This is a genomic window from Brevibacillus sp. AG (assembly GCF_028369215.1).
Classification (GTDB): Bacteria; Bacillota; Bacilli; order Brevibacillales; family Brevibacillaceae; genus Brevibacillus; species Brevibacillus porteri.
Map to the genome: position 1 here is coordinate 343152 of NZ_JAQMYO010000006.1, position 57671 is coordinate 400822.

Below are 57671 nucleotides of genomic sequence, written 5' to 3' on the forward strand. Positions count from 1 at the left end.
CTTGATTCGCGAAGGGCATTTTACCAAGAGTGATCACGTATTGTTCCTGCATACGGGTGGTTCCCCTGCACTCTATACGGTTCCACAGTTGTTTTTGCCGTAAAAAAGACAGGCAGTGGCAGCGATGACGTACATTTGCGTTCAGAGCTACCGCTGCCTGTTCGATTATTTGTTCAGGATGCCTAAATATTCGTTCCATGGCCCTACATCAGCCGTGTACCTTTTGGCCATGACCCGTACGATTTGCGCCATATGCGTTAAATCATGAACGACCCACGTAGAGAGCAATTCCCGTACTTTTACGACCCCAAAAGCGGGATGGAGTCCAGTTAATTCCAGATGCTTTTCCGGTTCCACGAGCGTTCGCAGCCTGGCTATGTTTTGGGCACGAATCGTTTTGAATTCCAGCAGCTTTTGCTCGAACGATCTAACCGAGGATTCTTGTAAGTGAGCGTAGCGATCAAATGGGGGAAACGGTTTACTCTCTCCCTCTTGAAGTATGATCTTCAGACGCGGGAGCCAATTCGTTTTCTCCGCCAGGGTCAGGTGTTCAATCACCTCAGTAGCATGCCAGGTGTCGTCGCCTTCATTGTGCAGCAACCACCCATCTGATAAGCCCGTTAACAAGGATTCCAATGCTTGTGGCGTACGCTCTAGAACCTCAATCGCTTCATCCAGATTAAAATTCATGGTACGACTCCTTTCGGTATGGAATCCGGAGTTATTCGCCTTTCACCAATGTCATCCCTTCCAATTTGTTTGGAGAAGGGTGGATTTGTTTGCGTGAATACGTATAGAATGGTCGTAAGCAAGGCTCGTATAAATAGAAACGCAGAGGTTGATAAATGGATGTTTAAAATCGGCGTGGTTGGTCCCAAGCAATCGGTAGAAAGGATTCTAGCGGTTGCAAAGGAATTCGAGGAAGGAATGAATTTTGTTCCGTATCCGTATACAGAGACAAAAGAAACAGAAAAAATCGTCTTGGAAAATGACCAGTACGTGGATCATTGGCTTTTTTCGGGACCACTTCCGTACTTGATTGCCAAAAATGTCCTGGACGATGAAAAGCGGATGGAACATATTTTTCCGACGGAATCCAGCATCTATAAAGGCTTTTTGGAAATGGTGTACACACGGGGAGAGCTTTTGGATCGGGTCAGTGTAGATATGCTCTCATCTACGAAGTTCATGGAAGATTCGCTGTACAACAGCAGCATATCCGTGAGCCAACTATACATGAAGATATTTGAGGTTACGATTGATCCGCAAGAGCTGCTGGCATTTCATCTCGATTTATGGAACAAGAAAAAGATTGATGCTGCGATGACCTGCTATCCAACCGTCTATCAATCGTTAGTAGATGCCGGTATCCCGGCCTATTGGATTTCTCCCAGTAATATGGACATTCATCAAACAGTCCGCGTGTTTGTCGAGAAAGTACGCACATCCTACTTTAAGGATACACAAATCGGGATCGAAATGATCGAGGTCGAGCAATTCGACAGAATCAAGGAAAGCGCGAAGACCTCCTATCATTTACAATATTTGGAGCTGCGTATAAAAGAAGCCTTGATCAAGCTGTGCGAGCAAGTGGATGGATCGCTTTTGGAGCAAGGGAATGGCAGATACGTCATCTTCAGTACGCGCGGAACCATTCACAGGGAGATTCCTACCTTGCAAAACACCGTAGAGTTTTTGGCGAAGGAAGCGGATACGACGGTCGCGGTCGGAATCGGGTTCGGAGAGACTGCGTTTGCAGCCGAGATGAATGCCCACCGAGCCCTGCGCCAATCAAAGGAAAAAGCTACACGAGATATCGTCATGATTCAGGATGACGGAACGATCGTAGAGTGGGTTGGTCAGGAAGAGGAGCTCATCTACTCGTATCGTGCCGACGATGATGAGATTTTGGAAAAGCTGAAAAAAGGGAACATCAGCGTCAAAAGCTATAAAAAGCTCGATGCCTTGCTGCAAAAAATGGGTTGGACCGATTTCACGACAAAGGATCTGGCCAAGTATTTGCAAATGAGCGAGCGAAATGCACAGCGAATCGTCGCGGATTTGTGCGCCGTTGAGCTGGCGGAAAGCTCCGGGGAAGAATCGCAATCAACGCGAGGAAGACCCACCAAACGATACCGACTTTTGTAAGCACCCTGCTATGGGTGCTTTTTTCATTGCCGAGAAATCAAACTGTTAAAAAAAACCGTTGCCAATAGTCTCAACATTTCGTAGAGTATATATAACGACATGTCGTAATATATGCGGTAAATAAGGGAGCTGGACCATATTTGCGCGGATCGTCAGTCATCGAACGAGATGAATGCGCTTTCGCCAAAATGAAAGACTAGCTTAGTAATGCATCTAGAAGGAGGTATCCACACATATGGTATCAGCACGCACGAGAAACTGGATTTTAGCGCTACTCTTTTTGGGCTGGGCATTAGGGAACCTGGATCGATACGTCATGAACTATGCCATTTTGTCGATCACAGAAGACTTGCAGCTTAGTGCTTCATCCACGGGATTATTGCTCAGTAGTTTTTTTGCTGGCTATGCACTTATGCAAATGCCTGGAGGCTGGCTGGCAGACCGGTTTGGTTCCAGGAAAGTACTCATCGCATCCGTTGTCATGTGGTCTATTTTTACAGGATTGACCGGAGCTGCTTGGTCTTTGGCTTCGATGATCCTTATCCGCTTTCTGTTCGGGATTGGTGAAGGTGGCTTCCAACCAGCCAGCTCGAAGATTATCGCCACGATTTTTCCTGTAAAGGAACGCTCGCGAGCAATGTCTGTGATGCTCTCCTCTAGTGCCATTGTTGGGCTTTTCTCCCCGATTTTATCCGTTTGGATGATTCAAAATATGGGCTGGCGAACCATGTTCGTCGTCATTGGTGCAGTTGGTGCCGTGATTGCTTTCCTGTACTGGCGCCATATTAAACTTCCGCAAGATGAGTCTGCAACGAATACAATGAATGGCTCCGAGCAACCAAAAAGCTCCGTGTCCTTGTTGTTAAAAACGCCTTTGCTATGGAGTCTGTTAATCGCTTACTTTAGCATTTATGCAGTAAACTGGGGTCTCGTAACCTGGATGCCGACTTACTTGAGCAAGGTACGCGGACTGGATATGATTTCGCTCGGCTGGCTGCAAACGATTCCAGGCTTCGCTACGTTGGTCGGTATTTATGTGAGCGGCTATGTACTGGACAAGCTGCCAAAAGGTCGCGAAAAAATTATTGGAAGTCTCTCCTGTGTGGTAGTCGCAGTGCTCTTGTACTTCATGTTTACCGCTTCGAGCGTGACGATGTTTATTACGTACCAAGCAATTGTGTCGCTGTTCCTTTCCTTTGTGATCATTCTGTTGCCATCTGTTGTCCTGAAAAATCTTCCGGCTGCCGTAGCTGGAACAGGGATGGGCATCGTGAATACAGGTGGACAGCTAGCTGGCTTTATCACGCCAATGGCGATTGGTTTTATTGTAGAAGCGTTTAACGGTTCATTTGATGCAGCGTTCTGGATGCTGATCGGCTTCGCAGTCATTTGCATTGGCGCACTATTATCGTTGAACTATGAAAAAGGCGAGCTGTTGCAGCAAAACGCCGACAGTGCATCCGCCTGAACACTTAGAGAAAGGAGCGTATGAAATGAACAGAACCGAGATCATTTCTGCGTTAATTGAACAAAAAAGAGACGCATTTATTCGCGTTAGCGATAAAATTTGGGAAACACCAGAAATTTACTTCGAGGAGCATCGTTCTGCCGAGTACTTGTGTCAAGCTTTGGCAGCAGAGGGCTTTGAAGTGGAGAAAGGAATCGCTGGACTGGGGACTGGCTTTGTTGCCAGCTTTGGAAGCGGCAAGCCCGTCGTGGCCATCTTGGGCGAGTACGATGCACTGGCAGGATTGAGTCAGAAAAAAGGCGCGATCAACCATGATCCGATTGTGACTGATGGTCATGGGCATGGATGTGGACATAATCTCTTAGGTGCCGGCGCGCTGGCAGCAGCGGTTGCCGTTAAAGATTACATGGAGAAAACAGGCTTAGCAGGAACGGTCCGTTATTTCGGGTGTCCAGCTGAAGAAGCTGGCTCTGGAAAAGCGTATTTGGCTAGGGCAGGCATGTTTGCTGACGTAGATTTTGCGCTCTCTTGGCATCCTGCAACAGTACCTAGCATCATGAACATCAGCTCGCTTGCGAATTACTCCGTTCGTTTTCAGTTCCACGGAAAAAGCGCACATGCAGCAGCAGCACCGCATTTGGGACGAAGTGCGTTGGATGCGGTCGAACTGATGAATGTCGGCGTGAACTACATGAGAGAGCATATGATTCCGGAAGCACGGGTTCACTACGCGATTACGAATACAGGCGGAATTTCGCCAAACGTCGTCCAGCCGTTTGCAGAGGTCGTGTACTTGATTCGCGCTCCGAAAAAGCAGCAAGTGAAGGAACTGTATGAAAGAGTTTACGACATCGCACGGGGAGCTGCCTTGATGACGGGAACCACCATGGAAGCGGTGTTTGAGGGGACAGCTTCTGATCTGGTGCCGAATACGGTATTGGCGAAGCTCATGCACAAAAATCTGGTTGAAGTCGGCGTGCCTACGTACGATGAAGCAGATCAGCAATATGCCAAACAAATTCAGGCAACGTTAACAGCCGAGGATATGAGGGCTTCGTTGTTCGGGTTGGATCGTGAAACAGCGAAGCAACTGAAGGACAAAGCGATTGCGGATGTGATCGGGCCACTTTCTACGCACGAGTTTACGCTTGCTGGGTCTACGGACGTGGGAGATGTCAGCTGGCAGGTTCCGACGATGCAATGCATGACGACATGCTGGGCACTGGGAACGCCTTTCCATACGTGGCAGGTCGTCTCGCAGGGGGCTATGCCAATTGCACACAAAGGGATGCTGCAAGCAGGTAAAGTTATGGCTGCTACAGCGATCGAGGCGATGGAAAACCCGGCACTGATTGAACAGGCAAAAGCCGAATTGCAGGAACGTTTGGAAGGGGAAGAATACTTCTCGCTCATTCCGGACGATGTTCAACCACCTCAAAAAGCGTAAATCGAAGGTGAAAAGGAAGTTGGTTAGACAAGTGGCGCAGCAAACAAGAACGATCGAGACAGACTGCTTGGAACAATGGATCGAGCAATATCGCGGGGAGTCCAGTAAGGGCAAATGCGCTGCATATATCCCTGCTTTGAAAGAGGCTGACCCAACACAGCTAGGGATTTGTGTGATGGGACCAGATGGACAAATTAGCAGGGCTGGCAACTACGATGCTCCTTTCACCCTGCAAAGCATTTCCAAAGTCATCAGCTTTCTGGCAGCATGTAAGCACCACGGGATTGCAAATGTATTGGAGCAGGTGGATGTAGAGCCTACTGGAGACGCATTTGATTCGATGGTTCGGCTGGAAATGCACAAGCCAGGAAGGCCTTTTAATCCCATGATCAATGCGGGAGCCATTACGGTGTCTTCCTTGTTGCAGGGGAACGGAGTCCAGGAAAAATTTCGCTCCTTTCAAGACATGGTCGAGGGCATGACAGGACGCAAGCATCAGATCAACGAGGAAGTCTATCACTCGGAGTGGCAAACGGCCAACCGCAATCGCTCCCTCGCCTACTATCTCGCAGCTACTGGCTTTTTGGCCTGTCCGGTAGAGGATGCTTTGGACGTGTACATCCGGCAATGCTCACTCGAGGTAACGGCAGAGGACATCGCGAAAATTGGCTTGATCCTGGCGCATGATGGCTATGATCCGGTACGCAAGGAACAGCTTTTCGACAAAGAGCTGGCTCGCTTGACCAAAGCACTGATGGTTACATGTGGCATGTACAACGCTTCCGGCAATTTTGCTGCTTTTGTGGGTGTGCCAGCGAAAAGCGGCGTGTCAGGAGGTATTATGGCTTCCGTCCCTCCGCGTGGGCGTTCTGGAGAGCTGCCTTTTGCTAGCGGCTGTGGAATCGGTGTGTATGGCCCTGCTATTGACCAGTACGGAAACAGCGTAGCAGGGGTAGCGCTGCTCAAGCATATGGCAAGTGCGTGGGATTTGACGATCTATTAAAAAGAAATGGCTAGAGATCACAGATCATGTCTGGATCTTTAGCCATTTCTTTTTGTCCATTGTACCTTGATTCATTTATAAACAACTAATTACTCAAGGAAATTGTCATTGTTCCTCTTATTCCTTTACCAGCACTTTGGTTTGTGTGAAGTACAATTTTATTAAAACCATTTGGAATGGATGTATTAGGATAATTGTAATTTTGACCTGAACCAGGTATAGGAATTTCTTTTCGCAATGTTGAATCTTGATAAAATTGGAGTACCGCTGGTTCACTAGAAGAATTTGCGGTTCCTGCTATAGAAATACGGCTGTTAATTGTATTACCATTCCAAAGAGTTTGTGAAAAAGGATAACCATCCGGAGCATAAAGGTAGTATGGCCCTGAAAATAAATTTACAGGAGTTTGAACTGGAACAAACTCAATCCGATCAATAAACAGATTACCCTGCGTTTGACTGGTGTATTGTCCGAGACGTACATCGATCTCTCCTAAAGGTAGGGAGATAGGATCAGGAAGAGATATTGTAAGCAACCTATAGTTTCCATTTTGTCCTGGCACGTATCCTTGATCTTGAACGTTTTTGGTACTTGGAAATGTAAAATTACCGCCTTGAAGACTCTGATTTCCTGCATTAACTGATTGCCAAATATCAATGCTTGAATCTGAAGGGTTTGCATAACGTACACGAATGTGATACTGACCAGCTAGTTTATTTGTAATAGGTACAATGAGGGAAGGTCCCAGTGGAAGTTGAACCGCGTTGGTCCCGTTCAATCTTTCCTGTACAACGTTAAGTGAGCTACCATCCTCAATATAACCTTTTTCAGCTGGAATTCCTTTAATCGTAACTACTCCTGTTGTTGGATCTGATTGGCCTATGACATTTTCGGAATATAGATTTTTGAAAACAAATGCATTTATCACTGCATCTTGGCCACCCAGCTCATCTGTCCATGGAAAGACAAAATGAACTTTATGGTTATCAGGTGCTACAACCCTCTTGTCATATCCATATTCTCCTCCATTGGTAATACTAGTCCCATCTGCAAAATCCATCATGATTCCAACATACGGACTCATAACCCGTGGTGTTACTCCAATTAAAGGATTGTCTCTTGATATGTTGATAGGGTCATTTGCAGCTCCACCGGAACCGCCGTAAGTATATGTTTGTGATTGATTGTATCCTCTATCTAATACTTGTTGAATCTGATCCACTCGATCCCATGTTCTCGTTGAAATTTGAGTCAGTTCACCAGGGAAATTTCCATACAGGTACGTACTTGGATCACCAGCGGATGGATAGCCTCTCCAATCAAACCTTCCTACTAGATCAGAAAATAAGAATCTCGTTTGTTCTATATCTGTTTGTGCCGAGTAAACTTCCGGACTGTCATTAGTAGGCCATTTATCAAAAGTAGGCCATAATGCAGCAATATCAAACCCATATAATGTTGACGTGTAGATAAAGCCAGCGGTACTAATTTGACTAGATTCATCGTCCTGTATGTTTTGTAACCCTGTTGTAAAAAGAGTACGAACATTCTCGCTATGCTTCACGATCCACTGTTTTAGATAAGTCAGAAAGTTAGTTTTATCTGAATCACTAATTCCCCAATCTGTTTGTTTAGAAATGGCCTCCTTTAAAAGGCCTAGATGCATGGTTGCTGCTTGAACATATAAAGGAAGTGCATAAGCTGCATAGTCTTTTAGTGTAAATTGGGGTATATCATGAACAAATTGGAGGTGAATCGTATTAACTGTGCTCCCTATAGTGGAGGTCTTCGGATCGGTTAAATTCTTGACTTCTGTAGCTAAAACATCTAGTTCATTTTTCCAACCTTGTAGCAGTGCCTCTAATTTGTTCAATGTGTCTGTTGTTAACGCTTGGTTAATTAAATCTTGAATCTGCTGACGCAAAATATCAAATAAATCGGGTTGTGAGGGGGGCCAAATTAAATCCATAATAGGAATAAAAAAGCCTATTACAGGCCCTACAAAAGGAACAAAGGAAGAAGCATAGCTTAATATAGTCGTGACTAAGGCACGATAATCGATATTATTGTCTGTTGCAAGCTGAAGGTAATCTTGTGTAATTTGTCCATTGTAAACATCATGCCAAACATCTTTTAATAATTGCTCCCAATCCAATCCGTCTGCCTTGTTAGATAGATTGTTCAACTGTTGATAAGCAGATGTCGATAGTGTGTTATAAGGACCAGTTGATAAAAGGTTTTTTTCCTGCATTGCATAATTCCCCCTTCTTTAATAAATAAAAAATACGTTAGTTAATTTCCTTATTTTAACATTTCGGTATATATTCGTATAGTTTCCGCTTTAATAGGACTTCGATGCATTCCGATAGCAATCTTTCGTTGGAAAATAGACAAAGTGACTCCAATCCCATACGCAAACAGCAACATACAGTCGCTGGCTTTCATTGGCAAAAAAAAGAACCTGTGACATACTGGAGCTATCACGGTCATCGGAGGAAATCAACATGGTAGATGTGGTTGCATGTGGCGAGTTATTGATTGATTTTACACCTGTACAGCAGAAGGAAAAACTGGACAGCGCTGCATTTGAGCAAAACCCTGGAGGAGCACCTGCCAATGTACTTGCCGCTCTGTCGCGCTTTGGGAAGCGGACTTCCTTTATCGGTGCGGTGGGAAACGATGTGTTTGGGCGGTTTTTACAACAGACCTTGAACCGACAGAATATTGGCACAGAAGGTCTCGTACTCACGGAGGAAGCACCTACGACGTTGGCGTTTGTTCATCTTGATGAGACAGGCGATCGTTCTTTTCACTTTTACCGCAATCCGGGTGCAGACATGATGCTGCGGAAGGAAGACGTGAACAAGGAGCTGATTGCACAGGCAGCCATTTTTCATTTTGGTACGTTGTCCTTGACGCATGAGCCAGCCAGATCAGCAACCTGGAAAGCAGTCGAATACGCGAAAAAGCATCAGCAGCTCCTTTCATTTGACCCGAATATTCGAGCGTCCTTATGGGCTGATCTGGAGGAAGCGAAGGCTATGGCCCTCAAAGGCATGGCGCAGGCTGATATCGTCAAGCTTTCCGAGGAAGAGCTGGCTTTTCTCATGGGGAGCGAGGACGTCATGGAAGCGACAGCGTGGATGCTTGCGCAATATGATCTGCAAGCTGTTTTTGTCACGTTGGGGGAAAAGGGATGTTTTTACCGTACTCGAAATCACTTCGGTACAGTCGGTGGATTTCAAGTAACCGCGATCGATACGACTGGAGCGGGAGACGCGTTTGTGGGCGCGCTGCTCTATCAGCTTCTTGAGGAGGGGGAAAGTATGCTGGATATCCCACAAGCGACGTTAGAGGGCATGGTTCGCTTTGCTAATGTCGCAGGTGCGCTCACGACAACGAGATCAGGTGCCATTCCCGCCATGCCTACGCTGTCTGAGGTCAAAAGCTTCATGGAAGCAGCACGGTAGGAGGGAAGAATCATGATATTTGTGGAGGTCATCCTGCCTGTCCTGCTCATTTTTCTTAGTGGCTATATTTTGCAGCGCATTTTCAAAATGGATTTGAAGCCGATCTCTTCCCTGGCGATTTACATCTTGTCGACGGCGCTCGTTTTTCGTACTTTTTACAAAACACAACTCGACTTGCAATTATTTTATATCGTCGTGATTTCGCTGCTTCTGCTGGCTGCTCTCGTTGTGATCACGCAGTTGACGGCACGATTGTTCAAATACGACAAACAACAGGAAAGCGCACTGATGCTCGCGACCGCCTTCATGAACAGTGGCAACTACGGGACGCCGATTATTTTGTTCGCTTTCGGAGAGGCTGGCTTTACATGTGCGGTGCAAATCATGGTTTTCCATTCGATCATGATGGGCGTATTCGGCGTGTATTTTGCCTCCCGAGGAGGGAATGGGATGGGGACGGCCATCAAGGCGATCTTCAAGCAGCCATCCAATTACGCTGTGGTTCTCGCGATTTTACTGCAACAGCTGCAAATCGTCATCCCGCAAAGCTACTACCAGGCGATTGATCTCGTTGCACAGGCGGCGATTCCAGTTGTGATGCTCATCTTGGGCATGCAGCTCGCCAATGTATCTACCAAAGCGCTAGAGTGGCAGGGACTCAGTGCTGCGAGTGTCATTCGGTTGGTGGCGTCACCGCTTTTGGCGTACCTCATCTGTCTGTTATTCCCGATTGATCCGCTGCTGCAAAAGGTGCTGGTCGTTCTGGCAGCCATGCCTTCTGCCGCAACTACTGCGATCTATGCGATCCAATTCAACATGCGTCCACAATTCGTCTCCAGCAGCGTGTTGGTTACGACGGTGATCAGTATAGGTACATTAACGTTTTTGCTGAACATTTTGCACTAAATAGGAGGAATAAACATGCACAAACAAGAGTTACTACGACTGTACGATCAAGAGATGAGAGTGGAGATGACCTATCCGCATGTTCGACGCGAAGAGACCGAGCATATTGTTCGCCACGTCTCTCTCTCAGATGAGCCGGGAACAGTCTTGTTTTCCCGTCTGTCTGAGGCAAACGCAGAGGAACTCATCGCACGCGAAATCGAGTATTTCTCAAGCCTTCAACAATCTTTTGAATGGAAGCTGTTTGATTATGACCAGCCTGCAAATCTGCTCGAACGGTTGCAGGCGCATGGTTTAACAGCAGGAGAGGAAGAAGCGCTGTTGGTCATGGATGTGGCGCAAGCAGAGGACATGCGAAGCCGTAGCATCCCTCCTGAGATTCGCCAAATCACGAATTCGGCAGGCATCGATGACATTATGCAACTGGAAGAGCAAGTATGGGGCAGTGCAAATCCGGAGTTGGCCGCGAGATTGAAAAAGGATTTGGCCGAAGATCCTAAGCACCTTCTTGTGTACGCGGCATACAGTGGCGATCAAGCGGTGAGCGCAGCGTGGATGTATCTACATGAGGGGACGTCCTTTGGCAGTCTGTGGGGAGGCTCAACGTTGCCTGCTTACCGGAATAAAGGCTACTATACGGCACTCGTAGCGATACGGGTACAAGTAGCACACGAGCGTGGGTATCCGCTTTTGATGGTGGATGCGAGTCCGATGAGCCGACCGATTCTGGAGAAAAAAGGCTTTGAATTTCTCGCCTATACGTATCCATGTTTTTTTGAGTATAAATAGTATCGTGGAAAAGGAAGCTGCCCATTGCTCTGAGGGGCAGCTTTTGTAGTTGCAGATAGTCGCTTGTGTCACTATTATGAGAATAAGAATCATTTGCAAGATTATCCTACGTATGGTTAGGCAGGGAGAAGGTCATGGATCAAGCAACTGTACATTCCATATACGATAGCTATATTAATGCATTGCCCTCTACACAAAGTGATCGCATTGTGTCCGAAGCGAATCGGTATACACTGACGAATAATGATGGCTACTTTCGGAGAGTGATTCCTCGACCGGGATTGGAGCTGGTCGAATCCAGCTACTCCCTTCAGGAAAACCGCGTCATGGATTTACAGTCGCAGGCAGCCATGGTGGAGCTCAGCTTTTGCTTGGAGGGGAGTGGGGAGTTCGTCGTTTCGGGAAGTCAGCACGAGTTTTTGCCTGGGAGTTGCTCCCTTCAATTGATGAACGACTTTCATGCGCATTTTATGTACCGGGCGGATGTTCCTCATCGATCTGTTGGCATAGGTATTTCCGTGGAGCAATTTAATGAATGGGTGGCGGAAAGCGATGTGGGAGCAGCGTATTCGTTTCAAGGACTGCTTGGCAATCAGGCCTATCGACTGTTTCGCATGCCGTTGCAACCGAATATGGCTCGGATGCTCCAGCAGTTGAACGATTTTTCATCCTCCCATTTGAAGTTGCGGAGATTGCATACGGAAGGCAAGATTCTTGAGATTGTGTCGACGGCGCTAGATACGTTTTTGTTCGAGCGGGAAGAGAATCGACCGAGGTCACAGTTATCCCGGAGTGATCGGGAAAAGATTCACAACGCCCGTGACATTCTACTCGAAAATATGGAGTCTCCGCCTTCTCTGATTGAACTGGCGCGTATGGCACAGCTCAATGAATACAAGCTGAAGATCGGCTTCAAAGAAGAGTTCGGGACGAGTGTATTTGCCTATTTGCGGGAAAGGCGTTTGGAAAAAGCGCTTGGAATGCTGCGGGAGGGCAATCTGAATGTCAGTGAGGTTGCACTCATCGTAGGATTCTCCAACTTCAGTCATTTCTCCGAGGCGTTTCGCAAGCAGTATGGATTTAATCCTTCCGAAGTGAAGCGGGGGAGATTTGGCTAGTATTACAATCCGCCAAACCGTGAAATTCGTCATCCTCACTCCGTTTCCTCTCATCTAGGATTCATCGATCACGTATAGTAGAATGATACAAAAAAGGGAACAGAAGGTGTAAGCGATGTGCCGAAACATCAAAACCTTGTTCAACTTCGACCCACCCGCTACAGAAGATGAGATTGAAGCAGCAGCCCTGCAATTCGTGCGAAAGCTCTCGGGCTTCAACACGCCTTCGAAGGCAAATGAAGAGGCTTTTCACCGCGCGGTCCAAGAGGTCTCCGATGTTGCGAAAAATCTCTTGGATTCGCTGGTGACGAATGCAGAGCCACGCAATCGAGAAGTCGAAATCGAGCGTGCTCGCGCGAGAAACGCCAAACGGTTTGGCACGACAGAGTCGTGAGACGATAAAGACAAACAGTCTAATCTAGGGGCAGTCCATTAGGGCGACTGCCCATTTTTCTTATGCAGGAAAATCAATACGGGGGTGAGCCTATGGAGCGGTTACATGAGTTGAACGATTTGCTAAACAAATTGGAGGAGCGGCATATTTTTTATCGCTTGAGTAAAATTAGGAGCGAAAGCATCATGATCGAGGTAGCTGTCCCTGGTCAAAGATGGGAGATCGAGATGATGGAGGACGGTAGGATAGAGATCGAAAAATTTATTAGTGACGGTGACATATACGACGAGAAGGAGTTAGATGTATTGTTTCGGGACTTCTCCGATTAATTTATGGCACTATCCTCTGTTTAGTCAGAAATTTCAGCATCTTATCATCTTCTTATGAGGTGATTTATCATTTCGCTACTATGTCTCTCTCCTGCAAATTATATTATCGTAGAGTGCAAAGGGGAGAGGATCATCATGGAGAAAGTGAACGTCGCACAACATCTATCACGCTTGCAAGATTCCTGGGGCTCTCTGGTTGTCGGAGAGATGAATGATACGTCTATTAAGCTAGAGAAGCTTCAAGGTGAGTATCCTTGGCAACAAAATGACCAGAAAGATGAACTGCTGTTTGTCGTCAAAGGCAGACTGCTGCTGATGTACCACGAGCGTAATATATGGGTGGAAGCCGGAGAGTTTATTGTTGTGCCAAAGGGAGTTTCCTACAAGCTGTTTATCCCGAATGGCGATTGTCATCTACTGGCGATTGAACCGAAAAAATATGCTGCTCTCAAGCGCTGCTCCTAAGACGATCAACATAGAAAAATCGAGCGCTATTCGTTCGCGGATAGTGATGATATAGAGCTGTCAATCGACCGGTCACTTTCGTAGGCTGGACAATTGGTGGCTTTTTTGCTATTAATATATGTTCAAAAAGACAGCTTTTTGAACTTCGGCTCATAGAAAAAAGTGTTGACTTATGCGTAATTTACTATGTAATAAATACTGATAGCTCCAACTCTTTTCGAGGTGATGAATGTTGGACGACGGCATATATGTATTGATTAAAAAAGGAGACCCCGAGCAGCTTCAGAAGCGTCAGTTTCTACATAAGGAAGAGTGTACGATTGGGAGACGGGGCAATCAATTACAACCAGACATTGCTTTTTCCAGTCCGTATATTTCCAGAAGGCATGCAGTGATACGGAAAATCAATAACCAATATTCGATTTCTGATTTGCAAAGCAAGCACGGGACAGAAGTGAACGGAATGCCGATACAGCAAGCACCGCATTTTCTTTATCACGGTGATCATATTACGCTGGCTAAAGGCGTGGTAGAGATGATATTTTTCGCTGAGGGTAGCGAGATGGATGTGACGCGGGAGTTCTCATTTCCTTTGATGATTCCAAAAGAAACTACCTCCACTTCCGGCTTGGTCATCAATCTGGAACGCAGAGAAATTCGTCTCGATGGCGCGAGAATCCATTTGACCGGAAAAGATATGGACTTGCTCATGCTTCTGTACCAACGTGCGAACCAGGCGGTCAGCTATGATGAAATCATGGTACTCGTCTGGCCGGAGCGGTTGCTGAATGCGGAGAGCAGCGTCCCGGATGTTGGACGAGCCGAGATCAACGCTCTCGTTTATCGCTTGCGTAAGCGGCTGGGCAGATATGGCGAGAACGTCACCACGATCCCGCGCTTCGGTTACATGTGGGAAGAATAGTAAGTAGTACGACAGACACAGGATGAATTTCCTGTGTTTTTTTTGCATTTGATGTAACTGTCTGACACTTATCATCGTCCTATGAGAATAGTCTCATCTTGCCATCATCTTTTTTCCATATATTATGGTACCTGGCTGTAATATCGTGTGGTAGGGAAGGTGAACGACTAGTGAAAAAGACATGGATAGTATTTTGGACGGTTTTTGTCATTGTTCTTTCAGGGTTTTTCTATCTTTTCTGGGACTTTTGGAAGGACACCACGCAGTCGGATGGCGAGAGGGCAAAGGCAGCATTCACCGCGTATACGACAAAGTGGGGAGAACAGAAATTCTCTGACATGTACGAGCAGCTTTCTTTACATACAAAAAAGACCATTAGTAAAGATGAATTCGTTTCGCGTTACCAAAACATTTACGGTGGAATCGAGGCCAAAGCGATTGCTGTCGAGCCGATGTACAATGGCGACGTCATCCTAGGGGAGGATGGGCAGATCAACTTTCATTACCGGCTAACGATGGAAACATTCATTGAACCGATTTCCTTTACAGGGAAAGCAACGCTTGTCAAAGAAACGCAGAATGACTTGGAGGACTGGTACATTCATTGGAATCCTTCTTTTATTCTTCCAGAAATGAAAGAAGGGGACAAAGTTAGAGCCAATACGGTGTATCCCAAACGAGGTGAAATCACGGATCGGGCAGGGCGTCCATTGGCAACAGAGCGTGTCGTGGTAGATATCGGGATAAATCCGGGAGAATGGAGCCAGGCTTCCCAGACCGGGAAAATGGAGGTAAGCAAGCTTTTGCACATTCCGTTGGATGACCTCACCTCGAAGGTCCAATCTACGACAGGCAAGTGGACCAAGTTTATCCGGATCGCCACGCTGCCGCAGGACGATGCACGCATCAAACAATTAGAGAAAACAGAAGGGCTCAAATTGCACAAAAAGAAAGTCCGCTACTATCCCTATCAGGACGCGACGGCCCATCTGGTTGGCTATGTAGGAGCGATCAGTCAGGAAGAGTACGAGAAGCGAAAGGATCAGGGCTATAAAACGTCCGATGTGATTGGCAAATCAGGACTGGAACAGATTTTTGAGGAGCAGCTAAGAGGGAGTGCAGGTGGGCGTATCGTCATTACGGATGCAAATGGTACGGAAAAAAAGACCGTGGCGGAACGCTTCGCCAAGCAAGGACAGCCACTGGCATTAACCATAGATGCTGAAGTACAGAAGACGATTTACCAGGAGCTGAAAAACGAAGCAGGCACGGCAGCGGCGATTTCACCAAAGACCGGGGAAATACTGGCCCTCGTCAATTCTCCGTCCTTTGATCCGAATGCGTTTGTGCTTGGTATGTCGGCAACAGAGTGGAAGCAAATGAATGACAACCCGCAAAAGCCGCTTCTCAATCGATTCGCGCGCGGGTTTGCGCCGGGCTCCACCTTCAAGCCGATCACGGCAGCGATTGGCCTTGCGTCAAAAGCGATTACCCCTACGGACAGTATCCACGTCCGTGGACTGCATTGGCAAAAGGATGCGTCCTGGGGTGGATACGAGGTAACGCGGGTCAGCGATTACGGGGGACCTGTCAATTTGGAAAAAGCATTGGTGTACTCCGACAATATTTATTTTGCGAAAGCGGCGCTCTCCATGGGGGAGGAGCCATTCGTGAAAAAGAGCGAGTTGTTTGGGTTCCATGAAGCTCTCCCGATTCCATATCCACTGGACAAATCGAAGCTGTATAACGACAGTTTCAAAAACGAGATTCAATTGGCAGACTCCGGTTACGGTCAGGGCGAGGTAACGATGACGCCGCTACACCTTGCGTTGGTGTACAGTGCTTTTGCAAATGACGGAAATATCATTTATCCATCACTGTTGCAGGAAGACAAAAAAGGCGGGTATTGGAAGACGAATGTCATACCTTCTGATGTGGCGAGCACGGTGAAGCAGCACTTGATACAGGTTATGGAAGACCCGCGCGGCACCGGACGAGGAGCACGGGTGCCTGGTATTCGCATGGCGGGCAAGACTGGAACAGCTGAGCTGAAACAGAAAAAGGGCGAGATCGGGTTGGAAAACGGATGGTACGCCGTTTTTAATGTAGATGATCCGCGTTTGCTGGTTACCATGATGATCGAAGATGTCCGTGGTCGGGGTGGCAGTCATGTACTCGATGCACGTATCAAACGAATTTTCACGAAGGTACTGAAAGAGTAGGGAGAGTAAGGATGAAGGAAGCAAAAAGTGATCGTTTAAAACGACTGCAAATCGTCTATATCGTCGTATTCCTTATGTTTGTGGCAATTATTTTGAGATTAGCGCAAATCCAAATCCAGCAAGGGAGCGATTATGCAAATGAGCTGGCAGACAGATCGTATAAAAAAGATTACATTCCCGCTATGCGAGGAAACATTTATGACCGCAACGGGTATGTCATTGCCGAAAGTCGGCCTTCCCATCTCGCTGTCTTCCGTGAACAAGAGGTCATGGAGAAGAAAGCGTACTTTGTCCTGGTGGAAAAGCTGGAGAAAATACTGAGCCTCGATAAGGCCACGCTGTTAAAAAAGATGGATGTCGGCTATGCCTACGAGAAAGGCAATTATGTGGAAGCGGCACGACAATTGCCGCGCTATTTGGAAAAAGAGCTGAAGGTGGATTTGACAGATAAAGAAATCGCAGTGCTGGGTGAGCATCGCGGCGAATTGCCGGGGATTGAAGTGGTGACAAAACCGATCAGGAAATACGATCCCAAGCAAATCGCCGTACAGGCGGTCGGGTATGTCCGGCCCTTTCATATAGCTGAAAATGTGAAGCTCGCCTCCTACAAGGATGAGATCACGCAGTATTTGCCGAACCAGTTAGTTGGGTTCGATGGAATTGAGCTCTCTTACGAAAAAGAGCTTCGCGGGAGCAATGGGTACCGGATGTATGAGGTCGCAGCAAATCAGACGGTTGTAAAGCAAGTGGAGGAAGTTCCGTCCGTCCCAGGCAATCATGTGTATCTCACCATTGATCAGCGGGTCCAGCTAGATATCCGGGATTCGATCCGAGCGTTTCTTCCAAAGTTGCGTGCAACCATCCCTGAGGCGAGGGCTGCAAAGGGAGCGTACGTCGTGGCAGTCGAGGTCAAGACAGGCAAGGTCGTCGCGATGGTCAGTTATCCGGAATACGATCCAAACGTGTGGATTGAGGGGCCGGATCAAAAAACGTATGACGAGATCAAGCTGGCGGTGACGAATGGTACGATTCGGGAAGCGCCATACGATACGCGGCCATTAACGGGCGAGGCGGCGATTCAGGAGGGCTACAAGCACCCGGGTTCCATTGTGCCGTCAGGGTCTGTCCTCAAGCCGATTACGGTATTGCTTGGTTTGCAAGAAGGTATCATCGCTCCCTCCGATCGTTGGAATGATGGAGGGGTGTATCACTATGGACGTGGAACAGACCGGATTAAGAACGACAGTTCCAAAGCGCATGGCATAATTACACCTGCGATTTCCCTGCAAAAGTCATCGAATACGTACATGGCGAGAATCGGGGAGGAATTGTCCCGCCGAAAAGGAAAAGAGTCAGCGGCCGTGCTACAATCGTACTATCACGCATTCGGGTTAGGGGTTCAGACTGGCGTGGATTTGCCGAATGAAAACAAGGGCAAAGAAGACTATTTGGTGATGGATGAAAACTATGGACCATTAGCAGCGATGGTGCAAGCTTCCTTCGGGCAGCAAGTTCGGGCAACGACGGTGCAATTGGCACAGTTTGCGGCGACATTAGCGAATAAAGGCGTTCGTTTGCAGCCGCAGATGGTAGATAAGATCACAGACGCAGAAGGAAAACTGGTGAAAACGTACACGCCAAAAACCATGAGTACCTTTCCTCACCCAGATAAATATTGGGACATTCTAGAGCAAGGCATGGTGCTGGTGACGAAGCCAGGGGGGACGGCAGTCCGTGCGTATGAAGGAATGCCGTTTCAGGTAGCTGCAAAGACAGGAACATCTGAGCAAGATATTTATGTACCGGTGACGGTGACAGATGAGAAAACCGGACAGAAAAAGACAAGATGGAAAATGCACCGCCGCATTACGAATGGTGTGAGCATTTCGTATGCCCCAGTCGACGATCCTGTCCTGGCAGTAGCCGTAATCGTTCCTGAGGGTGGTTATGGGGGAAGATCGGCTGCGATCATTTCACGTTCTGTATACGATGTGTATAACAAGCATATCGGAATCAAATAGCCTCCAATCCAATTAAAGAACAACAGCGGCAAGTCTAGGAAGAGTAAATAAAATCTTAGACTGCCGCTTTTTGTCTTCAACTATTTAACTATCTATACTTGTATGCCTCCAATCCAATACCGCCGCATTCCTGGATAGGGGCATTTGACGCATACGGAGAGGGGTATTGGAGAATTCTTAATCGGTACAGACGCTTCGGTTATCGTTGTCTTTGTTACTCGCTGCATGTCCGGTTTTTTTATCGTAAGCAAACAACCAGGCTGCCAGTAGAAGCGCCAACAAGACCAATGCAAATCCGGCCCAGCCTAGATTGTCTATTGAGGAACTTCTGATCACCAATCCCCCTATTCCCGAGCCAATGGCGAAGCCGAATTGGATAAACGAAGTATTGACGCTTAGAGCAATATCCGGCGACTGGGGCACCAAGGTAACCAAATATAACTGCTGTGCCGGGGAGGTCATCCATGTTGCGACCATCCATATCATGATCAACGGGGCGACAATATAGGTCAAGCCGTCTGACCAGGTCAGCAGCAGCAGCGTTCCAGATTGGAGCGACAGTCCGACATAGATTGTAAACTTGGACCCTTTCGTATCCGCTGCGACCCCTCCGATTTTGGAGCCGGCAAAACTGCAAATCCCTGAAAGCAGCAGAATGCCGGAAAGCGCCGCCGCAGACAGTTCGGCATTCGATTGCAAAAAGGGTGATATATACGTAAACAGTGCAGAGTATCCTCCTATATAGAAAAGCGTAATGACAACCGCCAGCACAATCTTTTTATCCTTCAAAATCGACAGCTGCATTCCAAGCGTAATAGCCCTCTGCTCAGTAATGGAAGGGACTCTGAGGAAGACCGCAAGCAGCGGAATTACCGTCAGCAGCCCAACGATGACGAATAAGGTTCTCCACCCTAGCGTTTCGCTTAATAATGTGCCAACAGGTACACCTAGAACAAGCGAACTGCTTAATCCCATCAAAATAGTGCCGATTGCACGACCTCGATTCCTCTCTTCAACCAAACGCGTTGCGACAGCCATTGCAATGACGGTGGCAGCTCCTCCGCTGAGTCCCTGGATGATTCGAGTCATTAGCATCATCTCAAACGAAGGACTAAAATAGACCAGGATGCTACTTAAAATAAATATGCCGAGCATAATAAGCAGTATTTTTCTTCGGTCCACCCGGATAGTTGTTGCGATCAGGACGGGGGAGCCAATCGCTGCGGCGAGTGCGAACGCCGTGACGAGCGTTCCCGCTGCGGATGTCGTAATCCCAAGATCTGCTGCTGTGATGGTAAGAATTCCGCTTATGATATATTCGATCGTTCCAATTAGAAACACAGCCAGTGCAAGCGAATAAACGACCCATTTATTGTTCATGAATGTTCCTCATTATCTTCAATTGGAATTTGTATTTCGATGAGATTAACATCTGTTTTTCCAGATAGTGGAACATAAGTTTCTCTAGCTGGCTGGTCTCCCCGTATGAGAAAGCCTTGCTGCTCAATCCATTTAGCAAGGTTTAAGCATGCCGTCTCCGAATATACCGAGTCCGAACGGAATAACGTCGTAGCCATCGTCACCGAGGGAAGGAAACGGAAATGAAGATGCTCGGGCAGCCTGAAGGTTTCCGATTTCACGGCATAACCAGCCTCAAGCTCAAACTCATGGGCCGTGCTGCCGGATACGTTCCATAACACCGTTCGCGGGCCGGATAAGGCAGATCGGATTCGGCTATCTAGCAGACCATCGAAGATATCGAAAAGATTTGGGATATCGTCAACCGTGCCATTGGAAGCGTAAGTAACCATGTGCATGACTTCAACGCGCTTCACAACGATTTCTTGTTCTTTATCCATCTTTCCCTCACGTTCCACGAGCTGCATTCGTTCTTTTATCCGGGAAAGCTTGGAGAGTTCGATATGTAGCTGGCGCTCGATCTCACTCTCTTTGAACTTCAGCATACCGCGAATCTGTTCAGCTGATACATCTTCATGAATGAGCTGCGAGATTTGCTGCAAAGTGAATCCCAACTCTTTAAAAATCACAATTCGATTGATTTTCAGCAGTTGTTCCGCAGAGTAGTACCGATAACCGCTCGATTCGTCGGTCTTGGCCGGCTTTAAGAGTCCGATTTGATCGTAGTAGCGCAGAGTTTGCAGCGGAATACGGCTCAGCTTCGAGAATTCGCTGATTTTAAACAATGTTTTCACCATCCCTTCTGATTTGTTGTTTAGATTCTACACTCTCTAGTTGGGTGTAAAGTCAAGAGCTTTATTTCGCGTAGGAACAGGCATCCTGTGCAAGACGAGTCCATTTTTAAAAACGATCCTGCATGTTAGCATAATGACTCAAATCTAGTCTAAATCTATATTTTCACAGTCTAAAACATTATTTTCAGTGAACATATCAAGCTATAATAGAAGGAATATGAGAGGGGGAAGCACCGTTGATTGCAAATGAAGCCTATCGACAGTTAAAACAGATGATCTACTCCCTCGACACCGTCAGTCTTGAGATTTGCCGTCACCATGATCCACTGATTATCTCACCTGCTCATTCTCATCGAATCGGGTTTGTCAAAAATATAAAAGGAACAATGGAAGAGAACGGGAAGAGACAGGTAGTTGAGGCAGGCGATGTGTTTTTTATCAAGCCGAAGACGAGCGTTTCTTTGCGGACGGAACCAGACAAAGAGCTGGAAGTCTTCATTATTGCGTTCTCCTATTGGATCGAACAAAACGAAAGAGGGAAAGAGAGAGTATTTGTTCCGGGCAAAGAAAATTTTCCTCTGGAAGGGACTTTCCGTGTACGCAGTCATTCGCAGGTATTGCATTTAATGGAAGAACTATATAAAAGCTATGCGTCAAATGAGGAGAGAGAGCAATTTCGGCAGAGATTGTTATTCGAGCGCATTCTGTACATTCTGGTGAAAGATTTTTCTTCGATTGAAAGCAGTGAAAATACGATGGCTAGCATCGAGGAAACGATCCTGTATGTCGACCAGCACTATATGCTCAATCTCACGCTGGAGATGTTGGCAGGAAAGGCGAATGTCAGTCCCAGCTATTATTCACGCATGTTCAAAACGCTAAAGGGTGTGAGCTTTTCCGATTACATGACAAGCCTTCGAATCAATCGGGCAAAGGTGCTGCTCCGATTGTCGGGGAGTCGATTGCGTGAGGTGGCACAAAGCGTAGGCTATAACGATGAGTTTTACTTCAGCAAGATGTTTAAAAAAGTCGTTGGCCTATCACCATCGGAATACGTCAAGACGCATATGAGACAAGATAATTCATGAAATCGAGCAAGATTCTTCATGGTATGGTATAGTGGCTATCGATATAATCTCTATTGAAAATGATTTTCAATTTCGATAGAGTTTTATTTTGGTAGGAGGTTTTCTCATCATGAGAGCAAGACTGTTGTTACCTGGCTTTCTTCTTATTTTTATGGTATCTGTCTTTTTGAGTGGTTGCGGTACAGCGACACAAAATGCACAGGGAACAGCTCCAGCAGCTGCGACCCATACAGAGTCTACGCCAGCAGCTTCAAGTGAAAAACGAGTGATCAAGCATGAGCTGGGGGAAACGGAAATTGTGGGTAAGCCTACGCGCATTGTCGTGATGGACTTTTCCTTTGCAGATGCTTTGGCGACATTGGGTGTAGCTCCTGTAGGAATCTCTGATGACAGTGATGCGAATCTGATCATTCCTGAGGTGAAAGAAAAAGTAGGAACTTATACATCACTCGGTTCTCGTTACGAACCAAACATGGAGCTGATCAGTTCCCTTGCTCCTGATCTCATCATTGCAGATTTGAACAAGCACAAGGCTGTATACGACAAATTAAAGCAAATTGCACCGACGATTGTACTGAATGACCACCAAGCGAACTATGAGCATATGCTAGCTAATTACACCGTAATCGCGGATGCAGTGGGCATGAAAGAAGAGGGCAAAAAACGCCTGGACGAGCATCAAGCGAAAATGGAGGCTATCAAAGCGAAGCTGCCAAAAACAGATGCCAAGCTGAAGGTTCTGCCAGCAGTAGTGAACCCGACCGGATTCTTCGCTCACTCCAATGCCTCCTATGCGGGTTCTTTGATGGAATACCTCGGGTTGGAGGATGCGGCAAAGAGTGAAGAGGCGTATCCAAAAACGAATTTGGAACAGCTGGTTGCCCTCAATCCAGACGTACTGTTTTTGATGAAAACAGGTGACAAGACGATTGTGGATGAATGGAAGACGAACCCACTTTGGCAAAACATCAACGCCGTAAAAAATGGCAAGGTGTTTGAAGTAGCACGCAATAAATGGGCGCTGTCGCGGGGCTTGATCGGATCAGAGTTAAGTTCGGAGGAAGCAGTAACGCTTCTTTCTAGCAAATAAGAGGAAGCTTTTCGGGATGGGTGTCATAGCTGACATCGATCCCGTCGTTTTTGCGGGAGGAGGTTGTACCTATGGAGGGAGCTTCAAAGGCGGGCATCGTTCTTTCGGCAGGAATGCTCCTGCTCGTTTTTGGTTTAGTCGTCAGTATCTCGGTTGGTTGGACAGACATGGGGTTGGTGAGTGGCGTAAAATCCCTTTTTGCCCCCTCTACATCTCAGGAGCATTTGATTGTGACGACGCTCAGGCTTCCAAGAGCGCTATTGGCGGTAATCATTGGGGCCGGTCTCGGTGTGGCTGGTGCGATTATGCAAGCAATGACAGGCAATCCACTTGCTTCTCCACAGACTTCTGGGGTTAACGCAGGTGCATCGATGGCTGTCGTAGCTGTCTTGGTACTCTTGCCAAATCTCCCGGTGCCATTTTTAGCGCCACTCGCTTTTGGCGGGGCTGTCATAGGTGGATTTGCGGTGTACTATCTCGGTGCGGCTGGGGGGATGACTCCTGTTAAGCTGGCTTTGGCTGGCACAGCCGTCCATCTGTTTCTCGCTTCGATTACAGAGGCATTCATCTTGTTTCATCAGCACTCTACCGATCAAGTCCTGTTTTGGCTTGCAGGGTCATTGGATGGAGCAGATTGGACGGATGTGAACCGTGTACTGCCTTGGTCGATCGCGGGGCTCGTGCTTGCATTTTATATGGCTCGCTCCATCGAGATTATGCGTATGGGTGAGGATGTGGCGAGAAATCTTGGACAACATGTATTTCGGGTACGGACGATCTGTGGAATCATTGTCATCGTACTCGCAGGCTCGGCTGTTGCCGTTGCTGGTCCGATCGGCTTTATCGGATTGATGGTGCCTCATTTGACCCGACTTTTGTTAGGGAGAGAGAGTCAGCTATACCTCCCGATTACAGCGTTGCTCGGTGCATTGCTGTTGGTCTATGCTGACGTTCTTGCCAGGTTCATCGCGTATCCGTATGAGTCGCCAGTAGGCATCGTGACCGCTTTTCTGGGCGCTCCCTTTTTCCTCTATTTAGTGGGTAAGGAGAGGAGAGCTTCATGACACGCAGACAAAGTATTGCACCTGCCTTACTTCTGTTGCTCATCGTCACCGCTGTTATCAGTATCGGAACTGGGGCGGTGTCCATATCGCCGCGTGAGGTAGTCGAGTCGCTTTTCGGGACGGGGCCGAAAAATTATAGCTTTATTATTGGAGAGTATCGTTTTCCGCGTGTTGTCCTCGGCATGCTTGCTGGAGCAGGCTTGGCGGTATCCGGTGCTATTTTACAAGGAATGATTCGCAATCCCTTGGCCTCTCCTGATGTAATCGGCATCACCAAAGGGGCGGGGCTCGCCTCTGCCAGCGTTATTTTTCTTTTTCCAAAATCTCCTGCTTATTTGCTACCGTTAGCGGCATTTGGGGGTGCGGCAGTTGTCGCGGTTATTTTGTATGTATATACCGCGCGAAAACGCGTCCAGCCCGCTACTTTAGCGCTGGTAGGGATCGCCATCGGGGTCATTTGTCAGGCGGGCATCCAATACCTGATGGTCAAAAATCCGGGGGATGTCAATGCGGCACTGCTCTGGATGGCAGGCAGCTTGTGGGGAAGGGGATGGGAACACGTATGGGCGGTGCTTCCGTGGATACTCGTCTTTTTACCGATTGCTTATTTATTGGCGTACCGGCTCGACGTATTGTCTCTCGGAGATGATGTAGCAGAAGGCTTGGGCGAGGATGTGTCGAGACTGCGTGTTGTCCTTTTGGTAACCTCTGTCGCACTTGCAGGAGCATGTGTGGCGGTTGTCGGTTCCATCGGGTTTGTGGGTCTGCTCTCACCACATATCGCTCGTCGATTGGTAGGTGGGAAGCACGCACTTCTTCTCCCAGTCGCTGCTCTGCTCGGTGCTACGCTCATGGTCGCTGCTGATGGGCTAGGCAGATGGCTTTTGCCGCCGATGGAGGTTCCCGTGGGCATCGTGACAGCTGTCATTGGGGCGCCGTATTTCTTGTATTTGATCGGACGAGAGAAAAGAAGAGCAGTATAGAAGAAGGGACCGAATCTTGCAAAAGGACTTGCTTGCCATGAATTTCATCTAAGTGGAGATGCGATGTCCTATGTTTTTCATCATTTTAGGGTTAAACATACTTAATTTCCTTCTTTACTTAAAAAAAGAAGGAGGGCTCGAAGGTTGAAAAAAACGGAAAAACTCGCATCGTTCAGCGATACGAAGTCTTTCCGTTTTTTTTATATGCCAGGCTAAGCCAGCGAGGCTGCGGTGTTTTTATTTCGTATCTGCTTTTTGCAAAAAGCTGCGGATAACCTGCACGTATTCGTCTGTCTCTTCCAAATAGCCGACATGCGAGCTGTTCTCAAAGACATGGAGCTCGGCGTTTGGCACCAGAGACTGATAATAACCTGTCGATTCAGGCGTCGCTTCATCATAACGGCCACAAACGAACAAGGAAGGGATGTTGATTTGATGCAGCTTTGGTGTGTAGTCGAATGTTTTCAGATTCCCTGTCGGGCAAAACTCAGAAGGTCCCCACATCGTCATGTAAACCTCTTTGTTTGCTTTTGGACGGCTTTCTGTCATAACTGTTGGCATTGGATGAAGGCGGCACACATGGCGCTTGTAGTATTCTTTCATGGCATCCTGGTATTCCTGTGAATCAGTTGTGCCCTGCGCTTCGTGTGTGGCAATGGTTTGTTGCACATCCACTGGCAATTGCTCGATTAAACGATCTGCGTCGTGTTTCCAACGCTCTGCGCTCAGGCATGGGCTGGAGAAGATGATGCTCTGTACCCCTTCCGGCTTAGCATCCACCAAATAGGCTGCTGCTAGCATCGTGCCCCACGAATGCCCCAGGATGTGAACCTCTTTTAAACCAAGGGCTTGTCTGATGCAAGCTAGCTCTTCCACAAAGCGTTCGGTTTTCCAAAGAGTCAGATCAGTTGGGCGATCGGAATTTCCTGACCCGAGCTGATCGTAGAAAATGACGGGTCTGTCGTTGCCTAAGACATGAAGTGTTGATTTGAGCGGATCATGCGTATTGCCAGGTCCTCCGTGTAGGACGATCAGAGGCGTTTTCTCCCCTTCGCCGACACGACTGTACCATACTCTTCCGCCAGGAACTTCAATATAGCCTTCTTGCATGCTCATAGATAATGCCTCCACTTCAGGTTCATGCTGATCTCTTCTTCTTTCAATATAGCATATGGAATTGTTTTTACACTTTTTTTAGAATTGATTTAGAGCGTGTTTAGACCCTCTATTTATCATCACTAGTATAGAAAGCGATGACAGTTGCTTTCGATGAAAATAGGAGGGATCATCATGCGAAAAAAATGGTTAGGCATCGGCTTGTCGGTTGGAGTCACAGGAGCATTGATTTGGGGGTATGGGGCATCAGCGAGTGCGGATAGCACGACGATGGGCGTATATGAATCAGCCCTGCATCAGACGAAGGAAGCGAAAAGCATGACGGCCCACGCGCAGCTATCACTCACAGACAACGGAGCGAAGTTGCTCACACTGGAGGGAGTCGCAAAGATCGATCATAACCAGCACATCGGAAATGTAGATGCGACTTTTACAGACACGCTGGGCGAGAAAAGCATGCAGGCCTTTCTGGAAAAGGATCAAGTTGTGGTTAAAAAAGGGGATAGTAACGTTTATCAGGTCATGGAAAAAATGGATAGAAGACACCAACCAGAAAATGACGCCGATAACAAACGCGGGGCCATGATGCATAAGCTGTTTGCTACGGTATTCGGCGATCTCGGAAAAAACGCGACCGTTGAGAATCTGCCGGATGGAGGCAAGCGTACGTCGCTTCAGCTCTCCGAAACGCAAATTCCGGCATTTATTCAAGCATTCGGACCTATTCTCTACGATAAGCTCGCCGAACATAGTCAAGAAGCGTCTTCCTCTGAAAACCATCTATCTGTCCAGCTTCCTCGCTTGCAAGAGGATTTTCAAGTGGACCAAGTATTGCTGAACGCCAAGATCGACGAAAAAAATCAAATCGAACAGCAATCTGCTGTGGTGCACCTCTCGGGAACGGACGCGTCTGGGAAAGTCCACAAGCTCCAGCTTTCTTTGGATATCCACTTGTCCGATCTGGGTACGACCACACCTGATCGCATCGATCTTACAGGCAAACAAGTTGAGAAGGTTTCCCGCGAGGACATGAAGAACAAATGGAGAAAAGGCTGGACGAAGCATTCCGATTCCGAGTAAACCATGACTACAAGGGGGTGATGAACCATGTCGATCAAAACAAGACTTTTGCTCTCCTATATTGCCATGATTATTATCCCCCTTGTTTTGTTTGGATTGGTGGCATCGGGATTGGCGAATTACTTTTGGGGGGAACGAGAAGCAGGCAAACCGTTCCTTCGTGATACTCTCAATAAACGAGACGAGTTGTTTGCTGGTGTCACATTCATGGCCAAATACGCTCCCAATCAATTGACGAACCAGAACATGCTAACAGAAACGGATGAGCAGCTACAAGCAGTTGGCGGAGCATTGATACTGACAAAGGACGAAAAAGTACTATTCCTCTCCCAGTCGATTGATAGCGCTGACTTGCCTGACTATTTGCAGGATCAGCCGGATCAGGGGCGCATGCATAGCTGGAAGCAGTTTCAACAGGACGGCTACACGTTTGATACGTACGAGTTTACTTTTGCTGATCAGAGTAAAGGAAAGCTCTACTTCCTCGCGAATTCTTTCCCATTTATGCAGACAGGCATTTATTTTTTTATCACATTGATTCTCAGTCTTCTAACGATTGTGGCGCTGACGAACGGTGTACTAACGTTTCTTGTTTCACGCAGTATCATTCGACCTTTGTACGCATTAAAGCAGGCAGCGAACGAAATGAAAGAAGGCAATCTGGAGCGCCCTGTTCAACTCCATCGCAAAGATGAACTAGGAGAGCTGGGAGAAGCATTTGAAGAGATGCGTGGCAGATTGTATGATTCTATCCACTTGCAGCTTCAGTATGAAGAAAATCGTAAACAACTGATTTCCAGTATTTCGCACGATCTGAAAACACCCATAACAGGAATCAAAGCCTGTGTGGAAGCGGTTCAGGAAGGGATTGCGGACACAGAAGCGAAGCGGGAAAAATATATGAAGATGATTGCCATCAAATCAGAACAGATGGACCGTCTGATTGATGAGCTATTTTTATTCTCGAGACTGGATTTGAACAAGCTTCCCTTTCACTTTGAAGAAGTCGATATGCGAGCATATATGGCACAGTTTACCGAGGAGCTGCGGCTAGATCCGCGGATGAACGGCGTTCCTATTCGCTATGACGAGCATAATGAAAGTCCGATTCCAGTCATGGCTGATCAGGAAAAACTTCATCGCGTGCTTATGAATATCGTGGACAATAGCCTGAAGTACTTGAACAAGGACGAGAAGCTGATCCAATTGGAAGTGGAGAAAGCTGACGGTGAAGTGATTGTGGCGATCTCAGACAATGGGACAGGGATTGAAAAAGAAGCCATGCTCCATATTTTTGACCGTTTTTATCGGGCGGACCCTTCGCGTAATTCGGCCATGGGAGGCAGTGGTCTTGGACTCGCCATCGTCAAACAAATTGTGGAGGGGCACGGTGGTCGTGTTTGGGCGGAGAGCGAAAGCGGACGCGGGACCCGCATTTGTTTTACCTTGCCAGATCTCAAGAGAGCCGGGGGTGACATGGAATGAAACACATTTTAATTATTGAAGATGACATGGTGATCGCAGAGGTGCAAAAGGATTACTTGGAGGCAAACGGCTACTCGGTCGATGTCGCTACTTCCGGGGATACGGGCCTGCAAAAGGCACTGCGAGAGGAGTATGACCTCCTGATTCTAGACCTGATGCTCCCAATCGTGGATGGCTTTGAAATCTGCAAGCAAGTCCGGAAAGCCAAAAATATTCCGATCCTGCTCGTCTCCGCTAAAAAGGAAGACATCGACAAGATCCGTGGTCTGGGTCTAGGAGCCGACGATCATATCAGTAAGCCGTTTAGCTTGGGCGAACTGGTAGCGAGGGTCAAAGCCCATCTAGCCCGTTACGACCGTCTCGTCTCCGATTCCAAACCGCGTACGGCAAAAGAGGAGATCAGGCTTCGTGGGATTCGCATCGACAAGCTGGCGCGGAGGGTTTATATCAATGGAAACGAAGTAGCTTTCACTTCCAAGGAATACGACCTCCTGCTCTTTTTGGTAACCCACCCGAACTGGGTATTTAGCAAAACGGAACTGTTTGAAAAAATCTGGGGTCTCGATTCCTACGGGGATATCGCGACGGTGACGGTGCATATCAGCAAGCTGCGGGAAAAAATAGAAAGCGATCCGGCTAAGCCACAATACATCGAGACGGTGTGGGGTGTCGGTTATCGATTTTTACTATAAATAGGTGGAAACGAGTGAACTATCTTTTGTGAGAGCAATAAAGAAATACTGCATACGTAAACACTTGGGTATTTCGTACCAAGTGTTTATTCTGTTTACCAAAAATCGACAAACTTAGGTAAAATAAATGGCAGATGTCGAATAATGTGTGAGTAACGCGAGCTAAGGGAGACACAGATCATGGAGAGAAAAATCAAAATTCTCGGAACAGGGAAATACTTGCCCACTCGGCGTGTGACAGCAGCAGAACTGGAAGAAAAGCTGGGACTTGCGGCTGGATGGGTAGAGAAAAAGTCCGGGGTTAGCGTCAGGCATTTTGTAACGAATGAAACGGCAGCACAAATGGGAGCCATCGCTGCTAGGCGTGCTTTGGAAGTGGCGGGCCTCTCTCTTCACGATATCGATTGTATCGTATGTGCAAGCGGGACGGCGCAACAGGAAATCCCATGCACGGCTGCCTTGATTCAGGAAGAGCTTCAACTAAGCAAAACAGGTATTCCTTGCTTTGATATAAATGCGACATGCCTTAGCTTCGTCACTGCGCTGGATGTGATGTCGTGCCAGATGGCGGTTGGTATTTACGAGCGAGTCTTGATTATTTCATCTGAGATATCCTCCGCAGGTTTGAATTGGGAGCAAAAAGAGAGTTGTGTGTTGTTCGGAGATGGAGCTGCGGCTGTTGTCATCGGCAGGACGCCTGAAACAGAAAGCTCCCGCATCTTGGGTTCAAGTATGAAAACATACAGTGAAGGGGCGCACTATTCCGAAATAAGGGGTGGCGGTACGCTGATCCACCCGAGCCAATTTGCGCAAGGAAGAGAAGCAGACTTTGCATTTGATATGGACGGAAGGAAAATTTTTCGCCTGACCTCACAGTTGATTACCGGATTTGTGGATCGCTTGCTGTCCGGAGCCTCCTTAGCCAAGGAGCAAATTCGTACAGTCATTCCTCATCAGGCCAGTGGGATGGCGATGCGGATCATGGCAGGCAAGCTCGGTTTTAGCGACCAGCAAATGGTGAACATTCTAGCAGAGCATGGCAATGTCATCGCAGCTTCCATTCCAATGGCGCTGCATGAAGCGATTGGGCAGAATCGGGTACAGAGAGGCGATCACCTGATGCTGTTGGGCACATCTGCCGGCTTGTCTCTCGGAGGAATTGTGCTTGAATACTAAACAATCAGTCTTGCTGACAGGAGGACGAGCTCCAGCTACGTTAGAGCTAGCGCGTTTGCTGGGTTCTGTGGGACATCGAGTCATTGTAGCGGAGAGTGCGCGGCGACATTTATGCCAGCACTCTCGTTATGTAGAGCGCTCCTACCAAGTGCCTCCTCCCCGTCAGCAGCCCGATGCTTATATTGAAAAGCTGTGCGAAATCATGCAGCGTGAGCGCATCGATCTGTTGATCCCGACTTGCGAAGAGATATTCTACGTCTCGCGCGGGCGGGATCGCTTGCTTGACTTTGGTGAAGTGCTTGTAGAAGGTATCGAGGTACTGCGTTCGTTGCACGACAAATGGCTTTTTTCCGAAATGGCGCGCGAGGTGGGAGCACTGGTTCCAGAGACGGTTCGGGTACAATCTCCTGCTCAACTGCGGGAGGCCATGCTACAAGCAAGGGGGTCTGTTGTGCTTAAGCCCGTCTATTCGCGCTTTGCCGCTCATGTACAGATCGTGGCAGACCCGTCCTTTGCGGCAGGGCAGTCTATGCTACCCGAACCGACAGTTGGGCAGCCATGGCTAGTCCAACAGTTTATAAAAGGGAAACAGGTGTGCAGCTACGCGGTTGCTCAGGATGGGCAGCTCGCCTTGTACGCCGATTACGAAACAACACATACAGCAGGGCAAGGTGCCTCGATTCACTTCGCCTATTCATCCCATCCACAGGTAAGAGAATTTGTTAGTCGCTTCGTGCAACGGCATAAGTTAAGCGGACAAATCGCGTTTGATTTCATTGAGAATGAGCAGGGAGAGCTATACGTGATCGAATGCAATCCACGCCTGACAAGCGGTGTGCATTTGTTTACAGGACAGCAAGAGGCTGCGACTGCTTACTTTTCTGATCGGGGAAAAACCGTTGTCCCTGCTGGAAAACAAGCTTGCATGCTAGGGATGGCAATGCTGACATACGGCCTTGCTGGCATGACGAATGGCAAGAAGGCAAAGCGTTGGGTGTGCGACCTGCTTTCTGCGAGGGATGTACTGTTTAGGCGGGATGATCCACGGCCTTTTTTTGATCAGTTCTCCATGTTGGCAGATTTGGCTTGGCAGAGTTTTCGAACGAGAAAAAGCATGATCGCTTGTAGTACGAGCGATATCGAATGGAACGGAGAAGAGTCGTAAGGACGTGAGGAAGAAATGAACAAGCGAGTGCTAGTAACAGGGGCGACAGGGTTTCTCGGACAGAAGCTGGCCACGCGACTGCATGAAATGGGCTATGAGGTGACAGCGCAAGGACGAGACGAGCGAATCGGCCGGGAATTGCAGGAGCAAGGCATTCGATTCCTTCGGGCAGACCTAAAAGATAGAGAAGCCATGCTGAAGGTTTGCCGCGATCAGGACATCGTGCATCACGCGGCTGCTTTTTCCTCCCCGTGGGGAACGTACCGTGACATGTACGAGACGAATGTGACAGGAACCATTCATGTCATCGATGGCTGCAAGCAACACGGCATAGAGCGTCTGGTCCATGTATCGACGCCGAGTATTTATTTTGCTTTTGACGACAAGCTGGGTATTCGCGAAGATGAGCCGATGCCCGTACGGTTTGCTAATACATACGCACAGACCAAATACCAGGCGGAGCTGGAAGTCGACAAGGCGTTTCTTGCAGGGCTTCCGACGATAACGATTCGTCCTCGGGCCTTGTTTGGCCCTGGGGACAATGCCATTCTTCCCAGATTGATCCGCGCCAATGAAAAGAAATTCGTTCCGCTGATCGACGGAGGCAAGGCGATCATTGATTTGACCTATGTGGAAAATGTCGTGGACGCGCTGATCTTGTGCATGGATTCTCCAGCAGACACATTGGGACAGGCTTACAACATTACAAATGGGGAACCAGTGACGATGATTGAGGTGTTGTCAGATGTGTTCCATCGCTTGGGAGTTCCACTGAAAACGCGCGAGCTGCCATATTGGAAGGCGTATGCGGCAGCTTGGGTACTGGAGACACTCTCCAAGACCGTTTTGGGCTATCGCGAGCCGGTTTTGACGCGTTACTCGGTAGGCGTGCTCGCCAAATCACAAACCCTGGACATTTCAAAGGCGAAGCGCGATCTGGGCTATGAACCGCGGGTGAGCATTGCCGAGGGCATCGAGACGTTTACAGATTGGTGGAGGACGCATGATGGACGTTAAACTAACGCTGATGGACACGGGCTACTGCCAGCAGCTCGAGATGTTTTCCCGAAAAGGCGGCCGGATGAAAAACATCCCGTTTCACGCCATCGCAGGGCTTATCGAGCATCCCGTCCACGGCTTGCTGCTCTTTGATACGGGCTATTCGCAGCGCTTTTTTGAAGCCACGAGCAAGCTTCCTTATTCGCTATACGGCAAAATAACGCCGGTATTCTCGGAGGCACATGAGAGTATTTCTGAGCAGCTCGCAGCACGTGGAATCAAAACGACAGATATAGCAGGTATTCTTATTTCCCATTTTCATGCGGATCATATTGGCGGTTTGCGCGATTTTCCGCATGCGCGACTATACTGCTTTGAGAGTGCCTACAACCACGTCAAGGGAAAGACGGGGTGGGCGGCGCTACGGGAGGCGTACTTGCCTGACTTGATGCCTGACGATTTCGAAGAACGGGTGACTTTCATTGATCTGGGAGGGCTAGTGGCATTGCCAGAGGCTTACGCGCCATACGCCGAAGGCTATGATTTATTTGCGGATCAGAGTCTGTACATCGTCGATCTGAACGGACATGCAATCGGGCAGTTTGGTGTGTTCCTGCGCGATCGGGATCATGGGGATGTATTTTTGTGTGCGGATGCCGCTTGGTCGAGTGAAGCCTATCGCGGCAATTTGTTGCCTCATCCGCTGGCTAGGTTGATCATGGCGGATCGACAGGCGTATCGCGAGCATTTGCACAAGCTGCATGTGCTATCCCGCCAACGTCCCGACATGAAAATCATGCCGACACACTGCGGGGAAGTCTGGCAGGCCAGCAGAGGAGAGTTCACATGGAGATCATGACGCTCTTGAAGCAGTATGTAAAAACGAAGTGGCTTGCCCGTCGTTTTTCCTCGCGTGAGCAGCTGGTGAAATGGCAAGAAGCGCAGGTCAGAGCGATGTTGTCTCGCATTTTGCCAGCTTCTCCTTTTTACCGAAAAAGATTGGGAGCGCCAGAACAATGGAGACAGATGGAGCCGATTGATAAAAAGCACATGATGGACCATTTTGACGAGTTGAATACGTGCGGAATCAAGAAGGAAGAAGCATTTGCGATTGGACTGAAAGCAGAAACGACACGCGATTTCACTCCCCAATTAAACGGTGTGACCGTAGGACTATCTTCTGGGACATCTGGTAATCGCGGGCTTTTTCTCGTGGGACCGCAGGAGCAGGCGAAATGGGCAGGGGTGATTTTGGCGAAAGCACTGCCTGGTCAGCTATGGTCGACACAGCGGATTGCTTTTTTCTTGCGAGCGAATAGCAACCTGTATACGGCGGTCAACAGGCGTCGCATTCAATTCTCGTTCTTCGATCTGCAAATACCGCTCGATCAGCACCTTGATCACCTGAATCAGTATCAGCCGTCGGTGTTGGTTGCGCCCGCCTCGATGTTGAGAATGCTCGCGACTGCCCAGCGTCAAGGGAAATTGCGGATATCTCCGATCAAGGTGATCTCGGTGGCAGAAGTGCTGGACCCGTTGGATCAAACATACATCGCAGAAGTGTTCGGGCAGATCGTGCATCAAATTTATCAATGCACAGAAGGGCTGCTTGCGGTGAGCTGCTCACACGGGACATTGCATATCAATGAAGACATCGTGGTGGTGGAAAAGGAGTATCTCGATGAGCAAAAGGAGCGTTTCTTTCCGATCATCACAGATTTTTCCCGGGCGACACAGCCGATTATCCGTTATCGTTTGAACGACATTTTGACGGAAAAACGTACGCCATGTCCGTGCGGCTCTGTGTTTATGGCGCTGGAATCGATTGAGGGCAGGGCAGATGATTTGTTTGTTTTTCGCCATGAAACGGAAGCCCGATGGGTATCGGTCTTTCCTGATTTCATCCGCCGTGCCGTCATTACCTCGTCTGATGCGATAGAAGAGTATACGGTACGGCAGCTAAGCTACGAGCAAGTGGAGGTAGCACTGCTCATGCAGGATGGAGACGGACCGTCCACGCAAGAGCAGGAGCGAGTACGCCAAGGTCTGGAGCGAGTCATTGCCGATCAGCAAGGACAATTGCCTGCGATTGTGTTTGCACCGTACGAGTTGAATCTCGGTACGAAAAAATTGCGGCGGGTAGAGAGGATGTTTGTTCAAGGTGAGCAGGCCATTGATTGAATGGTATGAAGGGGCCGCGGCGGGGCAAATCCCTTGGGAACAGGCGCAGGATGCCGACTACGTCAAAAGCTATTTGTTGCCCATGATGACGGAACAACCATCCCGCTATGTGCAAAATGTACAGACGCGGATGCATGCACTCCGTGTAGGTGATCGGATCATGCCTGTAACGGTGAACGATACCGAGTACGACAATTCGTATGTCAGTTCGGTGTTTACCCATTACGTGACGTACGCGAAGGAAGAGCTAAGTATGCTCGATTCAGGGGTGCTTAGGCGGGTATTGTCGACTGTACTCACAGGGCTTGGACGCTGGATGAAAAAAAGTCAATGCAACCAAATGGTCATCGTCAACAATTGGCTGTTATCGACGAATCTGTATCATGATGTGCGTGCAGATGAAGTGAAGGACATTACGGAAAACTGCATCCAAAAGTTCCCCGGTCATATTATCGCATTTCGATCTGTTTGTCGCAGGCTATATCCGGATTTCCACAAGGGACTCGTAGAGAAGGGCTATCTCATGGTTCCCAGTCGCTACGTCTACCTGTTTCACCCCGATTGGCCAGCGCAGGGCAAGTGGCGGGTCCGCAATACGCTCAATCGCGATCGGAAAATGCTTGCCAAATCCGGCTATCGCATCCTGCGTCATGAGGAACTGGGAGAACAGCATGTCGAGCGAATCGTTGCTTTATATAACGCGCTGTATCTGGATAAATACTCCCAGCATAATCCACAGTTTTCGGTGGAGTTCGTCCGACTGGCGATGCAAAAGAGGACATTGACCCTCATCGGCTTGGAAAAAGACGGACGGTTGGACGGCATTCTTGGCTATTTTGAGCGAAATGGTGTGATGACGACGCCGCTATTCGGCTATGATACGACGCTTCCCAAAGAGACCGGGCTGTATCGGATGCTGTCGTGCCTCTTGGTACAAGAAGCAGAGAGCAAGGGCATCCTGCTCCATCAAAGTGCGGGCGTAGGTGCTTTCAAAGCAGACAGGGGAGCCGAGGGGGAACCGGAATATACAGCGGTGTATGTCAAACATTTGCCGTATTATCGTCAAACGGTCTGGAAGGTGCTCGCTGTTTTGCTGAATCAAATCGGGATCAAAATGGTAGAGAAGTACCGACTGTAAACCATTTGCACACTTCGACCCTCATCGAACTAACTGTCAGGTACACTACATGTAAGTAGAAACAAGTAGCTTGCCTGAAACGGGGGAACAACGCCATGAATCGAATTTTGTTCGGGATACTTGTCGTCGTGACGACATCATTGATGGGCTCGTCTTTTGCGGTGGGGAAAATTGGATTGGCCTATTTTTCATCATTGCTGCTGGTAGGACTGCGTTTTACGTTAGCAGGACTGATCATGGGAGCGTGGGTATGGAAAAAGCCGCTTCCGAAGTCGGCAGGTGAATGGGGGAAGCTATGTTTGATCGGATTTTTGCAGACGGCCGCCGTCATGGGATGTATCTTTTTGAGTCTGCGTACAATTACAGCAGGTGAATCCTCGATCCTGACGTTTATGAACCCACTGCTCGTGGTCATATGGGGAACGTTGTTTCTAGGAATATCTTATCGGTTGACGCAATGGATGGGCGTTCTGATTGGATTGTTTGGGGTGTTCATCACGCTTGGCTTCCATCTGCAATGGGAGACAGGGACGTTGTTCGGCATCGGGTCCGCCCTTGCGTGGTCAATTGCTACGATTCTCGTCAAAAAGTGGGGAGTCCGCTTCAATGTGTGGGTGATGACTGCCTATCAGATGTTGTTCGGAGGAATTCTTCTCCTTGTTATGGGGTTCACGCTGGAAACGCCGAAGCTGATTGTGACACCGACCGCTGTGTTCGTCGTCCTTTGGCTCGCGATTATGGCTTCCATTGTGCAGTTTGCGACGTGGTTTTACTTGCTGAATCACGGAGATCCGGGCAGGACGAGTGCTTTCTTGTTCCTCGCTCCGTTCTTCGGTGTTTTGTCGGGGTGGTTGCTGCTCGGTGAGGTCGTGCAATGGCATGTGTATATGGGCGGATTGTTGATTTTCGCAGGGATTTTCCTGGTGAATTGGACGTTTGCTCCGCGAAGGCAAATGAGTGAAAAAGCACAGCTGGCAGAGTAGCTAGCTGTGCTTTTTGCATTCATCCACATGCAGTCCGAACTCGGTCATAAATCCAGAGCTGCCTAACGGCGTGACACGGACTGCTCTCCCTCCTGGCACTCGCTCGATCCAGCCAAGCTCAAAAAAGCGGTTAGTGAGTGAGGCCCCGAGGCTGCCTGCCAAGTGGTGGCGACGCTCGCTCCAATCCAAACACGGACGGGCAAAACGACGCCTGCTCTTCGGCTTGGCCAAAAGGTCTACGCCGAGTGATTGTAGCTTATTTTTTCCGGCTTCACTGAGCACGTAGTCTTGACCGGATGCTTCAATCAACTGCAATTCCAACATTCTCTGCGTCAGGGCAACGCCCACTTCGCCTGCGAGATGGTCGTAGCAGGTGCGAGCATAGCGGATGGCTCGCAATTGGTCGGACTCGCGCAAGGAACGAACCGGCTTAGGTGCAGCGATAGTCATTAACGATTCCATGGCTTGGGCGACTTCGGGGTTGGCTAGGCGATAGTAGCGATGTCGGCCATGCGATTCGCTGACCAAAAGACCGCCTTCCACCAGCTTTGCCAAATGCGTGCTTGCTGTTTGGGGGGTGACTTTTGCGTTTCGGGCGAGTTCACTGGCGGGGAGTGCCTTACCGTTCATCAGGCTGACCAGGATGGAGACACGGGATGGTTCTCCTATGAGAGATGCGACCTCTATAATATTCGGACTGGTACTCATCAGACAGTGGACCTCCTCATCATTTTTCTCTTCTTACCCATGACTCTAGCAGATTCTTACAGTGAAAAAAACAAGAGATGTTCCGTAAATAGTTGTTGTAAAATATATCCAAACGAGATTGGGGGAGATCCACATGGAGACCAAGCAATGGCGAGTAGGAATTTTTTTGTTTGACGATGTGGAGGTGTTGGATTTTGCAGGTCCGTTTGAAGTATTCTCGGTGACATCTATGGAAAATGGCAGCCATATACCTTTTCGTGTAAAAACGGTATCGGAAAAAGGGAACATGATTCAAACGCTAAATGGTCTAAAGGTTCAACCTGATTACAGTTTTGCCAATATGCCTGTTTTTGATATTCTCATCATTCCTGGTGGGATAGGTGCGAGGGAACGAGAAGTACATAATGAACAAGTAATCAACTGGATTCGTGAACAAATGCAGCAGGTGGAGCTGATGGCCTCTGTCTGCACAGGAGCTTTTTTACTGGCAAAAGCAGGCATATTATCGGGCAAAAAAGCAACGACCCATTGGGCCAGTCTCGATCGAATGGAAAAGGAATTTCCAGAAGTCGTTGTGCAAAAAGGAGTAAAATTCGTGGATGAAGGAAATATCGTGACATCTGCTGGGATCTCAGCGGGTATCAATATGTCTTTTCATATCATCAAACGATTAGTAGGCGCGGAAGTAGCAGAACAGACTGCGAAGATAATGGAGTATGATATTGTCCTCTAAATGAAAGCGGCAGTCCATCTTTTTGGATACAAGAAAAAGGGATGGACTGCCACTGATGAACAGCTATACGATCATTTCGCGGTAATGCTTTCGCCTTGACGCGGATTCAATCCGTTCTCCCATTGCACGCGAATGGATTTGCTGTTGAACAAATCTTTGCCGTCAGAAACCTGATAATGCAGATGAGGCTCGCTGGAATTACCAGAGTTGCCGCATACCCCAAGCAAATCCCCTTTCTTCACATGATCGCCAACCTTTACCTTGGCGGAGCCTTCCTTCAAATGGGCGAAGTAGCTGAATTCTCCGTTGCCATGATCGAGGATGACGACGTTGCCAGCGGGCTGCTGCGCGTTCATCGCTCCGACAGGGACATTATCCTTGATATCATTGATGACATGCACGACGGTTCCTGCCTGCGGTGCGAGTATTTCTTGCCCGAATGCGAAATAGCTCTCGTTTTTCGCAGGATCACCTTTATAGGATAATCCGTCTTTGACCTGAATCAGATCGTATGCATAGCGTTGACTTTCCACCTCGTAGTGATAGTTTGAAAGGACATTCTGACCTCCCCAGAACACATACCACTCACCTGTAAACGGGGCGCTATACGCCAGCTTTGTCAAAGCATTGTCGGTGTCAGGGTAGCTTTGCAATGGCTTTAATAAAACGCCTGTAATGATCCCTTTTTCATCCGTCGTAAGGACGAGACCCCGTTTGGCGTCCTGATCCACCCAGGTATCATAATAGCTGCCGTTTACGTACGTGTGGGAATGGTGATTCCACGACTTCAACCCCTTGCTAAAAGCAGTATACCCTTCTACAAATTGTGCTTTTGAAACCTGCTGTTTGAATGACGAGCTTGTTTGCTCATACACATCCTCTATTTTTCCGTTATGGAGAGCTTGCACAAAAGATTCCGTTTTAACCGTCATCGACTTTGCACCTTCTTCTTTCTTTGTGGGGGATTCAGTAGTAGAGGGTATTGCGGTTGCTTCTGATTGCACAGCACATCCTGTCAACAGAATTGCTCCTACACCGAGTGAAATCCAAACTTTTTTCATGTTGCCACTCCTATCTTGTTTTAAGCGCTAGCTCTATTATAGAAAGCCACTCTTATCGGACATGAAACGCTACCTTACAGGATGCTTAAATCGAACGTACGCAAAATTATGATTCCGTTAAGGTTGTTGTGGACACGCGCTGACACTACGCATGATAAAATGGAGGATAACGCAAAAGCGCAAAAGGAGCGAAGTGATCGTGAAAGATGCAACTATCCTTCTCGTGGACGATGAGCAAGCCATTCTCCAATTGCTTGAGACCGTACTGCACAAAGAAGGATTCCACTCGATCGACAAGGTGAAAACGTCTGAGGAGGCGCTCTGTGCATGCGAACGAAAAGGCTATGACCTGATCGTCTTGGACGTAACGCTTCCGAACATGAGCGGCATAGAAGCATGTCCATTCATCCGCCGTCTGACTGATGCGCCGATTTTGTTCCTGAGTGCGAGAGATACCGATTTTGACAAGCTGACCGGATTTGCCGTTGGTGGGGATGATTACGTGACGAAGCCGTTTAATCCGATGGAAATCGTCGCACGTATCAAGGCATTGCTTCGTCGTACGCGCAAACTGAACCCGGTCGTACCGACAGCACCCGTTCAAGGGGTCTATGATTTTGGTCGTTTTCAAGTCTATGAAGCAGCAGGGGAGCTCTATGTGGAGGGGAAAGTCATTCCTTGTCCGTCCCTTGTTTTTCAACTGTTGCTATTTTTGTGTAAAAATCCGAATCGGATATATTCGAAAAGCGAGCTGTACGAACGAGTATGGGGCGTGAATAGCTTACGTGATGACAACACCATCATGGTACATATCCATCGGATTCGGGAGCGCATCGAGCCCGATCCAGCGCAACCCGAGTTTTTGGTGAACGTCAGGGGACTCGGGTACAAAATGGTGAAAAAGGGCCTTCCTTATGAATATTAAGAGCAGAATCGCGCTCCATCTGATCATGTGGCTGGTGCTGGTTGGCCTCATCCTCTTTGTGTTAGCCGGGTTTACGTTATATTGGACGCTTGAAGAAATGACAAAGGTACAGTCCTCACGTGAATTTGAGAGTGTCGGCTTGCAGCGGCTGATCCAGACCATTGAAGTAGAGGGAGAGGATGTACGTTTTGACCCGAAGCTGTTGGAGAAGGTGCGAGAAAGCGGAGGGTGGCTTCAGCGGATTGATGAAAAGGGTTATGTCACCGACTCTTTCTTTACCCCGCCTGACGTACCCAGTTATTACGGTCCTGGTCAATTAACGGCTTATTGGCTCCGAAAAAGCCCGTTTCCGTATCGATTATCGTTATGGATACAGGAAAAAGACGGCGTGGTACACACCTTGCTGTATGGGATGACGAACCGCGATGACGATTTTTTGCAGCAGATGATTAAGGAGGCTGATCTGAAAAATAACGAGATCATGCTTCCTCTAAGCACCCAAAACCAACTGAAGAGTAAAGAGGGCTGGGTACAACTCCTGGACCCGAAGGGAGCAGAGCTGGCTTCATTCAATAAGCCTGCAAAAGCGATCAAAGATTTCTCTGTGGAAGAGCTGGCGCTACGCTCGATATACCCGGATCGCTACGGAGCAACAATCGTATCGCATTATGATCAAAAAAGCGGCCAAACCTGGGTACTCAGTTATCCGTTGCCAGGAACGACTCCCGGGGAAGAACCGCTATTGACACCGGAAAGTAAGGCCCTTTTCATCGGAATGGGCATGTTACTCTTATCGGCGATGTTCGTCTTCGGGATTGTGTCCTACTTGTTCGGACAGCGATTTGGCGCACCGATTGTTCACGTATTACGGTGGCTGACCTTTCTGCGTGGAGGAAAGTACGAGGAGCCTGCCAATGCGGATGGTGTTCCACTCAGCCAAGACAAGCGAGGGAAGAGAAAGCGCAAATATCGTATCTACCAAGATGTGATTGACTCGATGGATTCCTTGTCACAAACGCTTTACCGCAACGAAAAGCTGCGCCAAGAAACGGAGCGATTGAGAAATGAGTGGATCGCAGGCGTTTCCCATGATCTAAAAACGCCGTTGTCCTCTGTCAAAGGGTACGCGCATCTGTTAGGAAATGCTGAGTATACGTGGACGACAGAAGAGGTACATACTTTCGCGAAAATTATTTTGGACAAGTCAGCGTATATGGAAGACTTGATCAACGATTTGGCGCTGACGTATCGATTGAGGAACGGACAAGGAGCTCCTTCAGTAGAGCTCGTTGACCTGAATGGTTGCACGGCTGAAGCCATTACGGAAGCAGCCAAACATCCCTTGTACCCGGAAGGCTGCGTCCGGTTTACCCCCTCTGCCGAGCCTGTTTACATGCTCATCTACAAGCCTTGGTTTCAGCGAATCGTGGATAATCTGGTTGCCAATGCCTTGATTCATAATGAGAGCGGTACAATTGTATCCATCAGCGTACAGGCTGTCGAGCCATCAACAGTTGTGCTCATTTTTAGCGACAATGGTAGTGGGATGGATGAAGAAACAGCAGATCGACTATTTGAGAGGTATTATCGTGGCACAGACACCGAGTCCAGGACGGAAGGCTCTGGTCTTGGGATGGTCATTACTAAAGCATTAGTGGAAGCGTTTGGTGGTTCCCTCGAAGTGAAAACTGCTGTCGGGCAGGGGACGACGATTGCGATTACGTGGGAAGCGGAGCAACCGCCTCGGGCTTAAATAGGTTTTGATGGAGAAGAAAAGGCTGCGTTTTGCGAGGTCAGGGTTGACCAGCAAAGGCAGCCTTTTTCGTTTGCAAGATTATATGGTTACACCTTAAATTGCTGAATCGATTCATGCAGCTCGTCTGCCATTTTTGACAAGGAAGCAGCAGAAGACGAAATTTCCTCCATAGAGGCTAATTGTTGTTCAGCAGCAGCGGAAATGTTTTGTGTTCCGAAAGCCGTTGTCTCAGCAGTGGAGGCAATAGTTTCAATGGAATGGACAGCTTGCTCTGCTCCGGTCGTCATGTGATGAGTGGCTGTGGTCACTTGCTGAATTTGACGTGCTACTTCTGTCGTTCCAGACAAAATTTCCTGGAAGGCCTTGCTGGCTTCATGTACGACTTCGATTCCAGCCGAAACCTCAGATGTCGTCGTTTCCATCACGTATACGGCTTTGTTCGTATCGACTTGAATCGCGCTAATGAGATCTTTAATCTGCTGAGTAGATTTTGCTGATTGCTCGGCCAAGATACGTACTTCATTGGCAACGACAGCAAATCCACGTCCATGCTCTCCAGCACGGGCCGCTTCGATTGCAGCGTTTAGCGCCAACAGGTTCGTTTGTTCAGCAATCGAGGTGATGACCTCAACAATTTTACTGATTTCCGAAGAGCGGTGACCAAGCATTTTGATTGAATCTGCCAACTCAAGAACAGTAGTGCTGATGGAATTCATTTGAGCGATGGCACCGTCAATCGCTTGATTGCCGCTTGAGACCAGCATGTTCGCTGTATCGACTGTCAGAGAGACTTGTTCGCTACTGGATGCAATTTGTTGCAGACGCGAAGACATGTCGTTGATCGTTTTGACGGTTCCATCGATCGTTTTGGATTGATCCTCTGCTCCGAGGGCGATCTCTTGCATCGTGACGGCAATTTGCTCGGTTGCCTTGCTCGTCTGTTCTGCACTCGCCGTCAGCTCCTCAGAGGTAGAAGCGACATGCAGAGAGCTGATGCGGACATGAGAAATGAGCTGGCGCAAATTCTCTGTCATATGGGTCACGTCATGTACCAATTGCCCAATTTCATCACGGTTTTTTATCACGATGTCTTTCCCTGATAGATCACCACCGGCAATTTCTTTCACGCGCTCAGCAACCAAGGAGATGGGCTTGGAAATGAACCCGGAGGCATACCATGAGACGACGAATCCGACGATCAAGGAGATTCCCAGCACGATCATCAAATCAGACAGCACTTCTTCGGCAGGGGCATTGAAATCTTCCATGTAGCTGCTGGCGCTTACGATCCATCCCCAGTGAGGGTCTAGTTTGGAGTAGGCGATTTTTGGATAGAGAACATCTGGCTCCGTTGGCTTCAACCACTGATAGTATGTAAAGCCGCCACCTTCCTGACCGCGCTTAATCATTTCTTGGGTAAAAAAGATACCGTCAGAATCTTTTGCATCCCACTGATTCTTCCCCTCAATCGAAGGAGAGGCCAGCATGACACCTTTCTCATCCAGAACGAACATGTATCCACTAGCACCAGTATCGATATTTTTGTTAATGGAGCGGGTTCCATCCGATTGCTTAGGTCCGAGGATGTGAATTTTTACTTGCTCTTGTGCATCTTCTTTGCTGATTTTGCCAGATTCGACTTGTTTCTGGAGAACATCAATCATTTCAATCGTCAAGTTCACGTTGTTTTTTAAGATGCGACTGCCCATATCGTCCAAGCTGTAGCTCGCAGAATAATAGCCCTGAATTCCAATGTTAAGGCAAGGAATCGCCATTAGCAGGAGACATAACAGGATGAGTTTGGTACGAAGAGAGCTTGAACGGGAGAACTTGGCTGTTTTCATAAAGAACACCTCGTTGGTCCATAGTATTTGATCTAGAAAAGAAAACACCAAGATGATTGCCCTAGACTTACGTCCTATATCGACAATATGAAAACGTTTTTATAGAGGAATTTTAAAAAATCCACAAAAAAATTATATAAGTAAATGTTGCTGCATGTATGAGCAGATTCGAAAGCAGTACAGACCAGCAGGAAATGGTATGATAGGAGGATAGAACGCTTACGGATGGAGGCTATCCAATGAAATTTATCGATAATCAAGGGATAACAGATCCACGGATCAATTTGGCCATTGAGGAATACGCCCTGAAGCATTTGACCAACAGTGACGACTACTTGCTGTTTTATATCAATGAACCTTCTATTATTATCGGAAAAAACCAAAACACAATTGAAGAGATCAATTCGACCTATGTAGAGGATAACAACATTCACGTCGTTCGCAGACTGTCTGGCGGTGGTGCTGTTTATCACGATCTGGGCAATCTCAACTTCAGCTTTATTACGAATGATGACGGCGAGTCCTTCCACAATTTCCGCAAATTCACGGCTCCTGTAGTACAAGCCTTGAAAACATTAGGGGTAGAAGCAGAGCTGACTGGACGAAATGACATACAGGTCGGGGAACGGAAAATTTCTGGCAATGCGCAGTATTCAACCAAAGGACGCATGTTCAGCCACGGCACGCTGCTTTTTGATTCGGAGATGGAAAACGTCGTGTCTGCGCTGAAGGTAAACGCAGAGAAGATCCAGTCCAAAGGGATCAAATCCATTCGCAGCCGCGTCGCCAACATTTCGGAGTTTTTGGTGAATAAGATGACCATTGAAGAGTTCCGGCTGGCGATACTTCGTTCGATTTTTGGAGAAGGAGAGATCGAAGAATACAAGCTGACTGACGCGGATTGGGAGAAAATCCACGAGCTTTCCCGTTCCCGTTACCAGACTTGGGAGTGGAACTACGGCAAGTCACCGAAAAGCAATTACCGTCAATCCAAGCGTTTCGATATCGGCACCGTGGAGATTCAGCTTGATATTGAGAAAGGCAGAATGAAAGAAGCGAAAATATACGGGGATTTCTTCGGTGTACGTGATGTAGCAGAGCTGGAAGCAGTGCTGCGAGATACGCCGTATGATCGTTCCTCTATCAGTGAGCGACTGGCCGATATCAATCTTCAGGAGTTTTTCGGGCAGCTGGATCAAGCGTCTTTTGTCGATCTATTACTCGTTTAAAAAGTACGTCAAAAACCTAACTTTTGTTAGGTTTTTTTCATTTCCTCCTCTGATAGCATTAGTTTGCATGATTTTGTCATACAAAAGAAAAAGAGGGGGTATTTACATATGAGCAAAAAGCAGCCAAAGGCCAAAATCATTCTAACGGCTGTTGTTTCCACCGGTTTTTTGCTTTCTTTTGTCGGCAATGCCTATGCAGCCGTTTCTTATCCGATTAAAGAAAGGCAGACAATCGGCATAGCCAGTCCGTCAGTAGCAGAAGACCAAACAGATGAGGAAGTTCGAGAGGCATCAGAGGAAGTAGTAGAAGACGAGAACCAGTCAGGGGAGTCCTTGCTAGAGTCAGAGGAGCATACAGCGACCAACGGCTTCATTGCCTATCGATTGGAGACAGCTCCAGACAAGGCACCTGTTGCAAAGGATTTCCGTTTGACGGCCGCTATAGATGATCGAGATCCCACTCGAATCAAAATCAAAAACTTTGTCTGGCTAGAGGAAGAACAGCTTGTATTGCTCAGTTTTTCACCGATTCGTGCAGCGAAAAAAGAACAGACGGTTTCCCTGCGCTTGCAGTATGACGGCGAAGAAGAGGAATTAGAACCATTCGTAATCGCCGAAAGAGGGACGAAAGCAGAGCGGATTGAGCTGGTAGCAGTCGCAGAGGATGCCCGGCTATCTACCAAAGATCATACGGATAAGTCGCTAACGCTGATCGCCGTTGCATTTGATGAAAATGACCGCATCGTTACTGGACGGGAGCTGTTCTGGAGCTCTAGCAATAGACGAATTGCCTTCGTCAACTTTGAGGGCAAGGTAACAGCCAAGAAAGAAGGCCTGGTAGAAATTACGGCAAAAATGGACGAGGCGGAGGCCGTCTTTGAGATAGCTGTAGATGGAGCCGAATTGCCTGATTTGCCCGCGCTTTCTGTCAGCGAGGCGGTGATAGAAGAGGCAGGAGCAAATGATGGCAGCATCACGGCAAAACAAACGCTTAAGCTGTCTAACGGCAAGTTCCTTGGTGAATTGTCTGCCGATGATATCGAGGTACATAATCTGCCTGACGGGCTGGATATTGAGAGCAAACAAGAGAGTGACGACGAGCTCACCATTTTGTTTACAGGACAGGCCAGGAAGCATACAGGCGCGGACAATGTAAAAGAGGTCAGCTTCACGATCGACAAGCGAAACATCAAGCGCGCACAGGAAGATGTCACGAGTGACAGTTTTTCCATTCGTTTCAAAGACCCCGTCATTGTGATTCCGTCCCCAATCGATCCTCCGCCGATCCCGGCTCTGCTAAAAGCGAAGAGAGCAGTCGAAGAGCTGTTTACGGATGGGAAAAAAGAAGAACTGCGCCCAGGCACGACACAGAAACAGATCGATGATGCGAAGAAGCTGGTCGAGGGGCTGGACAATCGTGTATCAGAAAAGCCGGGTCTGCTCGCCGATATTGAGAAGGCACAGGAGCAGTATGACGACTTGTTGCTAGTCGAAGCAAAAAAAGCCGTTCGTGACCTGTTCACCGATGAAAACCAGACAGGGCTAAAACCAGGAGTGACACAGAGCACGATCGATGCAGCGAAGGAAAAGGTAGAAAAGCTGAAAGACGGCTCGGAGACAAAGGTATTGCTGTTAGCGGATATCCAAAAGGCGCAAACGTTATTGGACAACGGGAAAGATTTGTTGAAAGAAGTAAAGCAAGCAGTAGAGGGTCTATATACAAATAATGATATGGTTGAACTGAGGCCCAAGGTTACTCAGGAAATGATCGATGCGGCCTTTGCCAAGGTCGAGCTTCTGAGTGAGGGCCCAGAAAAAACACACTGGATGTCCTATATATCAAAAGCACATTTGTTGTTCAACAACCCACGAATAGATCGCTTGCCTGATGCCGAGATCGAGCTGCCGATTGCTCCGACCCAGTCTCGTCAAGTTACGATTGCCGACAAGTGGGAGCCAGCAATGGACAAGAGGGCATTGAGCGAATATCTTGAGGTATCTGTAAAAAATCAGCCCCTCTCGTATCGTTATGACAACCAGTTGGACCGTTTTGTGATCAATGAAAAGGAATACATCACCGTCGAGGTCGACGAGTCAATGCTGGAAATGACCCATGGAGATTATGGAGTGACGATCAAGGCAAAGCCAACGGTAATAGAAGATGACAACTCTTATGCAGTGTTTAAGCTGTATCGGGGTGAAAATTTGTTGGATACAGAGGAGATCAGTGTCGGATTTGACGCTACCCCCCCACAATTGTCTCCAGACGTCACCTGCGAGGGAACAACCTATACCTTGTCAGCGTCAGAACCACTTCGAAATGACCCGAACCCCAATTTGAGAATGTTATTCTCACCTTCCGGGAATTTTGACGACAAGAGAGAGGTAACGGCGTATGCCAAATTCCAGGTGTCAGGAAACACCATTCGCGTAACGTTCCAGGATTCGTTCTACACCACGTACGGGTCTCTCATCACGGAACAGAGCAAGGTTTCCTTTGACCCAGGCTTCTTGAGGGATAAGGCCGGAAATCTTATACAAGGTACAGCAACAGCACCTGTAAAACCCAAACAATGAGCAAGCCAAAGTCCATCGAGGAGGTACGAACATTGCAACTAGAGGAACTGACTGCTAGCACTGCACGGGCGTATAAATCGTTAGTGCACCCCAAACACCTGGAGTGGTTGGACCAGATCAACGGCTCATCAGTTTGGGGATTCGGGGCTTCTAACAACAATCAGCCTGCGGGCATCGTGTTGGGGCGATCCGCTGTAAACGAAGGACAGGCCAAGATCATCGAGCTAGTGGTAGCAGAGGGGCATCAACGGCGGGGAATGGGCATGAAGCTGCTGTGGCACGCTGAGCAAAAAATGAGAGAGCAAGGCAGCAGCGATGGACAGTTCGCTGGGTTCATCAAAGCACAAGATTTTTCATGGCTCTCCAAAATTGCGATCAGGGAAGGCTGGCAGTTGCCAAAGGTAAAAACCTATATGTACACACTCGGCTCGATGCGGTTGGGTGAATGCCATTGGATGGAGAGGCTGGCACTCCCCGAAGGTTTTACCCTCTTTCCCTGGAAAGACCTGACGCCAGCAGAGCGACTGGACATTGAACAGGGAGAAGGGCAATGGTACACACCGCTGTTGTCTCCGTTTTTTGAAGAAGGAAAATTCGATCCTGATTACAGTACAGGCTTGCGCTATCAGGGGGAAGTCATTGGCTGGGTGATCGTACAGCGAATGGCTGGTAATATGCTTTTGTACAAAACGATGTTCGTACAGGAGAAGTATCAGCAGCAGGCAAGAGGAATTGCGCTGTTGATGAAAACCATTGCACAGGCTCAGCCAGCATTTCCCTTTGGCATTTGCTTTATCGAGCATGAAAACGAGCCCATGCTGCGGTTTATGGAAAGAAGATTGGGTCCGACGATTTTGCATCGGAAGCTCTGGATTGAAACGACGAAGGTGCTGGCACTGCAATATGCAGATCACCTGTGCTAAATGGATGGAAAGCTTCCTGTATTTGCAGGAAGCTTTCCATTTTACCTCGTATTAATTTTGCGAATTCTGGTCCTTGCCCTCATTTTCTACCGAAAAGTGGAACAGACTTTCTTGAAGCTGGTCAGCGGTATTACTGAGAGACTCAGCTGCTTGCGCAATCTCTTTCATCGCTGTCAGCTGTGATGTTACTGATTGTTTTACCTCCCGCGTATGTTCGGAAGCGGAGCGACTGATCGCAACGATCTCGTTCATGGAAGCAGCCACTTCCTCCGTTCCCGCCGAGATTTCTTCCGTAGATGCAGAAACCTCTTCGGTCTGTCCAGTAATCTCAACGATATTTCGGTAGATGCCCCCAACCATTTCTCCTGCTTGCTCGATCAGATGCACGCCTTGCTCCACTTCTTTTACGCCTGATAAAAGAGTTGCAGCAGCTTTGTCGGTCATGGACTGAATATCATGTATCATGCTGGTGATATCCCCAAGGGAGTTCGTTGTTTGTTCCGCCAACTTTTTCACCTCGCTCGCCACGACAGAGAAACCTCTGCCGTGTTCGCCCGCGCGAGCCGCTTCAATCGAGGCGTTTAATGAAAGCAATTGCGTTTGCATGGCTATCTCATTGATGACTGCCACAATGGTTCCGATTTGTTTGGTCATTTGTTCCAGCTTGTCCATGTCTTCTGAGGATTGACCTACTGTTTTGCGAATACCGTGCATATGGGTGACAACCTGCTGCAACAAAAGATTCCCTTGTTCTGCGATTACCTGTGAGTCCTGGGTTAAGGCGGAGACCTCAGTTGCAGATGTAGCTACTTGTTGGACCCCTTCCGCCATTTCGTTCATCGCGAGCGCCGTCTGCTGCGCCCCTTCATGCTGAGATTCTGTCCCTCGCATGATACTGCTCATCGCCGCATCGATTCGGTTGCCCATCTGTGCGGCTTCTGCCGAGACTGCCGTCAATTGCTGTGAAGAGCCTGCAAGAATCGCAACTGTGTCATGCGCCTGCTGAATCGTAGTGCGGAACGAATCGATCATCGTATTCAGACTATCCGCAGCGACCCCCAGCTCGTCCCGGGAAGAATCACGCCAATTCACAGTCAAATCGCCCGTGGACAATACCTGAAGGACTGTAGTCAAGCCTAACAAACGCTTGAGAAGACGGCGAGTCAAGATATAGACCACAAGTACAAGTCCGCTGCCTGATAAAACCATCCCCACCAGTAGGATCGTGTTGTATTGCTCCAGTTCTGCCAGCGCTTCTTTTACGGAAATGGTTGCCCCAACGGACCACCCGGTTATAGGGATGGGAGAGTAGGCAACATATTTTTTTACACCATCGATGTCGGCTTCCTCAATCCCGCTTTCGCCCTTAATCATTTTGGTGGCGATACGGGCACGATCCCCTTCCTGCTCTGTAAACTTGGCTTTCATCACCAATTCAGTCTGCGGATGATACAGGACCGTACTGTCGTCGGACAGCAGGAAGTTGTATCCCGACTCTCCCAGCTTATAGACGTTCATGATTTCCGGCAGCTTGTCCAGCAGCAGGTCAATTGCAACAAATCCAAGGACTTTTCCTCCGTCTTTAACAGGCAGAATGGCACTGATAACCAGCTTGCCAGTCATCGCATCCACATAAGGATCGGAAAACCATACATCGTCCTTTGCTCCAGCCTCTTCATGCCATGGGCGTGTTTGGATATCCCAATCCGGTTTGGAAAGTGTCTTCCCGTTCCCCAACAAAAAGTTCCCTCGTTCATGGGCAATCCATACCAACGACAGCAGCGGGTCTGTGCCAGCTATCGCATCAAGAGAAGCCATCACATCCTGATAACGCGTATCCGTCTGAACGGTATCCCTGTCTAGGTCGGAACCAAGCAGCTTGAGAAACTGTTGATTGGTCGCCATTTGCCGTACCAGAACCGCTTTCTCCTCTAACAGAGCATCTACATCTGCGACAATACTTTCGCTGTTCTTCTGGAGACTTTTTTCAACATTGCTCACAATTAACGCGCGTGTTTCTGAATAAATCCAGTAGCCCAACAAAGAAAAGGTAATGAGGATGACGCATGTCAGCAATAAAATCATTTTGAATGAGATAGTGTTACGCCATGCCATAAAATTCCTCCATTGTCTGCATCTCTGCGTTAATATATTAGATAGTTAATGGATACCCTGAATTCGTTTATGTCGAAACATGGCGAATTTAACCAATTCTCCTACCAAATAAAAAAAATGGATAGAGATCCAGGGTTAGCTGAATTTCTATCCATAAATTTTGTGGGACGCAAGACAGTAGTTAATTCACCTTTGTAGTTCTTTCTTACATGGACGGAACTTTTCTTCCACTCGGTTGTTGCTTTGTGACGGAACGGTATTGTAGTTGCTTTCTTTGGAAGTGGTTGTTCCCGATCAGGGCCAGAATCACGAGCAAGGTGCCACACAATTCGTAACGGCTAATCTCATAACCTTGTAACGCCATCATGGCAAAGGTCGTGATCGGAACCAGGTTGATAAACAAAATGCCGTTGAGCGGAGTGAGTAGCTTGATGCCTGCATTCCAGCTCAAAAGAGCTACAAAACCGGGTAAAAGAACCATGAACGCCATTTCGTACTTGATGGACATCACCGTTTCGACGGTAGGAACCGGAAGCCATTGAAAGAGTGAAGCAGTCGTGACAATCACGAAATTCAATCCTGTTCCTAAGAGACACGTCAACGTGGAGTAGCGAAGTGTAGACCACGTGCTAAAACGCCCGCCGCCGATCGAGTAGACGACCCAACCCACGACACCAATGAAAATGAAGAACAACGGAATCAAATGCTCACTTGCTGTAGTAAAGAAGGTAAGATTGCCATTGGTAATAACAAGGACAGCGCCGACCAAAGCTATCAGAATCGTCGCCAAAGTATAGTACGGTGGCAGCTTTCTAGTAGTAATGGACAAAAGTACAATCGAGATCATCGGCATGAGCACTTCCATAATGGACGCTGCAATCGTGCCGGGCTCTCCCATCAAATCCTGCCCGAGAAATACTCCCATATTGTAGACGGTAAACGCCATTGTTCCAAAAAATAGCAGAGACTTCCCGCGCCCCTCAAGACGAAAAGCAGACAAGCCTTCTTTTGCCCAGAGCAAACCGCACAAAATGATCGTTACGAAAAAATAGCGAAGAAATGAGAAGTAAAATGGATCGATCTCTTGCAGCGCGATGTGCGCAACTGGAAACATTGCCCCCCATGACATACTGGCCACCATGCAGAAAATAGACCCCAAAAGTAGTTGCTTGTTCATTAAGCGATTTCTCCCTTTCAATCTGAAGCTGACAAAGTTGACTTACCACATCATACTGGATGGAAATATGTTAGTATAATGATTGATAATAACTTTATGTATCATTTTCAGTGATAGATGAAAGAAGGGGGAGAAACGTGGAGATCAACGATTTGAAAATATTCCAGATGGTCGCCACTTTAGGCAGCGTGAGCAAGACCGCCGCCGAGCTAAGTTATGTTCAGTCGAATGTGACTGCGCGGATCAAGCTGCTGGAAAAAGAGCTGGGGACACCTTTGTTTTATCGCAACAAGCGAGGCATGACCTTAAATACAGAAGGGAAGCGCCTGCTCGAATATTCGCGAGAAATCATCGCCAAATTCGAAGAAATGCAAAAGTACTTTCATCGGGCTTCCGAGCCGTCCGGTGTGCTGGAGGTTGGGATGGTCGAGACGATCAATGCCCTTCCGAGGTTGCTATCCTCGTATTGCAGCCAGTATCCGCATGTGGATATCTCTCTCAAGGCAGGTGTGACAGAGAATTTGCTGCAAAAAGTACTGGATCTAGCGCTGGATGGAGCGTTCGTGAGTGGACCGATTAACCATCCTTTGATCGAGCAGGAGCAAGTGTTTCAAGAGGAGCTGGTGTTGGTAACGAAAAACAGTTCCTTCACTGCCAGTGATATCACAGGGAAAGCTCTTTTGCTCTACAAGAAGGGTTGCGGGTATAGAGAGCGGTTAGAGACCTGGATGAAGGTAGAGGGCTTGATTCCGAAAAAAGTGATGGAATTCGGAACGTTTGAGACAATCATCGGGGGCGTAGCAGCGGGGATCGGCATTACCATTTTGCCGAAATCGGCAGTACACCATTTGGTCGAGAGCGGAACGGTTCATATTCATCGCATCCCGGAGCCTTATCATGAGGTGACAACCGTCTTTATTCGCCGAAAAGATTCATTTGTAACGAACACGATGCAAGCGTTTCTGAACGAAATTCGTTTGCAGAAAACGAAAACGTAAGTGCTACAATTTCCTCTTCCATATGTCAGAAAAATATGGTAAATTTTATTTCAGAACAAACGTTCTGTGTTTGGCTGTGCAGAAAAAGGAGGGAGCGGCTCAATTGATGGACAGGTATACCGAAATTGACGAAGTGATCGCTTATATACATCGACATTTAGATGAGCCGTTGCCACTTTCCCGGCTGGCGAATCATGTTGCGTATAGCCAGTATCATTTTGCACGGATTTTTAAAGAAAGAATCGGTCTCCCGCCGCTTTATTACGTATCGACCATGCGACTCCAAAGGGCAAAGGATTTACTGCTACGCACGAACATGAGTGTTCGCGACATTGGTCTGGAAATTGGTCAGCAGAGTCTGGGGACGTTCTCTACCCGTTTTACGGAGCGTGTCGGGGTATCGCCTAGCGAATTTCGAGAAACGGCCCAGGTAGCGGAAGACCGTCTCCGTTCCTTGCAGCAGTTGACAGAGTGGACTCGGTTACATCCAGCCCCCGAGCGACCGATGACCATTGCAGGGACAATCGAGTCTACAGAGCCTTTTCAAGGCGTCATTTTGATTGGTTTGTTTGCCAAGCCGATCCCAGAAGGTCTCCCTTTATACGGCACATTGCTGCCCTCGCTAGGGAATTTTTGTTTTACCAATGTCAAACCGGGCACGTATTACTTGATGGCGACGTCTGTTGCCTGGGGCATGCAGGCAATGGATTTTCTCCTGCCGTACGAGACATTGCGCACACGTTCCAAGAAACCAATCATTGTCTCACCAACTACGATCGTCCCTCATCAGCAAGTTACTCTTCATGTGCCTCATCCGGACGACCCTCCCATCTTGATTTCTCTTTCTTTGCTCATGAACAGATTCATTCAGAGGCTCCCTCAATAAGAACAAGTCCCTTGTTTCAAAATGGCGGTCTTACGAATCAGCGGACTGCCTTTTCGTCATGGGCTGGTTAGAATGGAGCTTCTTGGGAAAACCTACTATCACAATAGTCGAACTTTTTTCCTCGAGCAGGATATTGGGCGAAAAAGCGAAATGATAACTAGGCGCGAATATCATGCGCAAAAGAAAGGAAAGCAGGGAACGAGCATGTCAAAGCCTTACAAAAAAGTTTTTTGGGCAGCCGGTTTTGGTTGGATGTTCGATGCCATGGATGTTGCACTTTTATCTTTTATTATGGTGGCATTACGACAGGAATGGGGTTTGACAGGGGAAGAGGCTGGGCTCTTAGGGACGGGTAATCTCGTCGGTATGGCGATTGGAGCGATTGTAGGTGGCTATTTGGCTGACCGAATTGGCCGCAAGCCAGTGTTTTTGCTGACCTTGATCTTGTTTGGCTTGGCGAGCTTTGCGAGCGCTTTCGCAACTGGTTTTGCGACCATGCTGCTGTTCCGCTTCCTGATGGGACTCGGTTTGGGTGCCGAGCTGCCGGTAGCCTCGACGCTCGTAAACGAGTTTGCGCCACCGGAGAAGCGAGGAAGTACGGTTGTGCTGTTGGAGAGCTTTTGGGCGGTCGGTTGGATCGCGGCAGCTGTCATATCGTATTTCATCATTCCGGACTATGGCTGGCGCGTGGCTGTCATGATCGGGGCGTTGCCCGTCGTGTATGCCTTGTTTGCCCGGCGGAGCATTCCTGAATCTCCGCAGTTTCAAAAGCAGGCCGAGAACATTCCGATTGCAACGCTGTTGACGTCCCATCGGACAGAGACGATTACGCTGTGGGTCGTCTGGTTTGCGATTGCTTTTTCGTACTATGGCATGTTTTTATGGATGCCATCTATTTTGGTCGACAAAGGTTTTACGATGATCAAAAGCTTCCAGTACGTACTGATCATGACGTTGGCCCAACTGCCAGGCTATTTCGCGGCAGCCTATCTCGTGGAAAAATGGGGACGGAAATGGACGCTGGCGACCTTCTTGTTCATGACCGGAGTCATGGCCTTTGCTTTTGGACAAAGCAGTGGCACGACAGAGCTGTTGGTGACGGGAGCCTTCTTGTCCTTCTTCAATCTGGGGGCCTGGGGTGCTTTGTACGCGTACACGCCGGAAAATTATCCGACACCGCTGCGCGCTACCGGTTCTGGGATGGCATCCGGTGTCGGAAGAATTGGCAGTATTATCGCACCGTATCTCGTCGGTTACTACTCGTCGCATCATTACAGCTACACGTTCATTTTTAGTGTCTTTACCGCGGTGTTGATCGTGGGAACACTCGTCCTGCTCATGTGCGGACGAGAAACGAAAGTCCATGCTAATTCGGGACCTCGTACTGGCCAAGTATAGCACGCGCCTGCTCTATGACCTCCCGTTTCAGTTCTTGTGGCTCCAACACTTGGATGTGTGGGCCGAAGCTGAGCACTAGCGAGCATGCTGACGCAAGTGTATGAAATTCAACCTCTGCTTCCATCCAGTCGTCTGTTGCGGCTTGGGTGGAGGCTATTTTTATATAACGCTCCTGTTTTACAGCAGGCAACGACTCTTTTTTGACTAGCAACCGCGCAGGGTAACGTGGGAGGCTGGATTTGAAGTCCAAGGTGGATTGTTCCCAATAGGAAGCGAGATCGAAATCGCTTGGGCGGATGAAGCAATCATCTAGCAGCTGCGCATCCAAAAGTCGTGAAATCCGGTACGTCCGCATGTCCTCGTCCACTTTGGCGACCAAATACCAGATGCTGCGCTTGGCGACGAGTCCGAGCGGGCAGACAATGCGCTCTACGGTCACATCCTCGCGCATGTAACGAATGAACAGCTTGCGGGAAAGCCATACGGCATCTTGAACCATCGATAAGAAAGGAAACGTCTCTGTCGATTCATGCCAGCCTGCCCCATCGATATGAAGGAGCTGGCGTACGTGGATGGCATCCTGCTGAACGGTTTTTGGCAGGGCAGACAACAGCTTGAGAAAAGCAGCTTCATAGTTTTCATGTAGTCCGAGATCATTCAACAAGGCAGCAGGGGAGGCTACGAGCAGGGATTGCAGCTCATCTATTTTCATTCCGGTCAAATTACTGCGATACCCTTCTGCCAAAGTCCAGCCCCCATCTGCACCGCGCAGCGCATAGACGGGAACGCCTGACGCACTCAAAGCTTCCATATCACGATGAACAGTTCGCTCGGACACCTCCAGCCTTTCTGCTAATTGCTTGGAAGTCATGCGACCGTGGTTTTGCAAGAGCAACAAAATCGTAAGGAGTCGATCTGCCCGCATAAAAAGCCCTCCTAGAAGTAAAAACAACATTACTTTGATTGTATCGTAACGAATATGACAGCAGTTGTCATATTTCCTTCGTTATTCTTGATATATGAATCGATAAAGGAGGCATTACGAATGAAACCATTACAAGGCAAAGTAGCGGTGGTAGCAGGCGGCACAAGAGGAGCAGGACGGGGGATTGCAGTCAGTCTGGGAGAAGCAGGGGCAACGGTATATGTGACGGGACGCACGGTGCGTGGTCAGCACTCTGATATGGCACGACAGGAGACGATTGAAGAGACAGCAGAGCTCGTGACGGCAAGCGGCGGAATCGGGATCGCTGTGCGCGTCGATCATACGCAGGAAGAAGAGGTAAAAGCGTTCTTTGAGCGAGTAAAAGCGGAGCAAAATGGACAGCTCGATCTATTGGTCAATGACATCTGGGGTGGAGACCCATTGACTCACTGGGGGACGCCGTTCTGGGAGCAGCCATTGGCAGACGGTCTATTGATGCAAGAGCGCGCCATTCGTACGCATATGATCACCAGTCACTATGCGGTTCCGCTCATGGTGGCACAGAAAAAAGGGTTGATCATCGAAATTACGGACGGAGTCGACTATCGGTACCGCGGCAATCTGTACTACAGCTTGGCAAAAATCTCGACGATTCATCTAGCTGCTTCGATGGCAGAGGACTTGCGCCCACACGGGGTTACCGCGTTGGCTTTAACACCGGGCTTCCTACGCTCGGAAGCGATGCTCGATCATTTTGGCGTGACAGAAGAGACGTGGAGAGAGGCAGTGAAGCAAGAAAAGCACTTTATCATGTCGGAAACGCCTGCGTACATCGGTCGAGCAGTAGTTGCGCTGGCTACGGACCCGGCTGTTGCAGAAAAAACGGGGAAAACGGTCAGTACATGGGGCTTATCGGACGAGTATCCTTTTACGGATAAAGACGGTAGCCGCCCGCATTGGGGAGATTACGCCGAGGAACAAGGGCTTTACCGCTAGTTGCAAGGAACATACAAAACGGCTCCCCGGATTCGTTCGAAGGAGCCGTTTTTTCTCTTTATACGCCTTTGGAATAGAGCCATTCTAAACAACCTTGGCTACGCCAACGGCTGTGTATTTTTCTTTTTCAAAAACCAGCTTTTCACGTTGCCATTCAAAATCAGATGGGTGACTACTCCCGCAATCAAGCCCCAGAAAGCAGCGCCGATCCCGCCAATGGAAATACCGGAAATCGTGACGAGAAACGTAACCAAGGCGCATTCCC

Annotated in this window: 51 protein-coding genes (2 of these 51 cut by a window edge); 39 read left to right on the forward strand and 12 right to left on the reverse strand. The window is 48.3% G+C overall.

Annotated elements, in window-relative coordinates; all coding sequences use genetic code 11:
- A protein-coding gene (locus tag POF51_RS17995) for a D-cysteine desulfhydrase (RefSeq protein WP_271755822.1) crosses the window boundary here: on the forward strand, window positions 1-103 show its 3' portion. The gene continues 896 nt to the left of window position 1, outside the view; only the last 103 of its 999 coding nucleotides appear in the window; the start codon falls outside the window, past its left edge; the stop codon is at window positions 101-103.
- A gap of 62 nt (window positions 104-165) precedes the next feature.
- Here POF51_RS17995 and POF51_RS18000 read toward each other — a convergent pair whose 3' ends face one another.
- On the reverse strand, window positions 166-690 hold the full coding sequence (locus tag POF51_RS18000) for a DinB family protein (protein ID WP_069848564.1): 525 nt from the start codon (window positions 688-690) through the stop codon (window positions 166-168).
- A gap of 159 nt (window positions 691-849) precedes the next feature.
- On the opposite strand from POF51_RS18000, the gene POF51_RS18005 reads away from it, so the two are divergent.
- The 4 genes from POF51_RS18005 (at window position 850) to POF51_RS18020 (ending at window position 6066) form a co-directional block, all read left to right on the forward strand.
- Entirely contained in the window at window positions 850-2148 is a 1299-nt protein-coding gene (locus POF51_RS18005; RefSeq protein ID WP_069848562.1) for a hypothetical protein, read from the forward strand.
- A gap of 235 nt (window positions 2149-2383) precedes the next feature.
- Entirely contained in the window at window positions 2384-3616 is a 1233-nt protein-coding gene (locus tag POF51_RS18010) for an MFS transporter (protein WP_069848560.1), read from the forward strand.
- 25 nt (window positions 3617-3641) lie between these two features.
- Window positions 3642-5063, forward strand: coding sequence for a M20 family metallopeptidase (locus POF51_RS18015; protein WP_271755823.1), 1422 nt, complete (start codon window positions 3642-3644; stop codon window positions 5061-5063).
- Window positions 5064-5082: 19 nt separating this feature from the next.
- Complete coding sequence (locus tag POF51_RS18020) at window positions 5083-6066, forward strand: glutaminase (protein ID WP_069849120.1); 984 nt, start codon at window positions 5083-5085, stop codon at window positions 6064-6066.
- An 85-nt stretch (window positions 6067-6151) separates the two neighbouring features.
- Here the strand turns inward: POF51_RS18020 and POF51_RS18025 are convergent, their stop codons facing one another.
- Window positions 6152-8317, reverse strand: coding sequence for an insecticidal delta-endotoxin Cry8Ea1 family protein (locus tag POF51_RS18025; protein WP_271755824.1), 2166 nt, complete (start codon window positions 8315-8317; stop codon window positions 6152-6154).
- A 253-nt stretch (window positions 8318-8570) separates the two neighbouring features.
- Between POF51_RS18025 and POF51_RS18030 the strand changes: the two genes are divergently transcribed.
- The 10 genes from POF51_RS18030 to POF51_RS18075 all read left to right on the forward strand — a co-directional run bounded on the left by POF51_RS18030 (window position 8571) and on the right by POF51_RS18075 (window position 18702).
- The gene (locus tag POF51_RS18030) at window positions 8571-9536 is read left to right on the forward strand and encodes a carbohydrate kinase family protein (RefSeq protein WP_271755825.1); all 966 of its coding nucleotides are present in this window, start codon (window positions 8571-8573) and stop codon (window positions 9534-9536) included.
- Between the two features lie 12 nt (window positions 9537-9548).
- The gene (locus POF51_RS18035) at window positions 9549-10442 is read left to right on the forward strand and encodes an AEC family transporter (protein ID WP_271755826.1); all 894 of its coding nucleotides are present in this window, start codon (window positions 9549-9551) and stop codon (window positions 10440-10442) included.
- A 15-nt stretch (window positions 10443-10457) separates the two neighbouring features.
- Complete coding sequence (locus tag POF51_RS18040; protein ID WP_271755828.1) at window positions 10458-11231, forward strand: GNAT family N-acetyltransferase; 774 nt, start codon at window positions 10458-10460, stop codon at window positions 11229-11231.
- A gap of 134 nt (window positions 11232-11365) precedes the next feature.
- The gene (locus POF51_RS18045; protein WP_271755829.1) at window positions 11366-12349 is read left to right on the forward strand and encodes a helix-turn-helix transcriptional regulator; all 984 of its coding nucleotides are present in this window, start codon (window positions 11366-11368) and stop codon (window positions 12347-12349) included.
- A 115-nt stretch (window positions 12350-12464) separates the two neighbouring features.
- On the forward strand, window positions 12465-12743 hold the full coding sequence (locus tag POF51_RS18050; protein ID WP_069848546.1) for a DUF2277 domain-containing protein: 279 nt from the start codon (window positions 12465-12467) through the stop codon (window positions 12741-12743).
- Between the two features lie 92 nt (window positions 12744-12835).
- Window positions 12836-13072 carry a hypothetical protein gene (locus POF51_RS18055; protein WP_271755831.1) on the forward strand — a complete coding sequence of 79 codons (237 nt, stop codon included), beginning with the start codon at window positions 12836-12838 and terminating at the stop codon, window positions 13070-13072.
- A gap of 135 nt (window positions 13073-13207) precedes the next feature.
- Window positions 13208-13537 carry a cupin domain-containing protein gene (locus POF51_RS18060; RefSeq protein ID WP_271755833.1) on the forward strand — a complete coding sequence of 110 codons (330 nt, stop codon included), beginning with the start codon at window positions 13208-13210 and terminating at the stop codon, window positions 13535-13537.
- Window positions 13538-13766: 229 nt separating this feature from the next.
- Window positions 13767-14459: an FHA domain-containing protein gene (locus tag POF51_RS18065; RefSeq protein WP_271755834.1), complete on the forward strand. Its 693-nt coding sequence runs from the start codon at window positions 13767-13769 to the stop codon at window positions 14457-14459.
- A 170-nt stretch (window positions 14460-14629) separates the two neighbouring features.
- Window positions 14630-16681, forward strand: coding sequence for a penicillin-binding transpeptidase domain-containing protein (locus POF51_RS18070; protein WP_271755836.1), 2052 nt, complete (start codon window positions 14630-14632; stop codon window positions 16679-16681).
- A gap of 11 nt (window positions 16682-16692) precedes the next feature.
- Window positions 16693-18702: a peptidoglycan D,D-transpeptidase FtsI family protein gene (locus POF51_RS18075; protein ID WP_069848539.1), complete on the forward strand. Its 2010-nt coding sequence runs from the start codon at window positions 16693-16695 to the stop codon at window positions 18700-18702.
- Window positions 18703-18879: 177 nt separating this feature from the next.
- Here the strand turns inward: POF51_RS18075 and POF51_RS18080 are convergent, their stop codons facing one another.
- On the reverse strand, window positions 18880-20082 hold the full coding sequence (locus tag POF51_RS18080) for an MFS transporter (protein ID WP_271755837.1): 1203 nt from the start codon (window positions 20080-20082) through the stop codon (window positions 18880-18882).
- Window positions 20079-20906, reverse strand: coding sequence for a MerR family transcriptional regulator (locus POF51_RS18085; RefSeq protein ID WP_271755838.1), 828 nt, complete (start codon window positions 20904-20906; stop codon window positions 20079-20081). Before POF51_RS18085 ends, POF51_RS18080 begins: the two co-directional genes overlap by 4 nt.
- Before the next feature lie 245 nt (window positions 20907-21151).
- Between POF51_RS18085 and POF51_RS18090 the strand changes: the two genes are divergently transcribed.
- The 4 genes from POF51_RS18090 to POF51_RS18105 all read left to right on the forward strand — a co-directional run bounded on the left by POF51_RS18090 (window position 21152) and on the right by POF51_RS18105 (window position 25140).
- The gene (locus POF51_RS18090; protein WP_069848535.1) at window positions 21152-22003 is read left to right on the forward strand and encodes an AraC family transcriptional regulator; all 852 of its coding nucleotides are present in this window, start codon (window positions 21152-21154) and stop codon (window positions 22001-22003) included.
- A gap of 109 nt (window positions 22004-22112) precedes the next feature.
- Window positions 22113-23093, forward strand: coding sequence for an ABC transporter substrate-binding protein (locus tag POF51_RS18095; RefSeq protein WP_271755839.1), 981 nt, complete (start codon window positions 22113-22115; stop codon window positions 23091-23093).
- A gap of 71 nt (window positions 23094-23164) precedes the next feature.
- The gene (locus POF51_RS18100; RefSeq protein ID WP_069848533.1) at window positions 23165-24157 is read left to right on the forward strand and encodes a FecCD family ABC transporter permease; all 993 of its coding nucleotides are present in this window, start codon (window positions 23165-23167) and stop codon (window positions 24155-24157) included.
- Window positions 24154-25140 (forward strand): FecCD family ABC transporter permease, encoded by a 987-nt coding sequence (locus tag POF51_RS18105; RefSeq protein ID WP_069848530.1) that lies wholly within the window; start codon window positions 24154-24156, stop codon window positions 25138-25140. The genes POF51_RS18100 and POF51_RS18105 overlap by 4 nt, the downstream gene beginning before the upstream one ends.
- A 237-nt stretch (window positions 25141-25377) precedes the next feature.
- Here POF51_RS18105 and POF51_RS18110 read toward each other — a convergent pair whose 3' ends face one another.
- Complete coding sequence (locus POF51_RS18110; RefSeq protein ID WP_069848529.1) at window positions 25378-26256, reverse strand: proline iminopeptidase-family hydrolase; 879 nt, start codon at window positions 26254-26256, stop codon at window positions 25378-25380.
- A 174-nt stretch (window positions 26257-26430) separates the two neighbouring features.
- Here POF51_RS18110 and POF51_RS18115 point away from each other — a divergent pair, with 174 nt between their 5' ends.
- From POF51_RS18115 to POF51_RS18160, 10 genes are all read left to right on the forward strand, one after another.
- Window positions 26431-27336: a hypothetical protein gene (locus POF51_RS18115; protein WP_069848527.1), complete on the forward strand. Its 906-nt coding sequence runs from the start codon at window positions 26431-26433 to the stop codon at window positions 27334-27336.
- Window positions 27337-27363: 27 nt separating this feature from the next.
- Entirely contained in the window at window positions 27364-28821 is a 1458-nt protein-coding gene (locus tag POF51_RS18120; RefSeq protein ID WP_069848525.1) for a sensor histidine kinase, read from the forward strand.
- Window positions 28818-29513 (forward strand): response regulator transcription factor, encoded by a 696-nt coding sequence (locus tag POF51_RS18125; protein WP_069848523.1) that lies wholly within the window; start codon window positions 28818-28820, stop codon window positions 29511-29513. The genes POF51_RS18120 and POF51_RS18125 overlap by 4 nt, the downstream gene beginning before the upstream one ends.
- Before the next feature lie 180 nt (window positions 29514-29693).
- Window positions 29694-30689 (forward strand): beta-ketoacyl-ACP synthase III, encoded by a 996-nt coding sequence (locus POF51_RS18130; RefSeq protein WP_069848522.1) that lies wholly within the window; start codon window positions 29694-29696, stop codon window positions 30687-30689.
- The gene (locus POF51_RS18135; RefSeq protein ID WP_069848520.1) at window positions 30679-31854 is read left to right on the forward strand and encodes an ATP-grasp domain-containing protein; all 1176 of its coding nucleotides are present in this window, start codon (window positions 30679-30681) and stop codon (window positions 31852-31854) included. The genes POF51_RS18130 and POF51_RS18135 overlap by 11 nt, the downstream gene beginning before the upstream one ends.
- Before the next feature lie 15 nt (window positions 31855-31869).
- Complete coding sequence (locus tag POF51_RS18140; RefSeq protein WP_069848518.1) at window positions 31870-32871, forward strand: NAD-dependent epimerase/dehydratase family protein; 1002 nt, start codon at window positions 31870-31872, stop codon at window positions 32869-32871.
- Complete coding sequence (locus tag POF51_RS18145; RefSeq protein WP_069848515.1) at window positions 32861-33712, forward strand: MBL fold metallo-hydrolase; 852 nt, start codon at window positions 32861-32863, stop codon at window positions 33710-33712. The genes POF51_RS18140 and POF51_RS18145 overlap by 11 nt, the downstream gene beginning before the upstream one ends.
- On the forward strand, window positions 33700-35034 hold the full coding sequence (locus tag POF51_RS18150) for a F390 synthetase-related protein (RefSeq protein WP_069848513.1): 1335 nt from the start codon (window positions 33700-33702) through the stop codon (window positions 35032-35034). The genes POF51_RS18145 and POF51_RS18150 overlap by 13 nt, the downstream gene beginning before the upstream one ends.
- Entirely contained in the window at window positions 35027-36172 is a 1146-nt protein-coding gene (locus POF51_RS18155; RefSeq protein WP_334312669.1) for a GNAT family N-acetyltransferase, read from the forward strand. Before POF51_RS18150 ends, POF51_RS18155 begins: the two co-directional genes overlap by 8 nt.
- Window positions 36173-36267: 95 nt before the next feature.
- Entirely contained in the window at window positions 36268-37155 is an 888-nt protein-coding gene (locus tag POF51_RS18160) for a DMT family transporter (RefSeq protein ID WP_271755841.1), read from the forward strand.
- On the opposite strand, the gene POF51_RS18165 is transcribed toward POF51_RS18160, so the two are convergent.
- Window positions 37156-37863: an ArsR/SmtB family transcription factor gene (locus tag POF51_RS18165; RefSeq protein WP_017251251.1), complete on the reverse strand. Its 708-nt coding sequence runs from the start codon at window positions 37861-37863 to the stop codon at window positions 37156-37158.
- A 133-nt stretch (window positions 37864-37996) separates the two neighbouring features.
- On the opposite strand from POF51_RS18165, the gene POF51_RS18170 reads away from it, so the two are divergent.
- Complete coding sequence (locus POF51_RS18170; RefSeq protein WP_106835297.1) at window positions 37997-38596, forward strand: DJ-1/PfpI family protein; 600 nt, start codon at window positions 37997-37999, stop codon at window positions 38594-38596.
- Between the two features lie 71 nt (window positions 38597-38667).
- On the opposite strand, the gene POF51_RS18175 is transcribed toward POF51_RS18170, so the two are convergent.
- Window positions 38668-39657 (reverse strand): M23 family metallopeptidase, encoded by a 990-nt coding sequence (locus tag POF51_RS18175; RefSeq protein WP_271755842.1) that lies wholly within the window; start codon window positions 39655-39657, stop codon window positions 38668-38670.
- Between the two features lie 199 nt (window positions 39658-39856).
- Between POF51_RS18175 and POF51_RS18180 the strand changes: the two genes are divergently transcribed.
- Window positions 39857-40582, forward strand: coding sequence for a response regulator transcription factor (locus POF51_RS18180; protein WP_106835299.1), 726 nt, complete (start codon window positions 39857-39859; stop codon window positions 40580-40582).
- The gene (locus POF51_RS18185) at window positions 40572-42335 is read left to right on the forward strand and encodes a sensor histidine kinase (RefSeq protein ID WP_271755843.1); all 1764 of its coding nucleotides are present in this window, start codon (window positions 40572-40574) and stop codon (window positions 42333-42335) included. Before POF51_RS18180 ends, POF51_RS18185 begins: the two co-directional genes overlap by 11 nt.
- Before the next feature lie 89 nt (window positions 42336-42424).
- On the opposite strand, the gene POF51_RS18190 is transcribed toward POF51_RS18185, so the two are convergent.
- Entirely contained in the window at window positions 42425-44182 is a 1758-nt protein-coding gene (locus tag POF51_RS18190) for a methyl-accepting chemotaxis protein (protein ID WP_173623006.1), read from the reverse strand.
- A gap of 239 nt (window positions 44183-44421) precedes the next feature.
- Here POF51_RS18190 and POF51_RS18195 point away from each other — a divergent pair, with 239 nt between their 5' ends.
- The 3 genes from POF51_RS18195 to POF51_RS18205 all read left to right on the forward strand — a co-directional run bounded on the left by POF51_RS18195 (window position 44422) and on the right by POF51_RS18205 (window position 48911).
- Entirely contained in the window at window positions 44422-45411 is a 990-nt protein-coding gene (locus POF51_RS18195) for a lipoate--protein ligase (RefSeq protein ID WP_271755845.1), read from the forward strand.
- A gap of 108 nt (window positions 45412-45519) precedes the next feature.
- Entirely contained in the window at window positions 45520-47988 is a 2469-nt protein-coding gene (locus POF51_RS18200) for a toxin Cry1Ac domain D-VI-related protein (protein ID WP_271755846.1), read from the forward strand.
- Window positions 47989-48020: 32 nt separating this feature from the next.
- Window positions 48021-48911, forward strand: a complete 891-nt coding sequence (locus POF51_RS18205; protein ID WP_271755847.1) for a GNAT family N-acetyltransferase — start codon at window positions 48021-48023, stop codon at window positions 48909-48911.
- Between the two features lie 51 nt (window positions 48912-48962).
- Here POF51_RS18205 and POF51_RS18210 read toward each other — a convergent pair whose 3' ends face one another.
- Complete coding sequence (locus tag POF51_RS18210) at window positions 48963-51026, reverse strand: methyl-accepting chemotaxis protein (RefSeq protein ID WP_271755848.1); 2064 nt, start codon at window positions 51024-51026, stop codon at window positions 48963-48965.
- Between the two features lie 205 nt (window positions 51027-51231).
- A complete protein-coding gene (locus POF51_RS18215; protein WP_069848497.1) occupies window positions 51232-52203 on the reverse strand; it encodes a DMT family transporter in 972 nt (323 codons plus the stop codon).
- A 137-nt stretch (window positions 52204-52340) separates the two neighbouring features.
- On the opposite strand from POF51_RS18215, the gene POF51_RS18220 reads away from it, so the two are divergent.
- The 3 genes from POF51_RS18220 to POF51_RS18230 all read left to right on the forward strand — a co-directional run bounded on the left by POF51_RS18220 (window position 52341) and on the right by POF51_RS18230 (window position 55485).
- Window positions 52341-53201, forward strand: coding sequence for a LysR family transcriptional regulator (locus POF51_RS18220; RefSeq protein WP_017251241.1), 861 nt, complete (start codon window positions 52341-52343; stop codon window positions 53199-53201).
- 106 nt (window positions 53202-53307) lie between these two features.
- A complete protein-coding gene (locus POF51_RS18225) occupies window positions 53308-54087 on the forward strand; it encodes a helix-turn-helix domain-containing protein (protein WP_069848492.1) in 780 nt (259 codons plus the stop codon).
- Between the two features lie 204 nt (window positions 54088-54291).
- The gene (locus tag POF51_RS18230; protein ID WP_069849116.1) at window positions 54292-55485 is read left to right on the forward strand and encodes an MFS transporter; all 1194 of its coding nucleotides are present in this window, start codon (window positions 54292-54294) and stop codon (window positions 55483-55485) included.
- On the opposite strand, the gene POF51_RS18235 is transcribed toward POF51_RS18230, so the two are convergent.
- Window positions 55454-56410 (reverse strand): helix-turn-helix transcriptional regulator, encoded by a 957-nt coding sequence (locus tag POF51_RS18235; protein ID WP_069848489.1) that lies wholly within the window; start codon window positions 56408-56410, stop codon window positions 55454-55456. The genes POF51_RS18230 and POF51_RS18235 overlap by 32 nt on opposite strands.
- Before the next feature lie 120 nt (window positions 56411-56530).
- On the opposite strand from POF51_RS18235, the gene POF51_RS18240 reads away from it, so the two are divergent.
- Complete coding sequence (locus POF51_RS18240; RefSeq protein WP_069848486.1) at window positions 56531-57406, forward strand: SDR family oxidoreductase; 876 nt, start codon at window positions 56531-56533, stop codon at window positions 57404-57406.
- 98 nt (window positions 57407-57504) lie between these two features.
- On the opposite strand, the gene POF51_RS18245 is transcribed toward POF51_RS18240, so the two are convergent.
- On the reverse strand, window positions 57505-57671 hold the final stretch of the coding sequence (locus POF51_RS18245; protein WP_069848484.1) for a benzoate/H(+) symporter BenE family transporter. Its footprint extends 1069 nt past the window's final position; only the last 167 of its 1236 coding nucleotides appear in the window; its start codon lies beyond the right edge, outside the window — the gene reads right to left on this strand; the stop codon is at window positions 57505-57507.

Excerpts from the sequence above, each read along its gene's own strand:
- POF51_RS18000 (WP_069848564.1), bottom strand. The coding sequence starts at position 690 with ATGAATTTTAATCTGGATGAAGCGATTGAGGTTCTAGAGCGTACGCCA.
- POF51_RS18005 (WP_069848562.1), top strand. The coding sequence starts at position 850 with ATGTTTAAAATCGGCGTGGTTGGTCCCAAGCAATCGGTAGAAAGGATT.
- POF51_RS18010 (WP_069848560.1), top strand. The coding sequence starts at position 2,384 with ATGGTATCAGCACGCACGAGAAACTGGATTTTAGCGCTACTCTTTTTG.
- POF51_RS18015 (WP_271755823.1), top strand. The coding sequence starts at position 3,642 with ATGAACAGAACCGAGATCATTTCTGCGTTAATTGAACAAAAAAGAGAC.
- POF51_RS18025 (WP_271755824.1), bottom strand. The coding sequence starts at position 8,317 with ATGCAGGAAAAAAACCTTTTATCAACTGGTCCTTATAACACACTATCG.
- POF51_RS18030 (WP_271755825.1), top strand. The coding sequence starts at position 8,571 with ATGGTAGATGTGGTTGCATGTGGCGAGTTATTGATTGATTTTACACCT.
- POF51_RS18035 (WP_271755826.1), top strand. The coding sequence starts at position 9,549 with ATGATATTTGTGGAGGTCATCCTGCCTGTCCTGCTCATTTTTCTTAGT.
- POF51_RS18040 (WP_271755828.1), top strand. The coding sequence starts at position 10,458 with ATGCACAAACAAGAGTTACTACGACTGTACGATCAAGAGATGAGAGTG.
- POF51_RS18045 (WP_271755829.1), top strand. The coding sequence starts at position 11,366 with ATGGATCAAGCAACTGTACATTCCATATACGATAGCTATATTAATGCA.
- POF51_RS18050 (WP_069848546.1), top strand. The coding sequence starts at position 12,465 with ATGTGCCGAAACATCAAAACCTTGTTCAACTTCGACCCACCCGCTACA.
- POF51_RS18055 (WP_271755831.1), top strand. The coding sequence starts at position 12,836 with ATGGAGCGGTTACATGAGTTGAACGATTTGCTAAACAAATTGGAGGAG.
- POF51_RS18060 (WP_271755833.1), top strand. The coding sequence starts at position 13,208 with ATGGAGAAAGTGAACGTCGCACAACATCTATCACGCTTGCAAGATTCC.
- POF51_RS18065 (WP_271755834.1), top strand. The coding sequence starts at position 13,767 with ATGTTGGACGACGGCATATATGTATTGATTAAAAAAGGAGACCCCGAG.
- POF51_RS18075 (WP_069848539.1), top strand. The coding sequence starts at position 16,693 with ATGAAGGAAGCAAAAAGTGATCGTTTAAAACGACTGCAAATCGTCTAT.
- POF51_RS18080 (WP_271755837.1), bottom strand. The coding sequence starts at position 20,082 with ATGAACAATAAATGGGTCGTTTATTCGCTTGCACTGGCTGTGTTTCTA.
- POF51_RS18095 (WP_271755839.1), top strand. The coding sequence starts at position 22,113 with ATGAGAGCAAGACTGTTGTTACCTGGCTTTCTTCTTATTTTTATGGTA.
- POF51_RS18100 (WP_069848533.1), top strand. The coding sequence starts at position 23,165 with ATGGAGGGAGCTTCAAAGGCGGGCATCGTTCTTTCGGCAGGAATGCTC.
- POF51_RS18105 (WP_069848530.1), top strand. The coding sequence starts at position 24,154 with ATGACACGCAGACAAAGTATTGCACCTGCCTTACTTCTGTTGCTCATC.
- POF51_RS18110 (WP_069848529.1), bottom strand. The coding sequence starts at position 26,256 with ATGAGCATGCAAGAAGGCTATATTGAAGTTCCTGGCGGAAGAGTATGG.
- POF51_RS18115 (WP_069848527.1), top strand. The coding sequence starts at position 26,431 with ATGCGAAAAAAATGGTTAGGCATCGGCTTGTCGGTTGGAGTCACAGGA.
- POF51_RS18120 (WP_069848525.1), top strand. The coding sequence starts at position 27,364 with ATGTCGATCAAAACAAGACTTTTGCTCTCCTATATTGCCATGATTATT.
- POF51_RS18125 (WP_069848523.1), top strand. The coding sequence starts at position 28,818 with ATGAAACACATTTTAATTATTGAAGATGACATGGTGATCGCAGAGGTG.
- POF51_RS18130 (WP_069848522.1), top strand. The coding sequence starts at position 29,694 with ATGGAGAGAAAAATCAAAATTCTCGGAACAGGGAAATACTTGCCCACT.
- POF51_RS18140 (WP_069848518.1), top strand. The coding sequence starts at position 31,870 with ATGAACAAGCGAGTGCTAGTAACAGGGGCGACAGGGTTTCTCGGACAG.
- POF51_RS18145 (WP_069848515.1), top strand. The coding sequence starts at position 32,861 with ATGGACGTTAAACTAACGCTGATGGACACGGGCTACTGCCAGCAGCTC.
- POF51_RS18150 (WP_069848513.1), top strand. The coding sequence starts at position 33,700 with ATGGAGATCATGACGCTCTTGAAGCAGTATGTAAAAACGAAGTGGCTT.
- POF51_RS18160 (WP_271755841.1), top strand. The coding sequence starts at position 36,268 with ATGAATCGAATTTTGTTCGGGATACTTGTCGTCGTGACGACATCATTG.
- POF51_RS18165 (WP_017251251.1), bottom strand. The coding sequence starts at position 37,863 with ATGAGTACCAGTCCGAATATTATAGAGGTCGCATCTCTCATAGGAGAA.
- POF51_RS18170 (WP_106835297.1), top strand. The coding sequence starts at position 37,997 with ATGGAGACCAAGCAATGGCGAGTAGGAATTTTTTTGTTTGACGATGTG.
- POF51_RS18175 (WP_271755842.1), bottom strand. The coding sequence starts at position 39,657 with ATGAAAAAAGTTTGGATTTCACTCGGTGTAGGAGCAATTCTGTTGACA.
- POF51_RS18185 (WP_271755843.1), top strand. The coding sequence starts at position 40,572 with ATGAATATTAAGAGCAGAATCGCGCTCCATCTGATCATGTGGCTGGTG.
- POF51_RS18190 (WP_173623006.1), bottom strand. The coding sequence starts at position 44,182 with ATGAAAACAGCCAAGTTCTCCCGTTCAAGCTCTCTTCGTACCAAACTC.
- POF51_RS18195 (WP_271755845.1), top strand. The coding sequence starts at position 44,422 with ATGAAATTTATCGATAATCAAGGGATAACAGATCCACGGATCAATTTG.
- POF51_RS18200 (WP_271755846.1), top strand. The coding sequence starts at position 45,520 with ATGAGCAAAAAGCAGCCAAAGGCCAAAATCATTCTAACGGCTGTTGTT.
- POF51_RS18210 (WP_271755848.1), bottom strand. The coding sequence starts at position 51,026 with ATGGCATGGCGTAACACTATCTCATTCAAAATGATTTTATTGCTGACA.
- POF51_RS18215 (WP_069848497.1), bottom strand. The coding sequence starts at position 52,203 with ATGAACAAGCAACTACTTTTGGGGTCTATTTTCTGCATGGTGGCCAGT.
- POF51_RS18225 (WP_069848492.1), top strand. The coding sequence starts at position 53,308 with ATGGACAGGTATACCGAAATTGACGAAGTGATCGCTTATATACATCGA.
- POF51_RS18230 (WP_069849116.1), top strand. The coding sequence starts at position 54,292 with ATGTCAAAGCCTTACAAAAAAGTTTTTTGGGCAGCCGGTTTTGGTTGG.
- POF51_RS18235 (WP_069848489.1), bottom strand. The coding sequence starts at position 56,410 with ATGCGGGCAGATCGACTCCTTACGATTTTGTTGCTCTTGCAAAACCAC.
- POF51_RS18240 (WP_069848486.1), top strand. The coding sequence starts at position 56,531 with ATGAAACCATTACAAGGCAAAGTAGCGGTGGTAGCAGGCGGCACAAGA.